Source organism: Tateyamaria sp., assembly GCF_039945315.1.
Taxonomy (GTDB): Bacteria; Pseudomonadota; Alphaproteobacteria; order Rhodobacterales; family Rhodobacteraceae; genus Tateyamaria.
This window is the reverse complement of sequence record NZ_JBDUXB010000036.1, coordinates 111,645-168,281: the sequence shown is the minus strand read 5'-3', so window position 1 is coordinate 168,281 and position 56,637 is coordinate 111,645. Positions and strand designations below refer to the sequence as shown.

The 56,637-nt window shown below is 56.0% G+C and carries 55 protein-coding genes and 1 pseudogene (1 of these 56 cut by a window edge); 19 read left to right on the top strand and 37 right to left on the bottom strand.

Features of this window, described 5'->3' with window-relative positions:
• On the bottom strand, positions 1-141 hold the beginning of the coding sequence (locus tag ABJD00_RS10865; protein ID WP_413834787.1) for a hypothetical protein. Its footprint begins 288 nt before the window's first position; only the first 141 of its 429 coding nucleotides appear in the window; it begins with the start codon at positions 139-141; its stop codon lies beyond the left edge, outside the window.
• Position 142: 1 nt separating this feature from the next.
• Positions 143-1,642, bottom strand: coding sequence for a CoA-acylating methylmalonate-semialdehyde dehydrogenase (locus ABJD00_RS10860; RefSeq protein ID WP_413834785.1), 1,500 nt, complete (start codon positions 1,640-1,642; stop codon positions 143-145).
• A gap of 384 nt (positions 1,643-2,026) precedes the next feature.
• On the opposite strand from ABJD00_RS10860, the gene ABJD00_RS10855 reads away from it, so the two are divergent.
• Complete coding sequence (locus ABJD00_RS10855; RefSeq protein WP_413834782.1) at positions 2,027-2,461, top strand: CBS domain-containing protein; 435 nt, start codon at positions 2,027-2,029, stop codon at positions 2,459-2,461.
• A 67-nt stretch (positions 2,462-2,528) separates the two neighbouring features.
• Positions 2,529-3,020, top strand: coding sequence for a pantetheine-phosphate adenylyltransferase (gene coaD / locus ABJD00_RS10850; protein WP_413834780.1), 492 nt, complete (start codon positions 2,529-2,531; stop codon positions 3,018-3,020).
• 176 nt (positions 3,021-3,196) lie between these two features.
• On the opposite strand, the gene ABJD00_RS10845 is transcribed toward coaD, so the two are convergent.
• The 4 genes from ABJD00_RS10845 to gap (ABJD00_RS10830) form a co-directional block, all read right to left on the bottom strand.
• The gene (locus ABJD00_RS10845) at positions 3,197-5,464 is read right to left on the bottom strand and encodes an amidohydrolase family protein (RefSeq protein WP_413834777.1); all 2,268 of its coding nucleotides are present in this window, start codon (positions 5,462-5,464) and stop codon (positions 3,197-3,199) included.
• 196 nt (positions 5,465-5,660) lie between these two features.
• Positions 5,661-6,665, bottom strand: coding sequence for a type I glyceraldehyde-3-phosphate dehydrogenase (gene gap, locus ABJD00_RS10840; RefSeq protein ID WP_413834775.1), 1,005 nt, complete (start codon positions 6,663-6,665; stop codon positions 5,661-5,663).
• 133 nt (positions 6,666-6,798) lie between these two features.
• A complete protein-coding gene (locus tag ABJD00_RS10835; protein ID WP_413834773.1) occupies positions 6,799-6,942 on the bottom strand; it encodes a hypothetical protein in 144 nt (47 codons plus the stop codon).
• A gap of 65 nt (positions 6,943-7,007) precedes the next feature.
• Complete coding sequence (gap, locus tag ABJD00_RS10830; RefSeq protein ID WP_413834770.1) at positions 7,008-8,009, bottom strand: type I glyceraldehyde-3-phosphate dehydrogenase; 1,002 nt, start codon at positions 8,007-8,009, stop codon at positions 7,008-7,010.
• Between the two features lie 204 nt (positions 8,010-8,213).
• Between gap (ABJD00_RS10830) and ABJD00_RS10825 the strand changes: the two genes are divergently transcribed.
• Positions 8,214-9,176 (top strand): DUF808 domain-containing protein, encoded by a 963-nt coding sequence (locus ABJD00_RS10825; RefSeq protein ID WP_413834768.1) that lies wholly within the window; start codon positions 8,214-8,216, stop codon positions 9,174-9,176.
• On the opposite strand, the gene ABJD00_RS10820 is transcribed toward ABJD00_RS10825, so the two are convergent.
• On the bottom strand, positions 9,177-9,434 hold the full coding sequence (locus tag ABJD00_RS10820; protein WP_413834765.1) for a hypothetical protein: 258 nt from the start codon (positions 9,432-9,434) through the stop codon (positions 9,177-9,179). It abuts the gene before it with no gap.
• Between the two features lie 405 nt (positions 9,435-9,839).
• Positions 9,840-11,855 (bottom strand): transketolase, encoded by a 2,016-nt coding sequence (gene tkt / locus ABJD00_RS10815; protein WP_413834967.1) that lies wholly within the window; start codon positions 11,853-11,855, stop codon positions 9,840-9,842.
• 277 nt (positions 11,856-12,132) lie between these two features.
• Here tkt and ABJD00_RS10810 point away from each other — a divergent pair, with 277 nt between their 5' ends.
• The 3 genes from ABJD00_RS10810 to ABJD00_RS10800 are packed head-to-tail and all read left to right on the top strand — an operon-like array spanning position 12,133 to position 13,436.
• The gene (locus tag ABJD00_RS10810) at positions 12,133-12,624 is read left to right on the top strand and encodes a hypothetical protein (protein ID WP_413834762.1); all 492 of its coding nucleotides are present in this window, start codon (positions 12,133-12,135) and stop codon (positions 12,622-12,624) included.
• On the top strand, positions 12,617-13,009 hold the full coding sequence (locus ABJD00_RS10805; protein ID WP_413834760.1) for a cell division protein ZapA: 393 nt from the start codon (positions 12,617-12,619) through the stop codon (positions 13,007-13,009). The genes ABJD00_RS10810 and ABJD00_RS10805 overlap by 8 nt, the downstream gene beginning before the upstream one ends.
• A 1-nt stretch (position 13,010) precedes the next feature.
• Positions 13,011-13,436, top strand: coding sequence for a GNAT family N-acetyltransferase (locus tag ABJD00_RS10800; protein WP_413834758.1), 426 nt, complete (start codon positions 13,011-13,013; stop codon positions 13,434-13,436).
• A gap of 4 nt (positions 13,437-13,440) precedes the next feature.
• Here ABJD00_RS10800 and grxD read toward each other — a convergent pair whose 3' ends face one another.
• From grxD to ABJD00_RS10785, 3 genes are read right to left on the bottom strand one after another with little or no spacing between them, the layout of a single operon-like run.
• Positions 13,441-13,803, bottom strand: coding sequence for a Grx4 family monothiol glutaredoxin (gene grxD, locus ABJD00_RS10795; RefSeq protein WP_413834756.1), 363 nt, complete (start codon positions 13,801-13,803; stop codon positions 13,441-13,443).
• 1 nt (position 13,804) lies between these two features.
• Positions 13,805-14,119, bottom strand: coding sequence for a hypothetical protein (locus ABJD00_RS10790; protein WP_413834754.1), 315 nt, complete (start codon positions 14,117-14,119; stop codon positions 13,805-13,807).
• Complete coding sequence (locus tag ABJD00_RS10785) at positions 14,116-14,358, bottom strand: BolA/IbaG family iron-sulfur metabolism protein (protein WP_413834752.1); 243 nt, start codon at positions 14,356-14,358, stop codon at positions 14,116-14,118. The genes ABJD00_RS10790 and ABJD00_RS10785 overlap by 4 nt, the downstream gene beginning before the upstream one ends.
• A gap of 312 nt (positions 14,359-14,670) precedes the next feature.
• Here ABJD00_RS10785 and ABJD00_RS10780 point away from each other — a divergent pair, with 312 nt between their 5' ends.
• The 5 genes from ABJD00_RS10780 to ABJD00_RS10760 all read left to right on the top strand — a co-directional run bounded on the left by ABJD00_RS10780 (position 14,671) and on the right by ABJD00_RS10760 (position 20,566).
• A complete protein-coding gene (locus ABJD00_RS10780; RefSeq protein WP_413834749.1) occupies positions 14,671-15,639 on the top strand; it encodes an XdhC family protein in 969 nt (322 codons plus the stop codon).
• Positions 15,636-16,649, top strand: coding sequence for a molybdopterin-binding protein (locus ABJD00_RS10775; RefSeq protein ID WP_413834747.1), 1,014 nt, complete (start codon positions 15,636-15,638; stop codon positions 16,647-16,649). The genes ABJD00_RS10780 and ABJD00_RS10775 overlap by 4 nt, the downstream gene beginning before the upstream one ends.
• A 97-nt stretch (positions 16,650-16,746) precedes the next feature.
• Positions 16,747-17,232: a (2Fe-2S)-binding protein gene (locus ABJD00_RS10770; protein ID WP_413834744.1), complete on the top strand. Its 486-nt coding sequence runs from the start codon at positions 16,747-16,749 to the stop codon at positions 17,230-17,232.
• Between the two features lie 86 nt (positions 17,233-17,318).
• Complete coding sequence (locus ABJD00_RS10765) at positions 17,319-19,679, top strand: xanthine dehydrogenase family protein molybdopterin-binding subunit (RefSeq protein ID WP_413834742.1); 2,361 nt, start codon at positions 17,319-17,321, stop codon at positions 19,677-19,679.
• A 98-nt stretch (positions 19,680-19,777) separates the two neighbouring features.
• Positions 19,778-20,566, top strand: coding sequence for an FAD binding domain-containing protein (locus ABJD00_RS10760; RefSeq protein WP_413834740.1), 789 nt, complete (start codon positions 19,778-19,780; stop codon positions 20,564-20,566).
• 157 nt (positions 20,567-20,723) lie between these two features.
• Here ABJD00_RS10760 and infC read toward each other — a convergent pair whose 3' ends face one another.
• Positions 20,724-21,275: a translation initiation factor IF-3 gene (gene infC, locus ABJD00_RS10755; protein ID WP_413834964.1), complete on the bottom strand. Its 552-nt coding sequence runs from the start codon at positions 21,273-21,275 to the stop codon at positions 20,724-20,726.
• A 206-nt stretch (positions 21,276-21,481) separates the two neighbouring features.
• Between infC and ABJD00_RS10750 the strand changes: the two genes are divergently transcribed.
• Complete coding sequence (locus ABJD00_RS10750) at positions 21,482-22,183, top strand: translation initiation factor 3 (RefSeq protein ID WP_413834738.1); 702 nt, start codon at positions 21,482-21,484, stop codon at positions 22,181-22,183.
• Between the two features lie 119 nt (positions 22,184-22,302).
• On the top strand, positions 22,303-23,133 hold the full coding sequence (locus ABJD00_RS10745; protein WP_413834736.1) for a TauD/TfdA dioxygenase family protein: 831 nt from the start codon (positions 22,303-22,305) through the stop codon (positions 23,131-23,133).
• Between the two features lie 51 nt (positions 23,134-23,184).
• Here the strand turns inward: ABJD00_RS10745 and ABJD00_RS10740 are convergent, their stop codons facing one another.
• From ABJD00_RS10740 to cysG, 6 genes are all read right to left on the bottom strand, one after another.
• Positions 23,185-24,036 carry a ferredoxin--NADP reductase gene (locus ABJD00_RS10740; protein WP_413834734.1) on the bottom strand — a complete coding sequence of 284 codons (852 nt, stop codon included), beginning with the start codon at positions 24,034-24,036 and terminating at the stop codon, positions 23,185-23,187.
• Positions 24,037-24,145: 109 nt separating this feature from the next.
• On the bottom strand, positions 24,146-24,556 hold the full coding sequence (locus ABJD00_RS10735; protein WP_413834732.1) for a DUF934 domain-containing protein: 411 nt from the start codon (positions 24,554-24,556) through the stop codon (positions 24,146-24,148).
• 3 nt (positions 24,557-24,559) lie between these two features.
• Positions 24,560-25,306 (bottom strand): phosphoadenylyl-sulfate reductase, encoded by a 747-nt coding sequence (locus tag ABJD00_RS10730; RefSeq protein WP_413834730.1) that lies wholly within the window; start codon positions 25,304-25,306, stop codon positions 24,560-24,562.
• Between the two features lie 6 nt (positions 25,307-25,312).
• Entirely contained in the window at positions 25,313-26,977 is a 1,665-nt protein-coding gene (locus ABJD00_RS10725) for a nitrite/sulfite reductase (RefSeq protein WP_413834728.1), read from the bottom strand.
• The gene (locus ABJD00_RS10720; RefSeq protein ID WP_108835775.1) at positions 26,977-27,276 is read right to left on the bottom strand and encodes a DUF2849 domain-containing protein; all 300 of its coding nucleotides are present in this window, start codon (positions 27,274-27,276) and stop codon (positions 26,977-26,979) included. The genes ABJD00_RS10725 and ABJD00_RS10720 overlap by 1 nt, the downstream gene beginning before the upstream one ends.
• Positions 27,277-28,683 (bottom strand): siroheme synthase CysG, encoded by a 1,407-nt coding sequence (cysG, locus tag ABJD00_RS10715; RefSeq protein ID WP_413834961.1) that lies wholly within the window; start codon positions 28,681-28,683, stop codon positions 27,277-27,279.
• Between the two features lie 143 nt (positions 28,684-28,826).
• Between cysG and ABJD00_RS10710 the strand changes: the two genes are divergently transcribed.
• Positions 28,827-29,297, top strand: a complete 471-nt coding sequence (locus ABJD00_RS10710; RefSeq protein WP_413834725.1) for an Lrp/AsnC family transcriptional regulator — start codon at positions 28,827-28,829, stop codon at positions 29,295-29,297.
• 719 nt (positions 29,298-30,016) lie between these two features.
• Here the strand turns inward: ABJD00_RS10710 and ABJD00_RS10705 are convergent.
• From ABJD00_RS10705 to ABJD00_RS10695, 3 genes are all read right to left on the bottom strand, one after another.
• Positions 30,017-30,628, bottom strand: a complete 612-nt coding sequence (locus tag ABJD00_RS10705; protein ID WP_413834722.1) for an NnrU family protein — start codon at positions 30,626-30,628, stop codon at positions 30,017-30,019.
• A 68-nt stretch (positions 30,629-30,696) separates the two neighbouring features.
• A complete protein-coding gene (locus tag ABJD00_RS10700; protein ID WP_413834719.1) occupies positions 30,697-31,893 on the bottom strand; it encodes an NnrS family protein in 1,197 nt (398 codons plus the stop codon).
• Positions 31,890-32,324, bottom strand: a complete 435-nt coding sequence (locus ABJD00_RS10695; RefSeq protein WP_413834716.1) for an Rrf2 family transcriptional regulator — start codon at positions 32,322-32,324, stop codon at positions 31,890-31,892. Before ABJD00_RS10695 ends, ABJD00_RS10700 begins: the two co-directional genes overlap by 4 nt.
• Here ABJD00_RS10695 and ABJD00_RS10690 point away from each other — a divergent pair.
• Positions 32,309-32,842 carry a YbaN family protein gene (locus tag ABJD00_RS10690; RefSeq protein WP_413834714.1) on the top strand — a complete coding sequence of 178 codons (534 nt, stop codon included), beginning with the start codon at positions 32,309-32,311 and terminating at the stop codon, positions 32,840-32,842. The genes ABJD00_RS10695 and ABJD00_RS10690 overlap by 16 nt on opposite strands.
• A gap of 214 nt (positions 32,843-33,056) precedes the next feature.
• Here ABJD00_RS10690 and ABJD00_RS10685 read toward each other — a convergent pair whose 3' ends face one another.
• The 12 genes from ABJD00_RS10685 to ABJD00_RS10630 form a co-directional block, all read right to left on the bottom strand.
• On the bottom strand, positions 33,057-33,644 hold the full coding sequence (locus ABJD00_RS10685) for a DUF2478 domain-containing protein (protein ID WP_413834712.1): 588 nt from the start codon (positions 33,642-33,644) through the stop codon (positions 33,057-33,059).
• Positions 33,589-34,866, bottom strand: a complete 1,278-nt coding sequence (glp, locus tag ABJD00_RS10680; protein ID WP_413834709.1) for a gephyrin-like molybdotransferase Glp — start codon at positions 34,864-34,866, stop codon at positions 33,589-33,591. Before glp ends, ABJD00_RS10685 begins: the two co-directional genes overlap by 56 nt.
• 82 nt (positions 34,867-34,948) lie before the next feature.
• A complete protein-coding gene (locus ABJD00_RS10675) occupies positions 34,949-35,572 on the bottom strand; it encodes a carbonic anhydrase (protein WP_413834706.1) in 624 nt (207 codons plus the stop codon).
• Complete coding sequence (locus tag ABJD00_RS10670; protein ID WP_413834704.1) at positions 35,562-35,708, bottom strand: hypothetical protein; 147 nt, start codon at positions 35,706-35,708, stop codon at positions 35,562-35,564. The genes ABJD00_RS10675 and ABJD00_RS10670 overlap by 11 nt, the downstream gene beginning before the upstream one ends.
• A gap of 10 nt (positions 35,709-35,718) precedes the next feature.
• Positions 35,719-36,267: a hemerythrin domain-containing protein gene (locus ABJD00_RS10665; protein ID WP_413834702.1), complete on the bottom strand. Its 549-nt coding sequence runs from the start codon at positions 36,265-36,267 to the stop codon at positions 35,719-35,721.
• 18 nt (positions 36,268-36,285) lie between these two features.
• On the bottom strand, positions 36,286-37,083 hold the full coding sequence (locus ABJD00_RS10660; RefSeq protein WP_413834699.1) for a peptidylprolyl isomerase: 798 nt from the start codon (positions 37,081-37,083) through the stop codon (positions 36,286-36,288).
• 5 nt (positions 37,084-37,088) lie between these two features.
• Entirely contained in the window at positions 37,089-37,838 is a 750-nt protein-coding gene (gene narI, locus ABJD00_RS10655) for a respiratory nitrate reductase subunit gamma (protein WP_413834696.1), read from the bottom strand.
• A gap of 11 nt (positions 37,839-37,849) precedes the next feature.
• On the bottom strand, positions 37,850-38,554 hold the full coding sequence (gene narJ, locus ABJD00_RS10650) for a nitrate reductase molybdenum cofactor assembly chaperone (protein ID WP_413834694.1): 705 nt from the start codon (positions 38,552-38,554) through the stop codon (positions 37,850-37,852).
• Positions 38,554-40,077, bottom strand: coding sequence for a nitrate reductase subunit beta (gene narH / locus ABJD00_RS10645; protein ID WP_413834691.1), 1,524 nt, complete (start codon positions 40,075-40,077; stop codon positions 38,554-38,556). The genes narJ and narH overlap by 1 nt, the downstream gene beginning before the upstream one ends.
• Positions 40,074-43,814 (bottom strand): nitrate reductase subunit alpha, encoded by a 3,741-nt coding sequence (locus ABJD00_RS10640; RefSeq protein WP_413834689.1) that lies wholly within the window; start codon positions 43,812-43,814, stop codon positions 40,074-40,076. The genes narH and ABJD00_RS10640 overlap by 4 nt, the downstream gene beginning before the upstream one ends.
• 68 nt (positions 43,815-43,882) lie before the next feature.
• Positions 43,883-45,283: a NarK family nitrate/nitrite MFS transporter gene (locus ABJD00_RS10635; protein ID WP_413834687.1), complete on the bottom strand. Its 1,401-nt coding sequence runs from the start codon at positions 45,281-45,283 to the stop codon at positions 43,883-43,885.
• 59 nt (positions 45,284-45,342) lie between these two features.
• On the bottom strand, positions 45,343-46,659 hold the full coding sequence (locus tag ABJD00_RS10630; RefSeq protein ID WP_413834685.1) for an MFS transporter: 1,317 nt from the start codon (positions 46,657-46,659) through the stop codon (positions 45,343-45,345).
• A gap of 438 nt (positions 46,660-47,097) precedes the next feature.
• Between ABJD00_RS10630 and ABJD00_RS10625 the strand changes: the two genes are divergently transcribed.
• The 3 genes from ABJD00_RS10625 (at position 47,098) to ABJD00_RS10615 (ending at position 49,601) form a co-directional block, all read left to right on the top strand.
• Positions 47,098-47,808, top strand: a complete 711-nt coding sequence (locus ABJD00_RS10625) for a helix-turn-helix domain-containing protein (RefSeq protein ID WP_413853700.1) — start codon at positions 47,098-47,100, stop codon at positions 47,806-47,808.
• A 10-nt stretch (positions 47,809-47,818) separates the two neighbouring features.
• The gene (locus ABJD00_RS10620) at positions 47,819-48,124 is read left to right on the top strand and encodes a carboxymuconolactone decarboxylase family protein (protein ID WP_413834680.1); all 306 of its coding nucleotides are present in this window, start codon (positions 47,819-47,821) and stop codon (positions 48,122-48,124) included.
• Positions 48,125-48,614: 490 nt separating this feature from the next.
• Entirely contained in the window at positions 48,615-49,601 is a 987-nt protein-coding gene (locus ABJD00_RS10615) for a hypothetical protein (protein ID WP_413834677.1), read from the top strand.
• Between the two features lie 371 nt (positions 49,602-49,972).
• On the opposite strand, the pseudogene ABJD00_RS10610 reads toward ABJD00_RS10615, so the two are convergent.
• The 4 genes and pseudogenes from ABJD00_RS10610 to ABJD00_RS10595 all read right to left on the bottom strand — a co-directional run.
• Positions 49,973-50,089: pseudogene (locus ABJD00_RS10610) on the bottom strand (IS110 family transposase); the annotation flags it as partial.
• A gap of 384 nt (positions 50,090-50,473) precedes the next feature.
• Positions 50,474-51,901 (bottom strand): multicopper oxidase family protein, encoded by a 1,428-nt coding sequence (locus ABJD00_RS10605; RefSeq protein WP_413834675.1) that lies wholly within the window; start codon positions 51,899-51,901, stop codon positions 50,474-50,476.
• 1,062 nt (positions 51,902-52,963) lie between these two features.
• A complete protein-coding gene (locus tag ABJD00_RS10600) occupies positions 52,964-53,845 on the bottom strand; it encodes a CobW family GTP-binding protein (RefSeq protein ID WP_413834673.1) in 882 nt (293 codons plus the stop codon).
• Entirely contained in the window at positions 53,842-55,467 is a 1,626-nt protein-coding gene (locus ABJD00_RS10595) for an amidohydrolase (RefSeq protein ID WP_413834671.1), read from the bottom strand. The genes ABJD00_RS10600 and ABJD00_RS10595 overlap by 4 nt, the downstream gene beginning before the upstream one ends.
• Positions 55,468-55,623: 156 nt before the next feature.
• Between ABJD00_RS10595 and ABJD00_RS10590 the strand changes: the two genes are divergently transcribed.
• Positions 55,624-56,622 carry a TRAP transporter substrate-binding protein gene (locus ABJD00_RS10590; protein ID WP_413834669.1) on the top strand — a complete coding sequence of 333 codons (999 nt, stop codon included), beginning with the start codon at positions 55,624-55,626 and terminating at the stop codon, positions 56,620-56,622.
• Positions 56,623-56,637 lie beyond the last annotated feature (15 nt).

Below are 56,637 nucleotides of genomic sequence, written 5' to 3'. Positions count from 1 at the left end.
CAGCTGTTTCTGCCCCGCCACATAATCCGGATGCGCCACATAAGCGGCCGACGCGCGCATGAAATCGTCGATGGCCGAGTATCCAGTGAACTCGACCACGACAAGACCGCGCTCCGGAATTATGCGGAAGGAAAGGGGCAAATTACTCCATAACGGGAATAGAAAATTCGCCGCCTTCTTTGATGCCGGACGGCCAGCGCGCCGTTACCGTCTTGGTTCGCGTATAGAATTTGAACGCGTCCGGTCCGTGCTGGTTCAGGTCCCCGAACACTGATTTCTTCCACCCGCCAAAGGTGTGATAGGCCAGTGGCACTGGGATTGGCACGTTAATGCCCACCATCCCGATGTTGATCCGGTTCGCAAAGTCGCGTGCGGCATCGCCGTCGCGGGTAAAGATCGCGGTGCCGTTGCCGTATTCATGATCCATTGCAAGGCCGATGGCCTCTTCGTAGCTTTGGGCGCGCACTGTTGACAGAACGGGGCCAAAGATTTCCTGGGTGTAGATGTCCATGTCTTTGGTCACGTGATCAAAAAGGTGCGGCCCGACGAAAAAGCCATCTTCATAGCCCTGAAGATTAAAGTTGCGTCCATCGACAACCAGCTTGGCCCCCTGATCGATACCCGTCTGTACCAGACGTTCGATGTTGGCTTTGGCGGCCGCTGTGACCACAGGCCCGTAGTCGACGTCATTGCCAGCGGTGTAGGGGCCGACTTTCAGCTTTTCGATGCGTGGCACCAGTTTTTCGATCAGGCGGTCGGCCGTTTCATCGCCCACTGGCACGGCAACCGAGATCGCCATGCAACGTTCGCCAGCAGCCCCGTATCCCGCGCCAATCAAGGCGTCTGCGGCCTGATCCATGTCTGCATCGGGCATGATGATCATATGGTTTTTGGCCCCACCGAAACATTGAACCCGTTTGCCGTTCGCACAGCCGGTGCCATAGATGTATTCCGCAATCGGAGTTGATCCGACAAAACCGATGGACTGGATGACATCGTGGTGCAGGATTGCGTCCACTGCTTCTTTATCGCCGTTGACGACCTGCAAGACGCCCTTGGGCAAGCCTGCTTCTTCCATCAACTCGGCCAGCATCAGCGGCACAGACGGGTCCCGTTCAGACGGTTTCAGGATGAACGCGTTGCCGCACGCAATCGCAGGCGCAAACATCCACATCGGGATCATGGCTGGAAAGTTGAACGGGGTGATGCCGGCAGTCACTCCGAGAGCCTGACGCATCGAGTACATGTCGATGCCGGGACCAGCGGAGTCCGTATACTCACCCTTCAAAAGGTGCGGCGCTCCGATACAGTATTCTACGACCTCAAGACCGCGCTGCACGTCACCTGCAGCATCCGGCAGCGTCTTGCCATGTTCACGGCTCAACGCTTCGGCCAGCTTGTCCATATCGCGGTTGAGCAGGGCTACAAATTTCATCATCACGCGTGCGCGGCGTTGTGGGTTCACAGCGGCCCACGCGGGTTGAGCTGCGGCGGCGATCTCTACGGCGTGAGCGACCTCGGCAGTTGAGGCCAGTGGCACACGGGCCTGCACCTCACCCGTTGCCGGGTTCATCACATCGGCAAAGCGGCCTGAAGTGCCAGCGACATGGGCGCCATTGATATAGTGGGTGAGGTCTTGCATGCAGTCTCCTGTTGCGCGCCAGTGCGCAGATCTGTGTGGGGGTATCTGTACCCGAACCGCGGCGCGAGCACAGAGCGCGACAAAATACGCTTGAGCCTACGATAGCGCCGCAAAACGGGGGGTAAAAGAGGCAAGTCTGCGTTTTCTCGCTCAACGTGTATTGCTGGTCATTTGTTTGGAATGGACTGACGGTCGCTTGCGGTATTGCGTAGTCCAACCGAGGGCTAGAGCTTTATCTACGCTCCGAAAAAGACGCTTCCCGGTCTTGCGACTATACCGGGCAAAACGGCGCCGACTGGCCACATATTGTACAGCACCCTTGACACAAGGCGCCCTCGCACCCGACGCTGACGGGGCAATACAACCATTACAGAGGACCAAACCATGCTTGTTCATCAGATTCTTAAGTCAAAATCGGACGATACAGTGGTCACGGTCAAGCCGGGTGCATTGGTTTCCGAAGCGGTGAACATCCTGGCGGAGCGTAAGATCGGTACTGTTGTGATCTCCAAGGACGGGCTGCGCGCAGATGGGATACTGTCGGAACGAGACATTGTCCGGATGCTGTCGCAAAGGGGCGGGTCCATTCTGAATGACCGTGTGGACGCCTATATGACATCCAAGCTGGTGACATGCGCGCGCGAAGACAGCGCCGACAGCGTTCTGCAAAAGATGACGGATGGGCGGTTTCGGCACATGCCTGTTCTGGAAGATGGACAGTTGATTGGGCTCATCACTCTGGGAGACGCCGTTAAGGCGCGACTGACCGAACTGGCGATGGAAAAAGATGCCCTTGAGGGCATGATTATGGGGCATTAAACGCGCCTTGCAATCCCCCAACGTAAATGTTGGATTGCCATAATACGACTTGCGAAAGGCGCCCCCCATGCGCATCGGCCTTTACCCCGGCACCTTTGATCCCATAACGCTGGGGCATATGGACATCATTCGGCGCGCCAGTCCAATGGTCGACCGGCTCGTGATCGGAGTTGCGATCAACCGGGACAAGGGCCCGCTCTTTTCGCTCGAGGAACGCGTGGCGATGATCGAGGCCGAATGCGCCAAGCTGAGTGCCCAGACCGGCACAGAGATCATTGCGCACCCTTTTGAAAACCTGCTGATTGACTGTGCCTCTGACGTTGGCGCGCAAATCATCTTCCGTGGACTGCGCGCCGTGGCGGACTTTGAATACGAATTCCAGATGGTTGGAATGAACCGCAAGCTCAACGACAGCATCGAGACGGTTTTCCTGATGGCAGAGGCCCAACACCAGGCCATTGCATCCAAACTGGTCAAGGAAATCGCTCGGCTGGGCGGGGATGTCAGCACCTTTGTCACCCCGCTTGTGAACAAAGCCCTGCAAGAACGGTTTGCGTGACCGGCAAGTATCGAAACGTTAGGCCAAACCACATTCGCGAAGCATAGACCCAAGGGCGCGCCGCAGCGCTTCAACAGCGGCCCCGCGGCTTGGAAGGTTCTCAGCCTGTGACAAAACAGCCTGACCAACACTCCTAACCGCTTATGGATCGTCAGGATGTAACCCTATTTGATTATCTATTCTCCAAGGTCAGCGGTCACTACGGACGCTGTGATCAGATCACCCAATGTGCGCGCCACGCAGGCACCTGAATGTGGCGCCCTGGCCATTATCGAGGGCGACAGGCGGCCCAATGCCCCGGGCGATCCTTGCATGTCCTGCGTCACCGCAACAAGGCGCAGGAAATCCGCGTAAGGATCGGTTCCGTCTTTTCGGGGCCGGTAGTTCAGAAATCCTTCCTGAGCATTGGCGGCATAGACGTTTTCGCCCTCCTTGATCGTCTTGACAATGGTGATGCTGTCGAGCGTTTCAGGGTCGATGGCCGTTGGGTCATCGGACAAGATCACCAGATCGGCAAGTTTGCCCACTTCCAGTGATCCCTTCCGGTCTTCTTCAAAATGTTGATAGGCGGGCCAGATTGTCATGGCCTTGAGTGCTGTGATGACATCTACCCGATGCGCTGGACCTATAATGTCGTTGGAGCGTGAGCGGCGAGTGACCGTTGCATCCAGAATGCGCATAGAATCCGGAAAGGCCACGGGGGCGTCGTGGTGGCTGGAAAACATCATGCCGCGATCGCGGACCCATCCTGTGGGGGAAATGTTGTCTGCCGCGGCCGGGCCTACTGTACGGTCACGGTGCCAGTCACCCCAATAAAACGTGTGCATAGGAAACAGCGACGGGAACACATCAAGACTGTTAAAGGCGTCCACCTGATCTTCGCGCAGGAACTGTCCGTGGATCAGAACGGGGCGGCGGTCTGCTTCTCCATGCGCCTGAGTGGCGGTATCGACCGCGCCAATCAAGATGTCTGAGGCGCCCTCTCCATTGGAATGCACAAGGATCTGAACATCGTTTTCGAAGGCCCAGTCGACCGCATCAAAAACCTGATCGCCAGTGGCCGACGCATAACCAGCATAATCCGCTCGAAAGCCTTCTGGCGGGTTGTAGTAAGGGCGGTCGCGCAGCGCAGTGAACCCTTGCGGCGAACCGTCAATCGTGAGCTTTGCCCCACCTACACGAAACCTGTCTGTATATGTGCGAGACTGGTTTTCAACGATGTAGTCGCGGTCCACCAACACGTCGGGGTAGGTCACGACGTCGATGTCCAGACCTTCTTCAGTTGCCACCGATTGCATCAGTTTGCTGACTGCTGGAACGGAGCGACCTTCCTGCGCCGTGGTATAGCCGAATGACGCATAAAGTTCAGTGCCGGCCCGAAAAATCGCTCGGTTTGCTTTTTCATCCAGCCCACCAAGCAAGGCGGCAAGAACGGGTGCTGTTGCATTTTCTTCAAGCACGCCATTGGGTTCATTGCTGCCTTGGCGCCGGCGGATGACGCCACCGGCCGGATCAGGAGTTTCTGCCGTAATACCGGCAAGTTCCAGTGCTTTGGTATTTGCGACCCCTAAGTGTGCGGACTGGTGCACAGCATATACTGGAAAGTCTGTCGATACCGCGTCTAATTCATCCCGGGTTGGGTGGCGTTGCTCGGCCAGTTGCGCATCATCATAGCCAAATCCAAGGATTAAGCCCGCAGCAGCAACGCGTTCAGGTTGGGCGTCAGCAAAGTCGCGCAGTACACGTTGCAACGTGGGGATATCGTTCACTTCGCCGTCGGGTGCCGGCAGCAAGTTCGCCGACAGCGCCTGAATACCTGTCATGAACACATGGCCGTGAGCGTCAACGAGGCCCGGGATCATCGCACGGCCTGCCAGATCAATCATCTCTGTGCCGGGGCCGCGCAGCTTCATTATGTCGTCTGCTTTGCCGACACCCACAATGACGCCGTCTTTTTCTGCCAAAGCTTCGGCCCGCATTTGACTGTCATCCATAGTCAGGATTGGGCCACCCGTCCAAATGCGGTCTGCGATAACCGGGCCGTTTGGTTCTGTTGCAAGGGCGTGTTGCTCTCGAAAATACTCCCATGCGTCGACGACAGTTCCATCAGACAACGTGCAAAATCCGCGCAGTCCTTCGTCAGTGTTTTCGATAGAGTATGTCCCACCTTGTTCGATGCAATACACAGCAGCGGGGTTTGCCAGTTGCGTGCTGCCCGAGGGAGCGGCGCTATGTTGCTCTCGAAAATGCGCCCAGGCATCAACCACAGAACCATCCACCAACGTGCACAGACCGCGCTGACCTTCGTCAGTGTCTTCTGTGGAATATGCCCCGCCTTGTTCGATGCAATATACGGCGGCGGGGTTTGCTAACTGGGAAGCTACGGCGGCAGTTACAAAACAAGTGACAAAAACAGCGGTGATTGAGAGTACTGAGCGGAGCAAAGCCAATATCCTTTTTGAAAGTGTCTTTGGTCACCTCAGAGTCTTTGGGATGCCATAAGACGTCAACCTATAACTCCGCGGCTATGTCGTGAAACAATCGCAACGCTGGTCATCGCCACGCTTCGCGCACGAAGCCAAAAGAAAAGGGCGCCCCGGTGGGGCGCCCTGACAAAAGCTTTTAGCGGGGAGTTGCCCGTCAGAGATATTTGCCCATCTCCACGGCAGTGTCCGCCATCCGGTTGGAAAAGCCCCATTCGTTGTCATACCAGGTCAAAATCCGCACCATAGTGCCGTCCATTACTTTGGTTTGATCCGTGGCAAAAATCGACGAGTGGGGATCGTGATTGAAATCTGAGCTTACCAGCGGCGCGTCCGTGTATCCTAGCACGCCCTGAAGCGGGCCTGTACCGGCAGCCGCCTTGATGGCTCCGTTGATTTCTTCGACCGTTGTCGCGCGCGATGCTTCGAATGTCAGGTCGACGACGGATACGTTCGGGGTAGGGACGCGAATGGCGACACCATCCAGCTTACCGGCCAGATCAGGCAGCACCAGCCCGACAGCCTTCGCCGCACCTGTCGAGGTGGGGATCATGGACAACGCCGCCGCGCGTGCGCGGTACAGATCCTTGTGCATCGTATCGAGTGTTGGCTGATCGCCTGTGTAGCTGTGGATCGTGGTCATGAACCCTTTGACGATCCCAATCTCATTGTGCAGCACGTGCGCCACAGGGCTGAGGCAGTTGGTTGTGCACGAAGCGTTGGACACCACAATGTCGTCACCGCTGAGGGTCTCGTGGTTCACGCCGTATACTATGGTTTTGTCGGCATCCTTGCCAGGAGCCGAAATCAGCACCCGGCTGGATCCGTTTGCAAGATGCGCCTGACAGGCGTCTTTCGAGGTGAAAATACCGGTGCATTCCAACACGATATCCACATGGGCCCATGGCAGGTCTGCAGGATTGCGTTCTGCTGTTACTTTGATCGGGCCACCACCCACGTCAATGCTGTCCGCGCCTGTCGTCACCTTAACGGGGAACCGACCGTGGACAGAATCGTATTGCAAAAGGTGTGCGTTCGTCTCAACCGGACCCAGATCGTTGATCGCGACGACCTCGATATCGGTGCGCCCGCTTTCCACGATTGCGCGCAGCACATTGCGGCCGATCCGGCCAAATCCATTGATTGCAACTTTGATCGCCATGGTGTTTCCCGTCTGCTGAAAAATGTCAGGTCCAGTCTGAAACGCTCGGCCAAAAGCAGGCAAGCGCCGTTACCGCTAACAAAGGCATCTGGGGCCGGATGTCAACCGGGCAGGGCGCCCGCCGTGCGGGTTGCTAGCGCCAAAATGCCATGTATTCGAGCAGGTCCGCGAACTTTTTGCCGAGGAACACCAGATGCTCTGATCCGTAAATCATCACATCCACGCCGATGGCCATAAGGATGAACACTGCAAGTAAGAGAGCGCCGCGGTTGGTCATAAAGCCCGCTAGGGTTGAAGAACGTGACCTGCCTTGTGCCAGCCTCGCTTCAAACGCGCAAGGGATCAGCTAAGGCGACCCATGGCCACGGCCACATCGGCCATGCGCACCGAAAATGCCCATTCATTGTCATACCAAGCGAGCACTCTCACAAGCCGGTTGCCGACCACCTTGGTCTGGTCCGGCGCGAAGATCGAAGAGTGATCTGTATGATTGAAATCGACGGACACTTTTTGCTCGTCATCATAGGTAAGCACGCGACCCATTTCTCCTTGAGCGGCTTCGGCCACGGCTGCGTTTACTTCTTCTACGGTCACGTCGCGGCCAGCGGTAAAGGTCAGGTCAACCGCGCTGACATTGGGGGTAGGCACACGCATCGCAGTGCCGTCCAGCTTGCCAGCAAGGTTTGGCAGCACTTCACCCAATGCTTTTGCTGCTCCGGTCGACGTAGGGATCATTGCCATGGCCGCGGCCCGCGCGCGGTAGAGATCATCGTGCCGGCGGTCGAGCGTCGGCTGATCCCCGGTATAGCTGTGGATCGTGGTCATGATGCCTGACTCGATTCCAAATGCATCGTCTAGCACTTTAGCCAACGGGGCCAAGCAATTGGTTGTACAAGACCCGTTGGAAATCATCCGGTCATTGGCCACCAACTCGCGGTGGTTGACGCCAAAGACAACGGTCTTGTCCACGTTCTTGCCGGGGGCAGACAGCAACACCTTGCGGGCGCCACGTTCCAGATGTGCGGCGGCCTTGTGCCCATCATTGAACTTGCCTGTGCATTCAAGAACGACATCAATACCGCTCCAGTCCAGTTCGTTCATGTCATAGGTCGACATCATTCGGATCGGTCCACGGCCAAGGTCCATTGCGTTGTTGGACAAGGTGATCGTGCCGGGGAAGCGGCCATGAATGCTGTCATACCGCATCAGGTGAGCGGAAGTTTCCAGTGGTCCGGTCGCGTTGATCGCCACCACATCGATGTCGTTGCGCATGGATGTCGCGATATGAGACAGGGTGCAGCGGCCGATACGGCCAAATCCGTTGATGCCAACTTTGATCGTCATACCTGGTGTCCTTTTTACGCTACGCCATGTCTTGATTGGGGATGTGTTAGTCGCAATAGTGTGTTCTGAGAAGGGCAAAAATGGCCATATTACAGGGTGTTAGCGATAAACGTATGCGTCCGTATGCAGTTGGCGCTAACAGTGTACGTGCGCTTTCGTGCATGTTATGCGCTAACGTAAGAACATGACGCAGGAGCGAGTGCGATGAGTGGATTATTGGCGCTTTTGGACGACGTTGCCGGAATCGCGAAAGTGGCTGCCGCAAGTGTTGATGATGTGATCGGGCAGGCGGTCAAGTCGGGCTCGAAAGCCGCTGGTGCTGTGATTGATGATGCTGCAGTTACTCCTAAATATGTGCAGGGCTTTGCGGCCGAGCGCGAATTGCCGATCATCTGGCGCATCACCAAGGGCTCGCTCAAAAACAAGCTGCTTTATCTGCTTCCGGTGGGCCTTTTGTTGGCGAACTTTGCACCATGGGCGATTCCACCGTTGCTGATGCTGGGCGGGGCCTATCTGTGCTTTGAGGGCGCTGAAAAGGTCGCGCATATGCTGGGGTGGGGCCATGGGCACGATGACTACCCGGGCAAAGCTGCCGAAGTGCAGGATCCGGCCCATCTCGAAGAGCAAAAGGCGGCGGGTGCAATAAAGACGGACTTTATTTTGTCTGCGGAGATCATGACGATCTCTCTGGCGGCGATCCCGGACAGCAACTTCTGGTTCGAGGCGGCAACACTCGCGGCGGTCGCTGTCATGATTACCGTTGCTGTTTATGGATCAGTGGCGCTTATCGTAAAGGCTGATGATGTCGGTTTGGCACTGGCGTCTGACGGACGGTTGAGTGCAACGCGTGCGCTTGGGCGCGGGATCGTGCGGATCATGCCCGGATTTATGAAGCTGCTCACCATTGTAGGCACTGCCGCAATGTTGTGGGTCGGCGGGTCGATCATCGTTCATGGTTTGGCCGAGTTGGGGTGGCACACTCCCGAGAACCTGATTTACGGGGTCGCAAAGAGTGTCGCGGCTGGGTCTGGTTTCATTGAGTGGGCCGTAAAAGCGGGCATCGACGGCCTGCTGGGCCTTGGTCTTGGTTTCTTGCTGATACCAGTAGGGGAAAAAGTGATTACGCCGATCTGGCGCAGCATTTCGCCAAGTCAGAAAAGCGTTTGATTAGTCGACGCGGCGCGCCTCGGTGGCGACGACGCCACGGGCTTGATGCAAGGGCACGAACACCTGTGCGCGTTTCGAGTGCATGCCTCTGACCAGATGTGGATCGAAACCAACGTCCTTGCGGCCGCGTCCTTCAAAATCGACCCCTCGCAAAACTGCGTAAGCAGCGACAAGTAGGAAGATGCTCACGCCGCTTGCTGAATAGATTAGCAACGACCACCAGAACCCATACCCCACCAGCAAAGCAGTGGCACCCATAACGATTCCTGCAAATATTGAAATCAATAAACCGCCAAGCATTGTTTCCGCCTGTTTCTCATCCCACTCTATTGAGACTGATCAAACAGTACTGGGCAGATCCTTAGCAAAACATTAATTTGGGTGAGCAAAATACTGCCTACCTAGGGTTGTATTGCGCTGGATCTGGGCAAAAGTCCTCCTAATGGTGGGCAAGAGCACTCAAATTGTCTTGTTCACTGCCGCAGGCGCCCGGTTCGACTATTGTTTCTGGCTAAGCACGAGGATGCGCTTGGAAGCGTGATTCTATCTGGGAGGGAATTTCCGCGCGGTTTTTGCGAAGGTGGTTCAGGCCATTTAGGCTACAACCTTTTCAAGAAAAAGGCCCCGGCAAGTGCAGGGGCCTCTCAACAGCATGGCGTATGGTCACAGCAGGGCTTTGGCCCTTTCGACTACATTGGCCGCCGTGATCCCGAACTTTTCGAACAGTACATTTGCCGGGGCGGAAGCTCCGAAATCTTCCATGCCAACGAAATCTGCCTTCTTGGCGTTGCCGCGCTCTCCCAGCAACCACTGATCCCACCCCTGGCGTACTGCCGCTTCGATCCCGATGCGGACGGGGCCAGCAGGTAGGACTTTGCGACGGTAGGTTTCGTCCTGCTCTGCAAACAGCTCCATGCAGGGCATCGAAACCACGCGGCAGCCGATACCGGCCTCTTGCAGTGCTTCGCGTGCGTCCATCGCGACGGACACTTCGGAGCCTGTGGCGATCAGGATGACCTGACGTTTACCCGTCGCTTCGGCGAGCACATAAGCACCTTGTGCGCTCATGTTTTTCAGCTTGTGCTCAGTGCGCACTGTGGGCAGGCCCTGACGGGTCAGGGACAGTACGGATGGGGTGGAAGGCGATGAAAACGCCAGTTCCCATGCTTCGGCTGTCTCGATTGCGTCGGCCGGGCGGAACACATGTGTGTTCGGTGTCGCGCGGCTGATCGCCAGATGCTCGACTGGCTGGTGTGTTGGGCCATCCTCGCCGAGGCCGATTGAATCGTGTGTCATCACAAAGACAGTGGGGATTTTCATCAAGGCGGCCAGGCGCATAGCAGGTCGCGCATAGTCGGTAAAACACATGAATGTACCACCATAGGCGCGGATGCCACCGTGCAGCACCATGCCGTTCATTGCCGCCGCCATTCCGTGCTCGCGAATGCCCCAGTAGACGTAGCGCCCGCCACGGTTTTCTACATCAAACACGCCCAGATCGGATGTTTTCGTGTTGTTTGAACCCGTCAGGTCCGCCGATCCACCAATGGTTTCGCTCAACACTGGGTTCAGCACCTCAAGCGCCTTTTCGGATGCCGCACGTGTTGCCACTTTGGGTGCACTTTCAGACATCTGCTTTTTGAACGCTTTGACGGTCGCAGACAGCTTCTTGGGCACTTCGCGGGCCATCACACGGTTGAATTCTGCCTGCTTGCGGCCAGAGACAGAGCCAAAACGGCCCTCCCATTCGGCGCGGGCTCCAGAGCCCTGGGCCCCGATCTCTTCCCACGCAGATTTCACATCCGCAGGCACATCAAAAGGCCCGGTTGTCCAGCCATAGGCGGCCTTTGCAGCGGCCATCTGATCTGCATCGGTCAGCGCGCCGTGACCTTTGGACGTATCCTGCGCGGCATGGCCCAACGCGATATGCGTTTTGCAGGCAATCATCGTCGGCTTGTTCTGTTTCTTGGCCTTAATGATGGCGGCATCAATGGCCTCTGGGTCGTGGCCGTCAATCTCAATCACGGCCCAGCCCGCGGATTTGAAACGCTGCGGCTGGTCAGTTGTGTCAGACAGCGTGACAGGACCATCAATCGTTATGTTGTTGTTGTCCCAGAACACGATCAGCTTACCCAAGCGATGACGGCCGGCGAGGGTGATTGCCTCCTGGCTCACGCCCTCCATCAGGCAGCCGTCGCCCGCGATGACATAGGTATAGTGATCAACGATCTTCTTGCCGTAGTGGGCGCGCAGGGCTTCTTCGGCCATGGCAAAGCCAACCGAGTTCGCGATGCCTTGCCCCAGTGGACCTGTCGTAGTCTCAATGCCATCGGCGTGCCCATATTCGGGATGGCCCGCAGTGATGGCGCCCCACTGGCGGAAATTCTTGACCTGCTCCAACGTCATGTCGGCATAGCCGGTCAGGTGCAGCAAGGAATAAAGAAGCATGGAGCCATGGCCCGCCGACAGGATGAACCGGTCGCGATCTGGCCAGTTTGGCGCAGAGGCATCGAACTTCAGGTGCTTTTCAAACAGAACAGTGGCGACGTCAGCCATCCCCATTGGCATGCCGGAGTGGCCGGAATTTGCCGCAGCCACAGCGTCCAGGGTCAGGGCGCGGATGGCCGTGGCCTTCTTCCAATGGTCGGGATGGGCGGTGCGAAGAGCGGTCAGGTCCACGATGCAGATGTCCTTTGGATCAAGAGATTTGGCGCTCAATATCAGGCAAGAGGCAAAGATCAAGGCGCTGTAATGCTCTAGAACGTATCGTCTCTGGCCGGTCAGTGTATGCGACACTTCAATGCCGACCTGCAAGTGATTGATCGCAAAGGGGGGCGCATTTCCAAAAAGCATTGGATAAACTGTTCATTAACCGGACGGCGCAGCGATTCGCGCTGTTGGGGATCAGACAGGCCCGCGACCAAGGGTCGGAGCAAAACGGGAGACAGGCTTCGCCATGAGCGAGATTGATGCACTAGAACAGCGCCTGACCGCGGCTATGGACCGGATTGCCGCCGGAACAAGCGCCTTGGGAGCGGCACAAGGGGGCGACACGGCCGAGCTGCAAGCAGCCCTTGATGATGAAAAGATCGCAAACGCTCAACTTACTGAGCGAGTGCGCAAGATGTCTGAGCGACAAGAGGCGGCATTGGCCGAAGCGCGTGCTGCCTCTGAGGCGACGCAAACCCGTGTTGCTGCGATGGATTTGGAATTGCAGCGCCTGCGCAAAGCCAACGATCAACTGCGCGAGTCGAACTCTGCATTGCGCACCGCCAACGAAGAGGGCGTAGGCGAGCCACACCTTATCAACAAGGCGATGATGGCCGAACTTGAAGCCCTGCGCGCCGCGCGCGCGGCAGATGTGGCCGAAGCCTCTAGTATCCTTGGTGCGCTAGGGCCGCTGCTAGAACAGATTGACGTGCAGGGTGAGGAGAACGCGGATGCCTGAGGTGACCATTTCCATCGGTGGGCGTAACTTTGCGGTGGCCTGTCAGGATGGCGAGGAAAGCTACCTGCATGCTGCAGCCAAGATGCTGGATGACGAGGCTCAGGCGCTGGCTGATCAGGCGGGTCGTATGCCTGAGGCACGGATGCTGTTGATGGCGGGGCTGCTTTTGGCTGACAAAACAGCAAGCGTCGAAGATCGCATGCGCGAAATGGAAGCATCATTGGCCGAGCGCGAGGCGGAACTCGAAGGGCTGCGCACCCTGGGCGCGCCGGAACCGGAGCGCATCGAGGTGCCTGTGGTCCCGCAATCCGTGACTGAAACGCTGGCCGAACTTGCTGCCCGCGCCGAAGCACTGGCAGCAGATGTCGAGGAAAAGACGGGCTGACATGAAACTTCGGGTCTTGTGCGCACAGGACGCGCCGGCCGCTTGCGCCCTTTATCTCGAATTGACCCGAAGCGGGCAGGTCGCGGATGATGCGCAGTTCGCCCGCGTTCTGGCGCATTCCGGAACCACCGTTCTGGGGGCGTTTGACCAAAATGAACTGGCATGCATGGCGACACTGCACATCCTTCCCAACATGACCTACGGTGGGCGCCCCTACGGATTGATCGAAAATGTTGTGACGGCCCGCAGCCATCAGCGCCGAGGTGTCGGGCGGCTAGTGCTCACCCGACTGATCGACATGGCGTGGGAGGTGGATGCCTACAAGGTCATGCTACTGACCGGGGCGGCTCGGGGCGCGCAAGGGTTCTATCGCAAAGTCGGCTTTGACGACACCGACAAGCATGGAATGGTTGTGCGCCGCCCCTGATCGCTCAGCCGTTGGCTTCGCGGATCTTGTCAGCGGCGTCTTTGTCGAACGTGACGTTGTTTTCCGAAAACAGCGTGTCCAGCTCACCCGACAACGTCATCTCAGTGATGATGTCGCATCCGCCCACAAATTCGCCCTTCACATACAGCTGCGGGATGGTGGGCCAGTCCGAGAATTCTTTGATGCCTGACCGAATGCCCTCGTCGGCCAAAACGTTCACGTCGGCAAAGTCGACGCCCATGTAGTTCAGCACACCCGCCACACGGCTGGAAAACCCGCATTGCGGCATGGATTTCGTGCCTTTCATGAAAAGCACCACGTCGTTGGCTTTGATCGTATCGGTAATTTGTGCGTTTGCGTCGCTCATGTCAGTCATCTTTCTCGATATAGGCGCGGTGATAGCGCGCGGCATAGGTTTCATCTTCGGGCATAGGGTCAATGCGGGTGCTTGCGGCGGCCGCAAAGCTGCCTTTGGTTCTGCGTCGCCCGGCAATAGTGTTCACCCGTTCAAGGGCATCGTTGCGTCGGTTGACTTGATCGATCAGGTCGAGATTTGTGGCTTCCATTCCCAAGGGTACATCGCGCACCTGTCCCATTTCTGCACGTCCGGGTTGGCGCGCCGAAAGCGGACGCCGTGCACCACGTCGAAATGGGGCCGAAAGGAGAGAAAGCAATGCGTTCATCCAGGCGCCTTTGTGGTGAGCGCCAAGGCATGCAACTCTCCATGGCTGCCGTCCATCTTGCCCTTCAGGGCTTTGGTAACGGCGCGGTGCTGCTGCACTCTGTTCATACCTTCAAAGGATGCATCAATCACTTCGGCAGAGTAATGATTGCCGTCACCTGCAAGGTCGGTGATCGTGATTTTTGCGGAAGGAAAACTCTCGCGGATCAGATCCTCGATTTCCTGGGCTTGCATAGGCATGTGGGCGTGTCTCCGATCTGGTGTTGTTCCAGATTTAGGGCGGCGGGGGCGGGGGTGCAAGCGTTTGCGCTGCATAGCGTGCGGGGTTGAACTTGGGGATGCGTGGGGTTTACGCTCTAGGCTCACCAAACCAGCAGGTTCAGACCCATCCTCGATTGATCGATTGTCGCACAGATCGCCCCGCGCCGCCTAGGTAAAACTGCCGCGTCCCCGTGATGGGGCCTTCGTTGAATTCACTTGGCCACCACGCGTCGTTTTGTCTGACAACTCTCAAGCGAAGTCGGTTGCGATCCAGCAGATATGGAGATCGCAATGGACACGTTTGAGAATGCACCAGAGCAGGCGCTAGTCTGGGCCAAGGACGGGCAGGGCGCTGCACTTGCTACAGTTGTGCAAACTTGGGGCAGTGCCCCGCGCCGCGCAGGCGCACAAATGGTTGTGTCTGGCGAAGGCGAGATGTTCGGCTCAGTCTCCGGGGGCTGTGTCGAAGGCGCGGTTGTGGTTGAGGCGCTTGAAGCGTTGGAAGACGGAGTGCCCCGGCTACTGGAATATGGTGTAAGTGACGGGGATGCCTTTGCCGTCGGGCTGGCCTGCGGTGGAACCATCAAAGTGCTGGTCGAACCCATCGGGACCGTCATGCCGCTTGATCTTCTTGAGGCTCTCGTCGCAGCGCGCGCCTCACGCACACCAGCGGCTTACGTCGTGGACGTGAGCTCGTGGGAACGACGGCTCGACCACACCGGGCACGCCGCGCGTTTTAGAAATGATCGCAGTGGCATAGATGAAGACGGTCGTACCTTTGTCTCCATCCACAACCCTCCTTTGCGCCTCGCAATTGTGGGGGCCGTACATATCGCACAGGCCCTTGTACCAATGGCGCGCATTGCAGGGTATGACCCGGTGATCATTGATCCGCGTGCGGCCTTCGGGTCTGCTGCGCGCTTTCCGGGTGAGATGTTGATTGAGGATTGGCCTGATGAGGCATTGGCAGAGGTCGGCCTTGATACGCGCACGGCTCTGGTGCTGCTGACCCATGATCCCAAGCTGGATGATCCAGCCCTCCATATCGCTCTTGGTTCCGACGCGTTCTACATCGGGGCGCTCGGGTCAACGCGGACGCATGCCAAACGGGTGGAGCGCTTAACGGAGGCCGGGTTTGCGGTCGAACAGATTGCCCGCATCCGTGGCCCCGTCGGTCTTGATATTGGAGCGGCCAGCCCTTCCGAAATCGCTGTATCGATCCTTGCGCAGATGGTGCAAAGCTTGCGTAGGCCTGCATGATCTTTGGTCCCGTTCCTGTGGCAGAGGCGGAAGGGGCTATTTTGGCGCATTCCGTGACGTCCGCGTCAGGCCGGATTGCCAAGGGAACAGTCCTGACCAAAACCCACGTGGCGGCCCTTGCGAAAGCCGGGCATGCAGAAGTGACTGTCGCGCGACTGGACGCCGGAGATATCGAGGAAAACCAGGCGGCAGAACAACTGGCCCGTTCCATTGTTCTGGACCCTTCGGCGCAACACGTGCGGATCAGTGCAGCCGGAGCTGGCCGTGTGAACCTGTATGCCACGTGCCCCGGCGTTGCAGCGATTGCGTCAGACAAGATCTCGGCCATCAATGTGATTGATCCGATGATCACCGTGGCCACGGTCCCACATCTGCACCGAGTGGATGCGGGCACGATGATCGCGACGATCAAGATCATATCCTACGGCGTGCCGGGACCAGCATTAGGAGACGCCTGCACCGTCAGCCCGCACGCGCTTGGTATTTTGCCGCCTGCGTATTCGCGAGCCACTCTGATCGAAACACAAACAGGGGATGATGTGCCATCGTGCAAGGGACGTGCGGCGATGATCGCGAGGGTCGAGCGGCTGGGTCTTGAGATGAGCGACCGGGTGATTGTGCCGCATGATAGTTCGGCGATCGCATGCGCAATTGATCAGGCGCCGGGCGATATCCTGTTTATCCTTACGGCTTCTGCAACATCTGATCCTCGCGATGTCGCGCCCGAAGCATTACGGTCGGCAGGGGGGCGGGTTGAGGCCTATGGAATGCCGGTTGATCCCGGCAACCTTTTGTTTTTCGGCGATGTGGACGGAAAACCAGTTATTGGCTTGCCGGGCTGCGCACGTTCGCCTGCGCTCAACGGAGCCGATTGGGTTTTGGAGCGCCTGATCTGTGGAGTAGCGCTGACGCAGGCTGATATTTCGGCTTTGGGCGTCGGTGGCTTGCTCAAAGAGATTCCAACACGTCCCAGACCACGCGCTTCCGGGAGCGGACCGGACAGTGCATGATCCTGCGTTTTCGCTCGCCACGCGAAATTTTCGGTTCTCATGGCGGCGACCACGTGTTTAACTCTCCCCAACAAAACGGCAAATAAGGGAGGATGCCATGACACAGGTCACCATGACCGTGAACGGAAAAGCTGCGTCTGGCGAAGTTGAGGGACGCACGCTGTTGTCGTCTTTCTTGCGGGATGAGCTGAAACTGACGGGCACTCACGTAGGGTGTGACACGTCTCAATGTGGGGCCTGCGTGGTCCATGTGGACGGAGTCGCAGTCAAATCGTGCACCATGCTGGCGGCGGAAGCTGATGGCGCGGATGTGTCCACCATTGAAGGTCAGGCCAATGCAGACGGATCGCTGAACGTGATCCAGCAGGCGTTTCAAGACCATCACGGGCTGCAATGTGGATTTTGCACCCCGGGCATGGTGATGTCTGCAGCAGCACTGCTCAAGGACAATCCAAAACCGTCCGAGCAAGAGGTGCGCGACTACCTTGAAGGCAATATCTGCCGCTGCACAGGGTATCACAACATCATCAAGGCGATCATGGCGGCATCCGGTCAGGATGTCGGAGCCATCGCTGCAGAATAAAGGGCCGGGTTGGGCGGATTGAAATCCGCCCTGCAAACAGGCCGTAAGGTGGATTCCAATCCGCCATCACATCAGGGAGGAATAACATGCCAAAAGACGGAGGCATCGGCGCCAGTAGCAAACGGCGCGAGGACGTACGGTTTCTGACAGGGGTCGGGAACTACACGGATGACATCAATATTCACGGACAAGCGCATGTGTTTTTCCTGCGCTCGGACATCGCACACGGAACGCTGAATGCGGTGGATACGACCGCTGCATCTGGCATGCCCGGTGTGGTCAGGGTTTTCACCGGTGACGACTTTGCCGGTGTCGGATCAATCCCCTGTGGCTGGCAGGTGACTGACAAACACGGCGAGCCGATGCAGGAACCGGCGCACCCGGTTCTCGCCACTGGCAAAGTGCGCCATGTGGGTGAGCCTATCGCGGCCGTTGTCGCCGAAACGCTGGAACAGGCCCGCGACGCAGCCGAGGCCATCAACGTCGATATCACAGAATTGCCAGCTGTTGTGGATATGAAGGCGGCACTGGCAGATGGGTCTGCCAAAGTGCATGACGATCTGGCAAACAACCTTTGCTATGACTGGGGCTTTGTTGAAGAAAACAAGGCGGCGACGGACGCGGCCTTCGAGGCGGCGGCCCATGTGACATCGCTGGAACTGGTCAACAACCGTCTGGTTGCCAACCCGATGGAGCCCCGCGTCGCAGTGGGCGACTATGCCCGCGGCACGGATGAGCACACGCTTTATACCACGTCCCAGAACCCGCACGTGATCCGCCTGCTTATGGGCGCGTTCGTGCTCGGTATCCCGGAACACAAACTGCGTGTGGTCGCTCCGGATGTGGGCGGTGGTTTTGGCACCAAGATTTTCCACTATCAGGAAGAGGCGTTTTGCACATTCGCGGCCAAAGCCTGTAACCGCGCGGTCAAATGGACATCAAGCCGGACAGAGGCGTTCATGTCGGACGCCCATGGCCGCGATCACGTCACAAAGATCGAACTGGCGCTGGACGCAGACAACAACTTTACCGCACTGCGGACCGAAACCCACGCCAATATGGGCGCGTATCTCAGCACGTTTGCACCGTCTGTGCCAACGTGGCTGCATGGCACGCTGATGGCCGGTAACTACAAAACTCCGCTCATCTATGTGAACGTAAAGGCTGTGTTCACCAACACGGTGCCTGTCGATGCCTATCGCGGGGCAGGCCGCCCCGAGGCGACGTTCCAGTTGGAGCGTGTGGTGGACAAGGCCGCACGTGAGTTGGGCGTCGATCCCATCGCACTGCGTCGCCAGAACTTCATCACTGAATTCCCGTATGCCACGCCTGTGGCGGTCGAGTACGACACAGGGGATTACAACGCCACGATGGACAAGCTGGAAGAGATGGGCGACTTCGCCGGTTTCGCAGCCCGTCGGGCCGCCAGCGAAGCCAAGGGCAAACTGCGCGGGCTTGGCGTGAACTGCTATATCGAGGCCTGCGGCATTGCGCCGTCAAACCTTGTCGGCCAGTTGGGTGCGCGAGCGGGTCTGTATGAATCCGCCACTGTGCGGGTGAATGCTACCGGCGGTCTGGTTGTGATGACCGGCAGCCACAGTCACGGGCAGGGGCACGAGACGTCCTTTGCCCAAGTCGTGGCTGACATGATTGGCATTGATGAATCGATGATCGAGATTGTCCACGGCGACACCTCCAAAGTGCCGATGGGCATGGGCACCTATGGCTCGCGCTCCATCGCGGTGGGTGGATCGGCCATGGTCCGCGCCACAGAAAAGATCATCAACAAGGCCAAAAAGATCGCCTCACACCTGCTCGAAGCCTCGGAAACCGACATCGAATTGAAGGACGGCGCGTTCAGTGTGGCCGGCACTGACAAATCGGTGGCGTGGGGTGATGTGACTCTGGCAGCCTACGTGCCACACAACTACCCGCTTGAGGATATCGAGCCCGGGTTGGAAGAAACGGCGTTCTATGATCCGTCAAACTTCACATATCCTTCAGGGGCTTATGCCTGCGAAGTTGAAGTGGATCCAGACACCGGCAAAGTCAGCATTGAACGTTTTGCTGCGGCAGATGACTTTGGCAATATCATCAACCCGATGATTGTTACCGGTCAGGTCCATGGGGGGCTGGCGCAAGGGATCGGGCAGGCGCTGCTTGAAAACTGTGCCTATGACGACAACGGGCAGCTGTTGAGCGCGTCCTATATGGACTATGCGATGCCGCGCGCCGATGATTTGCCGATGTTCTCGGTCGATCATTCCTGCCAGACGCCGTGCACCCACAACCCACTTGGGGTGAAAGGCTGCGGTGAGGCGGGGGCGATCGGCTCGCCGCCAGCGGTGGTGAATGCGGTTGTCGATGCGCTGCAATCTGCGGGCAAGGACGTGACCCATGTGGACATGCCGCTAAGCCCTGATCGTGTCTGGGCAGCAATGCAATAGGATGAAATTGCGGGAGCGGGGGGCCAGGTCCTCGCGCTCCCCGAAGTTAATTTGGCAAGATGAAGATGGATCAGATTGCCGAGCGAAAGGTCTGAAAGATGTATAACTTCGATTTTGAAAAACCGGAAAGCGTTGCAGATGCCATTGCTGCGCTTCAAGGTGAAGAAGCCCAAGCCCTCGGCGGTGGGCAGACGTTGATCCCGACACTGAAACAGCGACTGGCGAGCCCGTCGACTTTGGTGAGCCTGAAGGGCATTGCCGAAATGCAGGGCGTTTGTATGGGCGATGATGGATCGGTCTGCATTGGCGGTGCGACGAACCATGCAACCGTCGCGGCAGAGGCCGGCGCTTACCCGGCATTGGCGGACACGGCGGCCCATATTGGTGACCCTGCAGTGCGCAATCGCGGCACGGTTGGTGGCTCACTTGCCAACAATGACCCCTCGGCCTGCTATCCTGCTGCGGCTTTGGGCTCGGGGGCTACTATCGTCACCAACGCACGCCAGATCGCGGCGGATGATTTCTTTCAGGGCATGTTCACCACTGCACTGGACGAAGGCGAGATTATCACCGAGGTGCGCTTTCCTGTGCCGGAAAAAGCCAACTATCAGAAGTTCGTCCAACCGGCGTCCCGCTTTGCGCTGGTAGGGGTCTATGTCGCAAAATACGCCGATGGTGTACGTGTCGCGATAACAGGTGCCTCCAATGACGGTGTATTCCGTTGGGCAGAAGCCGAAGCAGCGCTCTCGGCGAACTTCTCGGCCAGTGCGCTTGATGGGCTCTCCTTGAGCGGAGACGACATGATTTCGGATCTGCACGGCACGGGCGAGTATCGCGCGCATCTGTGTGCTGTTATGACCAAACGAGCGGTTTCTGCCGCTGCTTAGTAGGTCTGGAAAGACTTGAAAATAAGCCCCGCACTGGGACCGGTGCGGGGCATTTTCTGTGCGATGCAGCTGATGGATCGATAGCAGAGCATCGAGCTCACCAATTAACGAAAAAGAGCGCCATAAAAGGCGCTCTCGAAATGCAGTGTGATGGCACTTAACCTTTTTGAGGCAGCGGCCCGATCAGCATGACCATCTGGCGGCCTTCCATCTTGGGGAAGTTCTCGACCTTGCCATGCTCTTTGGTATCTTCGGCGACCCGTTCCAGCAATTCGCGGCCCAGATTCTGGTGCGCCATCTCGCGGCCCCGGAAGCGCAGCGTGATCTTCACCTTGTCACCGTTTTCCAGAAACTTGAACACGTTGCGCATCTTGACGTCATAGTCATTGGTGTCCGTGTTCGGGCGGAATTTGACCTCTTTGATCTCAATGATCTTTTGCTTTTTGCGGGCCTCGGCCTCGCGCTTTTGCGTCTCGTATTTGAACTTGCCGAAATCCATGATCTTGCACACGGGCGGCGAGGCATTTGGAGAGATTTCGACCAGATCCAGCCCGGCGTCGTCGGCCATTTCCATGGCTCTTTCCGGGGAAACAACGCCGACGTTTTCGCCGTCGGCGCCGATCAGGCGTATTTCTGTGCTACGGATCTTGTCGTTGACGCGCGGGCCGGTGTCGCGTTGCGGCGGCGCATTGTGTGGTCTGCGAGCGATGATGGTTGTCCTTGGATTATTGCAGAATTTCGAGGCCAGAACGTAGCCGTCTGCACCCGCTTCTTCAACCCACGAAATAAGCTATCCTGCGCCGAAATCCGACATTTTCCCCCTTGAACCTTTCCTTTTCGGCGCGCATCTGAAATCCGGGAACCAATGGCAGAGCTCGCGTGTTTTGCGCAAAGCCATCGAAAAAGGGAAAAGACATGAAAAATCTGATTTGGATCGTTGTGGCAGTTGTCGTGGCGGGCGGGGCTTACCTGCTTTACTCCGGGCAGACCCCAAAAGAGGCAATCGATCAGGCTTCAGACGCCGTAAGCGGCACTGAAAGCGCAAGCGATAGTGTCGCCGAAGCCGTTGAGGCGGCTGAAGAGGCGGTGACCGACGCTGTTGAAGCTGCAAAAGAAGTGGCAGAAGAAACGGCTCAGGCCGCGAGTGAAGCTGCGGAAGAAGTGATGGATTCTGTTGCGGATGCCGCTGAAACAGCCACAGAGGCGGCAACGGCAGCCGTTGATGATGCGACAGAGGCAGCCAGTGATGCCGTGGACGCAGCAACCGAGACTGCGACCGAAGCAGCCGAAGCCACAAAAGCGGCTGCCGCTGCTGCCGCCGTGGCCGCAGCAGATGCCGTCACAGACGCCGCAGAGAGCGCGACAGAAGCCTTGGAAGGCGCGACAGATACCGCGTCTGACGCCACGGACGTGGCCGCCGCAGCAACTGATGCCGATGTACTTGAGTTGCTGAGCGTGGACGGGTTTGACCTGGACAAAGTGACAGAGATGATCGACGGCTCAGACCTCGATATTGCGACCAAAGCGACACTGAAAACAGGCTTGGAGACAGTGCAGGACAACCCCGAAGCGCTTTCGAGTGCGTTGGACGCGGTGAAAGAGGCATTGGGCCTCTAACCCAGTCAGTCCAGTTTGCGAAGACCAAACCGCGCCCCAACTTTGGGCGCGGTTTTTTATTGCGGGATCGAGTGTTAGCGTGTCACCGTTTCTTTGTTCGGTAAGCAGGAGAGATCTCGGTGCAGAAATGGAATGTCACGAAACTCGCTGGTCATTGTGGCGCGCGCCTGACAGGTGGATCGCTCGCTGACGTCGATGCGCAAACTATAGATGCGGTGAAGGATGCACTGTTTGCTCATGGCGTGCTTTGCATTCCAGATCAGCACCTGACGCCCGAAGCCCATACGGCTCTGGCTCAAGCCCTGGGTGAGATCAATATCAACCGTTTTTTCACACCCGTACCGGAACACCCCCACATTGCCGAAGTGCGCACAAACCCGGATCAATCAGCGGTCATTGGAGGGACGTGGCACACCGATCATTCCTATGACCCGGCCCCGGCTGCAATTTCGATCTTGTCAGCCCGCACCTTGCCGCCCTTTGGCGGAGACACGCATTTCGCATCTCAAACGGCTGCGTTTGACGCCCTGTCGCCGGGATTGCGCGCGACGTTGAGCGGGATGTGGGCATGGCATTCTGATGCCAGTTTTGCAGGCAGTGCACTGGAAATGAATCAGGATCCAGAGGCCTACAAGGGTGGGGTACGCCACCCTGTAATCATCAAACACCCGGCCACCGGTGCGGCGGCGCTCTATGTGAATGGGGACTTTACCACCCATTTCGACGGTTGGACCGTCGAGGAAAGCGCGCCGTTGCTTGCCTATCTCTACCGGTTTTGCACGCAGCCCATTTTGACCTGCAGGATTGTGTGGGAACCGGGAATGGTCGTGCTTTGGGACAACCGGTTGGTGCAACATTACGCAACTGCGGACTATGCTGGCCATGCCCGCCTCATGCATCGCATCACTGTCGAAGGCTCTGCTTTGGGACCCTGGGTGCCGGACACCTAACGCCTTGGGTGAGGATGAGTAGGGCGCAGGTATCCTGCGCCCGCATCGGCATTAGTCCAAGAATGCTTTTTCCACGACGTAGTGGGCTGGCTTGGAATTGGCACCTTCCTCTAAACCATAGTCTTCGAACATCGCCTTGAGTTCGAGGTTAAAGGCCAGATTGCCGCAAATCATCGCGCGATCGGTGTCAGGGTTCAGCACCGGCACACCAAGATCACTAAACGCTTCGCCGGACTTCATCAGGTCCGTGATGCGGCCCATTTTGGGGCTCTCTTCGCGGGTGGTGGTGGGGTAGTATTTGATCTTTTTCCAAAACCCGTCGCCGATAACTTCGTTCAGCAACTCGTCTTCTTTGAGCGCCTCAATCAAATTCCGACCATAGGTCAATTCACCCACTTCACGGCATGTATGGGTGATGATGACTTCGTCATAATCCTCATAAGTCTGCGGCTCTCGCAGTAGCGAAGCAAAGGGCGCAAATCCTGTGCCTGTGGCAAAGAACCAGATGCGCTTGCCCGGCAAAAGCGCGTCGTGGACCAGTGTTCCCACAGGTTTGGGGCGCAGGATAATCTCGTCGCCCGGCTGGATATGCTGAAGCTTTGAGGTCAGCGGACCGTCCTGCACTTTGATCGAGTAGAATTCCAGTTCTTCATCCCAGGACGGCGACGCAATGGAATACGCGCGCAAAAGAGGCTTTTGCTTGCCCGTCTCGGGGTGGGGATCGCCCATCAGGCCGATCATGACGAATTCGCCCGAGCGAAAGCGCAAAGAGGCAGGTCGCGTGCAGCGAAAGCGGAACAGACGATCAGTGTAATGCTCGATCTCGGTCACGGTTTGAGAGTCGGGCAGGGTCGGTGTGACCTTTTGGGCGGTTGCTTGGTTCACGGGGCTTTGCTCGGTCATGTCAGTGTCAGCGCGGGTTTACACCTGCACTGCTCCAATAAGAAAGGGAATTCTGGGGGTGGTGTAGGGCGGCGCGGTCCGCGCCGCTTTGATCTGGGTCAGGTTCGTTTCAGTGATTTGAGACGCCGCGCACGCGGGCGTGGTAATCGTGCTCTTGCCAGTCGGCACGAAACAACCACTGATCTTCGGGCTGCCGGGCGGCCAGCGACTGACTGATTTCAACTTCGTCAAAGCCTGAGCGGCGCGCCATTGCGTATTGATCCGAGATCACGTGCCCATGGGCGCGCAGGCGCCCCTGATAGCCGCGCAGGCGCAACATGCGCGCAATGGTGAACCCGCGGCCATCAGCGAAGCTGGGGAAATCCACACGGATGATATCAGCGCTCAGCGGTACGTCTGCGGGGTCCGCATCCGCAGGCACATCCAGCGCTACCGCGTCATTTGCCGCTTCGCCAAGCGGCGTGTAGCCGCGATCCCATGTGTCCGGGCCAAAGCCCTGATCTGTCACAAGAATTGTCATGTCTTAGGTTCCTGCTTTTACGAGTTTTCCGTTCACGAAGTGGATGCCACATTCGTCTTTGTCCTGATCCCGCCAGCGCCCCGAACGGGGGTCTTGGCCAGCCTCGACCTTCGACGTGCAGGGTGCACAGCCGATCGAGGGATACCCTTGCGCCACCAGCGGATGCCGGGGCAGGCGGTTTTCGTCCATGTAGTCGCGGATGTCTTGCTGCGCCCAGCGGGCCAGCGGGTTGACCTTGATCTTGCCCGTTTCGACCTCGAAGAACTCAAGGTTTGCACGGGTGCCAGACTGGTACCGCTTGCGCCCGGTGATCCAACCGCTGTGATCAGCCAATGCGCGGCGCAGCGGTGCGACTTTGCGCATTGCGCAACATGCATCTACGTTGCGCTTGTGCATGCTGCGACTGGGGTCACGGGCCTCGGAATCATCTGCACGGATGATGCGCACATTGCGCAGGCGCAGTCGTTCAGCGACCTCCTGCTGATAGACCAGTGTTTCGGCAAACAGCATTTCGGTGTCGATAAAGATCACTGGCACGTCCCGGTTTACCATGGCCGCGAGGTGCAACAGGACCACTGACTCCGCCCCGAAACTGGACACCAAGGCAAGGTCCGGGACTGCATCGAACGCCGTGCGCAACACATCCGTCGCGCCGTGATGGGTCAGGCGCGCGTTAAGTGCGCTGACCATCACGTTGGCATCGGGAAATATTGGCCCTCCGGGGGGCGTTTTTTGAGCGAGGTGAAGCATGGGAGTTTACTCCGCTGCGACTTTGGCTTCGGGATAGAGTGCGGCCTTGAACGGGGCGAGACCTGTGCGATTGTAGGTGTCGATGAATGCCTCATCACCACTTGTGCGCAGATCAAGGTAGGTGTCCACGATCCGTTCAACCGCCGGAACGATATCATCGGCGGAAAAACCGGGGCCAACGCGGTCGCCCACTTTAGCCGTTTCCCTATGATCGCCGCCCAGCGTGATCTGGTAGTTTTCGACCCCGGCGCGGTCCAACCCAAGGATGCCGATGTGGCCGACATGGTGGTGTCCGCAGGCGTTGATGCAGCCCGAAATTTTGATCTTCAGTTCGCCAATGTCATGCTCGCGTTTGAGGTCATCAAAGGCGGTCGCGATCTCTTGGGCGATGGGGATCGAGCGGGCGGTCGCCAGCGCACAATAGTCCATGCCGGGGCAGGCGATGATATCGCTGATCAGGCCAATGTTGGCCGTCGCCAGACCCGCTTCTTTCAAGCGCGCATGGATCGCTGGCAAGTCGGACACATGCACATGGGGCAGGATCACGTTTTGCTCGTGGCTGATGCGCAGTTCGTCATGGCCGTAGGCCTCAGCAAGGTCCGCCATGAGACGCATTTGGTCTGCGCTTGCGTCACCGGGCGTATCTCCGTGCTTTTTCAGAGAGATGGAGACGATTTTGTAGCCGGGTGCGCGGTGCGCCGTCAGGTTCGTATCAGCCCAGGAACGGAAAACGGGATCATTGTGGTAAGCGTCCTTGAACGACGCCTCAGAGGCCGATTTAAACGCGGGGGCTGCAAGATGCGCCTCGATCTCGCGCAACATTTGCTGATCCACGCCCGAGAAGGTTTTGCGGGTTTCCACAAACCGTTCTTCGACCAAACGACGGATTTCGTCGATGCCGTGTTCGTGCACCGTGATCTTGATGCGGGCCTTGTATTTGTTGTCGCGTCGCCCGATCTGGTTCCAGACGGACACCACCGCCTCGAGGTAAGGCAATAGGTCAGCTTCGGGCAGGAAGGCATTGATAACTTTGCCGATTATCGGGGTTCGGCCAAGCCCACCACCAACGATGACTTCAAAACCACGCGCTCCGTCGCTCTCCAGCATCCGCAGGCCAATATCATGGGCGTTTGTCACCGCGCGATCATTCGGAGATCCTGTGACAGCGATCTTGAACTTACGCGGCATGAACTGGAATTCTGGGTGGTCGGTGGACCATTGACGCAGCAATTCGGCGACAGGGCGCGGGTCGGCAATCTCGTCTGCGGCAGCACCTGCAAAGTGGTCGGCTGTCACGTTGCGGATCGTATTACCGCTGGTCTGGATGGCGTGCATCCCAACCTCGGCCAGCGCGTCCAGCATGTCTGGCACGTCTTTCAACTCAGGCCAGTTGTACTGAATGTTCTGGCGCGTGGTGAAGTGGCCATAGCCTTTGTCCCATCGCTCGGCCAATTCCGCCAGTTTGCGCATTTTGGCGCTGTCCAGCGTGCCATAGGGGATGGCCACCCGCAGCATATAGGCGTGCAGCTGCAAATAAAGGCCGTTCATCAGGCGCAGGGGCTTGAATTCATCCTCGGTCAGGTTGCCCGCGATGCGGCGTTCCACCTGCGCGCGGAACTGGGCGTTGCGCTGCGCGAGAAATGCGGTGTCAAATTCGGAATAGCTGTACATCAGGAGAGCTCCACTTGCTTGCCATGGGCGTAGTTGCTGGGCCCTGTGGCGCGGAATGTTTCGCGAAAATGGGTGGGGACCGGGGTGCCTTCGTCCAAGGCGACATCGGCAAGGTACGCGCCAACGACGACGTCAACTTGCTGGCTTGCTTCGATCAGACGCAGGTCGGCGTCGGCCTCGTCAGTCAGCACTTCGGCTTGAGCAAGGTCGCGTGTCCAACCGGAAGCGGTCTGGTAGATCACATCGCCAGCCAGCAGGTGATTGGCGGTGACAACTTTGGGGGTGAATGGCTTAGACATTTATCGGGCCTCCTGCGCAGGCTGCGGGATGGTAAGGTCGGGAAGGGCGGCGACGGCATTGCGGGGCGCAAGACCGATGAAGGTGAGGGCAGGGCCCGAAAGGCCAGCTTGCGAAATCGCCGGCTCCATCTGGGCGACGGTTGTGGACAGAACGCGTTGATCAGCACGGCTTGCGTTTTCAATGACGCTTACGGGTGTGGCCAGATCAATACCGTGCATCAGCAGTCGGCCCTGAATGAAGCGGGCAGATTTCTTGCCCATGTAGATGGCCGCGACCTCGCCCGGGTTGGCCAAGGCGCGCCAGTCATGATCGGCAAAGCCCTTCATGTCGTGACCTGTAAGGAACCGGACAGACGTATTGCGCCCGCGTTTGGTAAGCGACTGGCCAAGGCTGGCGACGGCCGCCGAAGCGGACGTGATGCCGGGAACGATATGCCAGTCGATGCCTGCATCCGTGACCGCGTCGATCTCTTCATCCAGACGCCCAAACACAGTGGCATCCCCTGATTTGAGGCGGACAACCTGAGCCCCTTTATGCCCATGTTCGACGATCAACGCGTTGATAACCTCTTGGGGTGTGGAGGGACCAAACGCTTCTTTGCCCACGTCGATCATTTGTGCCTCGCGGCGGGCAAGTTCGAGGATTTCGGGGCTGATCAGGCGGTCATAGATAACCACATCGGCCTCATTGAGCGCTTTGCGGGCCTTTAGGGTCAGCAGTTCAGGATCGCCGGGACCTGCGCCAACAAAGGCGACATGGCCCTGACGGGTCTCTTTCATCAGGTGGTCGCCCAACAAAGCATCAAGAGCAGGTTGTACCGCCTCAACGCTGCTCACAATCGCTTTGGGACCTGCGTTGAAATAATAGTCGCGCCAGAAATCGCGGCGCGCGCGGCCAAAGGGCAGGGCGTCTGCCGCCTTGCGGAACGTCTTGCCAATGGCGGCGAGGGTGCCCAGCGACGTGGGCAGTTTTTCTTCCAGATCAGCCTTGATCGCGCGGGCCAAAACGGGGGCAGCCCCTTCGGTCCCGATGGCGACGGTCACGGGATCACGATCCACGATAGCAGGCGTGATGAACTGGCTGTCGGCCAGATTGTCCACGATATTGACCAACGCACCGTCTGCATGTGCGATGGCGGCTGTACGCTTGTCCTCAACCGCATCCTCGTCGGCCGCATAGAACAAAGCAGCGCACATTGCATCACCGGGGTCCATCGCGCGGCGGATCAGGGTGAGCTTGCCAGCCGCAGCCCAGCTTTCAATCTCAGGAGCCGCGTCGGGCGCAAAGACAGTGATGTGGGCCGTCGTCTTCATCAGCAGGCGCAGTTTAGCCAGTGCCGCATCTCCACCGCCTGACAGCACAATGCGCCGCCCTGAGGTGTTCAGAAAGATCGGAAAATGGTTCATCGCGTGGCCCTCGGGTCGCTGTTTCTTGATCTCAATATAGAACATTGTTCTGGTTTGTTGCCATCGAGCGCAGTAGATAAGGATGATTGTTCTATCTTTGTGGAAAGGTGGAACGTCTGTCTGGAAAACCGAGAGGGAATGGAATGGCCGTTCGCATAGATGACGTGGATCGCAAAATTCTGGCCGAGATGCAGCGCGATGCCAGCCAGTCTTTGGACGAGATTGCCAAGGCTGTTGGCTCTTCTAAGACCCCTGTTTGGAATCGTATTCGCAAGCTGAAAGAGGCGGGTGTGATTGGTCAGCAGACCGTGTTTCTGGACGCCGAAGCGTTGGGGTTTGAGGCTTGTTTCTTTGTCCTGATCCGCACATCTGAACACGAAGCCGATTGGCAGGCCCGCTTCCTCAAGGCTCTGCGGGATCGCGCAGAAGTCCAGGAAGCCCACCGCCTGGCAGGCGATATTGATTACATCCTGAAGGTACGTGTGAAGAATGCGCGCGCTTATGATGCATTCTATCAGGCGCTGATTTCCGAAGTGCGTGTACACAATGTGACGGCGCTGTTGTCGATGGAAGAGATCAAGTCGACCACTATGCTGCCGCTTGACACCCAGTAGAATACGGGGCGCAGGACACGCAAACGATTGCTGCGTGCCTGCCTGTGTATGCTCTTGTGCAGGTAGGGTCATCCTGCACAGGCAAGACCGGCGAGGAGTTACATGCGCATGATGCGCGCACGATCGTCACGCCCTACGGGGGAAGTCGGGGTCGCGAGTGTACTAGATACCCCCTCGCAAAAATTCGTCATTTTTCACATTCGGTTTAGGGAGGGGGTGCTCAATCAAGAACACCTTTCGATACCTTCCATCCGTTGCAACAAGAAGTGTGCTCCCTAATCTAATCCTCATTCTATCACTCCATCTTCCTAGGCTATGGACCCATAAAACGGCTAGAAGCGGCCGTTCCCTGCGTGGCTCTTCAAAGACCGAGTTGCGGACGAAACGGACATTCGCTTCACAGGGCATCAACGACTGCTCTGCGGACTTTGCCGACATTCGATTTCTTGCCTTCGCTGACGCAGCATTCTCTCGCACATGCGGCAATGATCTTTTGGCAGTGCAGCGGATTTCACCAGAGCGGCCATTGAGAGGGTCAAAATCGGGTATTTCCAAACCGCTCTGTTGCTACGCGCAGGTCCAACAATCGGGTCGCAGGAGGTCGTTTGCAGCGATTGCACCAACGCCTGTTTCCCGACCCTTAATCCCGTTTTCAAATCAACACCTGTGACGTTGTTGTGCGGGTCGTGTAATTCGACCGGCGCGACAGCTGACATTGTTCAAGGCAAAGACGAAACTCCGATCAAACTGGGGTGAGCGATGACCAGTACACCCCACAATGCGCTTCCGGCAAACAATCGGATGCCAATGTTGCGTACGGCTTGCGGCGTTTGCCAAAGCGGGGCGGCCATCGTCATTTTTAGAAGTGTGTGCCAAGCTTCGTTCCCCATCTGTCGCCGCTTACGCCGGTCAATGATGCGCTGCCCCGACAGGGCAAAACAAAGGAATACGCCAAAAAGAATTACGTGGGCGAGGTTGCCATTGGGCAGAATATGCAGGCCAGCCCAAAGCGCCAAGGCGACCAGCAGCGGATGGCGCATCCAACGGATAATGCCGGGGCGCTCCGCGTCGAATAGATGGTTCTGTGCCCCACCGAAGGAGAACGGGTTTGGACGACCTATGGACAAGGCCAGCAGCAGACAAACTCCGAGCATGCCGAGAAGAACAACGTACTTGTGCCAGATCGCAAGCGGCCAGAGCAATACAAACGGCGCGCGCCCTGCCGCCCAGATAAGCGCGCCCAGCATGATCAGCGACACTGCAGAATAGCCAAAAGTAAATCCGCGTGCCCCTATCCTGCTGGCGATTTTAGCTTTGACAGCGGGCCTCACAGGGACCGCGTGACTCACAAAGAACGCAACAAACACCCCTGCATATATGACCCAATCCAACACAGGCTTTATGTCCGAGGACGGGCCAAAAGACCGCTATAGAGAAAAGCGAAGCCGCCAAACGCCACGATCCAAAGAGCGCCAGAGAGGGGGAAGAGCAAGCCTGCCTGTAGGGGCCAAATCCCAGAGCCCAACCGCGTCAAAACAGACAGAACTATTGCCGCATAAATCACCACAGTGCCACCACCCGCATGCAAGTTCTGCCCAGTATGCCCCAGCGTCGCCCGCGTCATCACGGCCAAGGTCATCACCCCAATCGCCCCGGCCATCCAGATATGTTGCGCAGCGGCCAGCCCAAGGTGATCCGGCCAAAGCAACCCAACTCGGAGTGTCAAAGCGCCCAAAGGCAGGAAGGCGTATCCTGCATGCAGCACGAAAACCAAGGGTTCGGCTGCGGTGTAATGACCTTTCCAGCGGGCCAAGCGAACCGCGTGCAAGCCAGCCAATATCAACAAGGCACCGCCCGTGAGCACCAGATCAGGCGAGACAACCCACAGGGTCAAGGTAATCACGGTGGCAACGACCACGATCTTGTCAAACCGTTGCATCGGGCTTGCCAGCGCCACGTCCTGCCTGGTTTTTTTGAACCAATTGCCCGTAAATGTTGGAATGATCCGTCCGCCCATGACTGTGATCATGAGCACCGCTGCGGCAAGTCCCAGACGCAAACCGAGCCCTTGTGCCGCATAAGCACCAGTGGCGGCCTCGATGTGAAAGATCAGATTGGCCAGAGTAAAGGCCGCGAGCATGCCCATGATGATCATGTTACGCCAATTTTGCCCCAGTATGACCTCGCGCAGGATGACTGCGCCAAGGATCACCGGAAAGCTCAGATCGATGGCAATCACGAGACCCATCGGCCAAAGCGCCGATGTCGCAACCGCCCCCCGCCCAAACGCCCAAAGCAGCACCAACCCCAAAAGAGGCCAGCCCCTGAGCGGCGGACGCCCTGTCCAATTCGGAACAGCGGTCAGCAAAAACCCGGCAATGATCGCACCAAGATAGCCGAACAGAAACGCATGGGCATGCCATGAGATCGGATCAAATCGGCTAGAAAGATCAAGCCGTCCAGTCAAGGCGAGGATCCAGACGATCATGGCAAGGGCCGCCCAGACAGCGCCCAGTAAAAAGAATGGTCGAAGCCCAATTGATAGGAAAGCGGGAACAGGCAGAGGCTTTGGGTCTATTTGCGCATTGCTGGTCATGATGCATCTGTCTCGATGAAATCCGGCACCGCTAGCAATGCGCACTCTGCTAATGTGTAGCTGTCTAGCGCGGTCAGAAATGCAGCCTCTGCTGCGCCAAGAAACCCCTTCAGCTTACAAACCGGAGTGATGTAGCAAGCGTTTCCCTCTGCTCGAAAACACTCAACAAGGCTTTGATCCTTTTCGAGTACACGCACCACGTCTCCAATGAGAATGTTGTGAGCGGGTTGCGCCAGCATGGCTCCCCCGCCGCCGCCACGTCGGGTTTTAAGAAACCCTGCACGGGCCAAAGCCGCCATCGCCTTGGTAAGGTGCTGCCGCGAAATGCCAAATTCGTCTGCGATCTCAGTCGTGCTCCAAGCGCGGTCCGGATCGCTGGCAATCTGCATCAGCGCCCGGAGCCCAAAATCCGTAAATGTTGTCAGCCGCATTTCCGAGTCTTTTTATAAGTTTAGGTTTACAGTTACTGCGATTCCCCTTAAGCGGTATTTTAAATACCAATTCAAGTGAGGACTCGGTGGCTTTCGCAAAGCCTCATATGAAAGACCCATCATGCGCGCGATCAAAGCTGGCGCTTATGCTTTGGTTGCTCATTGGGATCATCGCATTGGGATGCGGGGCAATCGGGGTCTTGCTCCCGATCTTGCCAACGACACCCTTAGTTATTCTGGCTGCTTTTGCCTTTGCAAAAGGATCGCCACAATTGCGCAGGTGGCTGGTAGAACACCGCATCTTTGGGCCGATGATCGCCGATTGGGAAGGTTATGGCGCTATCGCACGGCAGGATAAAATCTTTGCTTGCTGTATTATGGCCGCTTCACTCTTCTGCAGCTTCTTGGTGGGCGTCAGGCCAAGCGTCCTGATCGTACAGGCCTTGATTCTTTGCGCCGCCGCCACCTATGTGCTGACCCGCCCGACAGCGGATCGAACACCTCAAAAGCAAGCCTAGTGGCCAGCCAGCATGCAACGGCGGAGCATCCGCCAATTTAGAAGGAATTTCACTTTGATATGCTTTCAACGTGTCTTTCATTGCTTCTCTATCTCTTTCAGAATGTCGAAACCGTACGGCATTACGCCCCGGTCGAACTACAGTTCGGCTTTGAAGCCATATTCAGCACAGAAGCATCTGCAGGTCTTTGTTTTAGATTACAAAAGCGTCGCCGTTAGCCGACCGCTTGATACTTATCGACACAGTTGAAGTACCAATCGGTGATCGCGGCTGTGTTTGGGGCAAGCCGCATGATGTCTGACCCGGCAAATTCTTCAAAAGCACCGAGGTTGAGCGCACTGACACCGACAATTACAGGGATGTCACGCTCAAGAGCGTCAGCGATCACAGTACGAAATCCGCGGCCGCCGGCCTCGTGCTTGCCGAACTTGTTCACGATGAGCAGATCTGCGCCCTGGCCCAACGTCTTGGAAACGAGTTCAACGGCGATTTCCAAAATGGTCGGGTCAAGTCTGCAACCACGAGATCCTGCTCCTAGGTTCTGCGAAATGCGCAGAACTGGCCCATCTGGCAAAACGCGTACGTCCATATCACAAGGTCCATCGCTCTTTTCGGTGTTAATTTGTACGGTCCCACATGTCCGAAACCCCTTTGCCGCAAGCTGTGTAGCAACGCGTTCCAGGAGCAAGTCTGTATCACCCTGACCGGGTGCAATTGTATATGCTATCTTCACTTGATTATCCTTTTCATCGGCAAAACGGCAAAAACTCGACCATTGCGCCAGTTGGGAAGAAATCGACATCTTTGGGCAGGTAAATTACTCCATCAGCTGTAGGGAGGGACGCGACGCGTCCGGAATGTGTGGCGTCTTGAAAACTCACCATCTCCTGACCGTTCGCGGCAAAACCTGCGACTTGTGCCAATCGCATCTCGCATCTACCGGGCTTACGACAGATTGATTTGCTGAGCAGCACATTCCGCCTCAAGCTTTTGTGCATTTCTTGATTAGTGAGCGCGCGCAGAATGGCTTCTCCGAATATCTTCCATGTTGTGAAAGCGGCAAGGGGATTTCCAGGAAGCCCCAGCCAGAGGCTTCTACCCAAGCGACCGAATGACACGGGCTTACCCGGCTTTATTGCGACACCGCTGAAATCGATTTGCCCACCAAGTTCAGAAATGGCAGGCCTCACGTGGTCTTCCTCTCCTACAGACAGGCCACCAGACGTGATGATAAGGTCGGCTTGGTCTGAGAGATCATGTAGCAGTGTTTGAGTGCACTGATTTTGATCTTTGATTTGAACCACGTGAACGAGGTCAATAAGGGGCCGTGTAAGCAAACTGGATAGCATTGGTGTATTCACATCCCAAATGCAGCCTGGTGACAGCGTAGTGCCGGGTGTTTGCACTTCGTCACCGGTGACAACTAAGGCCACTCGGATCTTACGCACGACATCAACTTGCCCGAAACCGGCAGCCGCACAGGCGGCAATCTCTGCAGGTGAAAAAACTGTTCCACGCTGCAAAACCGTGTCCCCTCTTGCCATGTCTTCGCCAGCATATCGAATATGTGCGCCGGGTTTTACATTGCGAACAATTGTGGCAGTTGAACCCGAACGTGCCACATCCTCTTGCATAACGATCGCATTGGCGTGAGCTGGTACAGCTGCACCAGTAAAAATGCGGGTCGCAAACAGGCCGCTCACTTTTGGTTTGGCGGTCTGTCCGGCTGCGACGCGTTCGATGACGCGCAGATTCCATGGCCCGTCCCCTGGCAAGGCGTCGGTATGAAGAGCATATCCATCCACAGCCGCGTTGTTAAACGGCGGCGCGTCTGCACGAGCGGTAACATCCTGTGCAATCACACGACCTTGCGCGGCATGTAAGGCCACTGTTTCCGTGTCACGGATGGGGGAGGCCCGTTTGGAGATAATGCCGAGCGCGTTATCCATGCTTAAAAGCAGCGAATTGGGATCATCCGTGCAGCATTTGCAGTGATCCGTGTGTCGGGTTTCAACTGCGATCATTTGGCAACTCCTTTGGGTGGATTCTTGATGCAACGAGGGACTGAGCGACCCTGCTTAGCGCGGGTAGTTCCCCTGCGTTTCTTCATCTTGATTTCCGTTCTTCTTTTCGGCCAATCGGCAGGGCGATGGTGCATTCCAGATCTCTAAGGCGACCGTCCTTAAGTCCGTAGATGAGGCCATGCACCCGTAGGTCGCGGTTTTTGGACCATGCACGCTGCATGATTGGTGTTTCCGCAACCCGTCGCACCCCTTCGATGACATTGAGTTCGGACAGTCTGTCTCGTCTTGCTTCGACGGTCTCCGCCTGAGCCAAATCAACTGCATAAGCGCGCGCAAGACGGCGAATAGGCTCTAGCCAATGATCGGCCAGCCCATGGGGCAGGTCTTCGGTTGCTGCCTTGACGCCGCCACACCCGTAATGCCCACAAACAATGATCTCTTTGATGCCAAGCGCTTCAGCAGCAAACTCAAGAGCGGACAGCATGTTCATATCCGAAGAATGGATAACGTTAGCCACGTTGCGGTGGACGAAAACTTCGCCAGGGTCCAAGCCTGCGACAACATTTGCTGGCACCCGACTGTCCGAACAACCGATCCAGAAGAACTCCGGGGTCTGTTGCCCTGCGAGCTTTTCAAAGTAAAACGGGTGTGTCTCTGTCTTTCTCTCCGCCCATTCGCGGTTTCTTGCAATAAGATCAACGAGCATTGTCACGCACATTTCGCATGTCCAAGATGCGCATCTGATTTTCAGCAATGAATTCTGACGGGTTTTCGATCAGATTGAAGCCTATCGCGTTACAAAGCAGATCACTTCGCGGTGCGTTCTCAATAGTGTTCTTCATGACTTTTCTCCTATCGCTGCTCCAAGCTGCGGCGTTGGCACATTCGACTTCTAAGGGTGTCCAAATCAGCATCTGTCAGACGCGCGCGGGCGAGTGGAAGGATCACTGCGTTTTCCAAAATGAGATGCCGACGTGAATGCGTGGTAAAGTGGCTGAGTGCCGCGCTTTCGGTTTCGTCAGGGCCAGTGTCTTCGGCGTCTAACCTTTCGAGGATTTCAACAATCTTTGGAATGTCGGCACCCGCATGAGCATGATCGACCGTCAGTTTTGAAATCGCGCGTTCTATTTCGTCCTCGGGTTCACAACGTTGCATGAGTAAAGGAAAGATATCTTCCTCTTCATCCTGTAGATGCAGGGGCAGTTCATGTGTAAGGAAGTTGAGGACCGCGCGAACGGCTCCTTCCTTCGTGCGGCGCTGCGCAATTTCATCAATCATTGCGCAAATGTGTCGTTCCCTTAAGTGGTCGTCGTGGATGAACTCCAATGGGTGGGCCAAAATCGCTAGCGAAGTTGGTTCGGAATAGTCCCCTCGCACGGCGCGGTTATTGTCGATGCCCATGTTCTTGCCCTCCTTCGATCAGATGGGTCGGAAATCTGCACCCGTTATGTTGGCGGATGCGACTAGTTGATCGACAAACACCCGAGCATGATTGGCCCAGGCAGCTTTTTCCATGGCGTCTGAAATTTTTTGTTTGACCGCTTCAAAGGGCAGAGTTTCACCTAGCGCGACAGCATCCATACGAACGATGTGCCATCCGTGTCGGGTGAGGATTGGTGTTTGGGTGATGGTACCTTCTTCAAGCTGGTGCAAAATCGCTTCGAACTCTGGAACTGTATCGCCCGGCCCAAGTTGCCCTAATGCGCCACCCGATGTTTTGGACCCACAATCGCTCTCTTGTGATGCGATGGCAGAAAAGCCTTTGGGATCTTTGATTGTCAGCTCGGTCAGAGCTTCAGCCCGGTGCTTAGCTTTTTGCCGGGCTTCGTCATCACGTGGATCACAGGCGCATAGGATATGAGAAACCTCCCAAAGCGGTGGGGCGCGAAAGCGTGCTGGGTCTTTTTCCCACTCGGCAAAGATCACGTCGCTTTGAGGGGCTTTGACGTCAACGACGGTGTCCAAGAGGCCCCTGATAAGGGCCTCTTCGCTGGTCTCAAAACGGCCTGGTCCAACCTCTTGCTGTTCTACCGTCAGCATTCTCGCTTTGGCTTCTTGCAAAAGAAGGGTGCGGATCGCCACAGCGTTAGCGGCTTTGCGCCAAGCGATGCCCGGCTTACCGGCAGGCCCCTCGTGGTTTTGTGTTTCCGCCGCAATCAAAGTGTGCGGTACGGTTTCGCCGTTGACGATCAAATCAGGAAAGAGTGCTGAATTCATCTGAGTTACTCCGCTGGTGTTGACTTGGGCGCATTGCGTTTCGGCAGAGCCTTGGCGCGACGTGAGCGCACGATCTGATAGCCCGGACGTGTCAGGTACTTCACAGGCGCGGCAAAGCCCGACACAATGTGCACCAACCGCGAAAACGGAAAGAGCGCTGTGATAACCAGGCCAAGGAAGATGTGCAGCTTGTAAAGCCAATGCACGTCAACCACTGTGACCCAGGCGTTGATGTTCCATGTCACGATGCTTTGCGACCAGCTCATAAAGCGGACCATTTCGGAACCGTCCATGTGCTGTAGGGTCTGTGTAATCGTCAGCAGGCCGATGGCCAGTTGCAGCCAGATCAGCACCATTATGGTGATGTCCATCCAGCTAGAAGTGGCGCGGATGCGTGGTTCTGTAAGGCGACGGTGCAGCAGCATCGTACCCCCTATTAGTGCCGCAACCCCCGCAGGGCCACCGATGATGACAGCCATCCATTGTTTCAACGCGTAAGGCACACCGAGTGTATCCAAGACCCATACAGGGGTGAACAAACCCACAAGGTGTCCAAAGAAGATCGTGATAATCCCCACGTGAAACAGAATAGATCCCCACATTAGCTGTTTGCGTCGCAACAGCTGGCTCGAGGAGCTTTTCCATGTGTACTGATCGCGGTCATAGCGGGCGATAGACCCGACAACCAAGATGGTCAGCGCGGCATACGGCATGATGCCAAAGATAATAAAGTTGATATCAAGATTGGGAAACATTTGATTTCTGCCTATTCTGCCGCGTGATGCGGTGCGGGGTTAACGGGCATATCCATCTGGGCGAGCATTTCGCGTGCTTGTGGGCAGCCTGCGTTGGGGTCGGGGCCGAAGAGGACTTCGCTTTCTTCCCAAACTTCATCGAGGGCTTCCAGATCGGTCGGATCATCGTCGGGCTGTGCCAACATCTCTGCGACGGCCTCTTTGTCAGCTTTCACGCCGGCCAGTTGAATGAGCCCCATGAACACGGCGCCGTATGTGCTTTCACGGCGATCCAATCGTTCGGCGATCGCTTGGAAAATATGGGCTGCATCGGCCAGAATATCCTGCGCAACGGCTTGCGGCCGCGTCGCCAGAAACTCAAGCAAGACGGGCAGGTGATCCGGCAATTCCGAGGTGACAGGATCGAACCCGCCCTCCCGGTAGGTTTCAACCAATGAAACCATAGCCCCGCCCCGGTCACGGCTTTCGCCATGAACGTGTTCAAAGAGGTTCAGCGACAGGGTGCGTGACCGATCAAACAACAGTACGAACTGTTCTTCGAGGTCATAAATGTCGCGCCCGCTTAGCTCCTCCACCAGCGGGCGCAGGGCCCGACGCGCTGCTGCTGTCAATCGCGTGTCCGAAGCCAGCACGGCGCTGATCTCGGGCATCGCATGCTGCAGCTCGCGGGTCGGGTAACTGAGAAGAAGCGAAAAGGCTTTGAGTGTACGGTCCATTATTTCGCCTCCATCGGCATTTTCAAGGGTTTCTTGGAACCACCAAAGAGCGAGCCTTTGGAAGATCCGCCACCACATCCATTGGTGTCGGTAAAGCCGCAGCCACCGCGCAGATCATAGGCTTCTTCAACCTGTTCGCGGTGCGTCGTTGGGATGACAAAGCGGTCTTCGTAGTCAGCCAGCGCCATGATCTTGTACATGTCCTCGATCACACGGCCGGACAGGCCGACGCGATCGGCGATCCCTTCGTCAATCACACCTTCAATGGTCTTGGACCGCATGTAGGATCGCATCGCCAGCATCCGTTCCAGAGCAGTGACCACTGGGGCCTCGTCGCCAGCTGTCAGCATATTGGCGAGATACTTCACCGGAATACGCAGGTTCTGAACGTCCGGCATGCCGTCTTTGCTGGCAATTGCGCCCGCCTCAGAGGCGTTCTGGATTGGAGAGAGTGGCGGGATATACCACACCATCGGCAAAGTCCGGTATTCAGGGTGCAATGGGAAGGCAACCTTCCACTCCATCGCCATCTTCCAGATCGGGCTTTCTTGGGCTGCCTTCACCCAGTCTTGTGGGACACCATCCGCAATAGCGGCGGCTTGCACTTCGGGGTCGTTGGGATCAAGGAACACGCCAAGCTGTGCATCATAAAGGTCCTGTTCGTCCTCCATGTTCGCCGCATCTTCGATCTTGTCGGCATCATATAGCATGACGCCTAAGTACCGGATGCGTCCGACGCAGGTTTCAGAACAGACCGTTGGATTGCCGCTCTCGATCCGAGGGTAGCACAAAGTGCATTTCTCGGATTTGCCGGATTCCCAGTTGTAGTAGATCTTCTTGTAGGGACAGCCCGACACACACATGCGCCAGCCGCGACATTTTTCTTGGTCAATCAGAACAATGCCGTCTTCTTCACGCTTATAGATCGCACCCGATGGGCAGGACGATGCACAAGCGGGGTTCAGGCAGTGTTCGCAAAGGCGGGGCAAATACATCATGAATGTATTTTCGTATTCCCCGTAGATTTCCTTCTGGATGCCCTCAAAGTTGTAATCTTCCGACCGCTTTGAAAACTCACCGCCAAGGATTTCTTCCCAGTTCGGACCCTTTTCAATCTTCTGGATACGCTCACCCGTGATCTTTGACCGAGGACGTGCCGTCGGAAACGCTTCCATCTCCGGTGCAGACTTCAGATGATCGTAGTCGAAATCGAACGGTTCATAATAGTCGTCGATCTCGGGCATGGAGGGGTTGGCAAAGATGTTGGACAGGATCCGCCATTTGCTGCCCTGCTTGGGCTGCAATTTGCCAGCTTTCGTCCGTTCCCAACCGCCTTTCCAACGGTCTTGGTTTTCCCAGTCGGTCGGATAGCCCATGCCGGGCTTAGTTTCCACGTTGTTAAACCAAGCGTATTCAACACCGTCACGGCTGGTCCAGACGTTCTTACAAGTGACTGAGCATGTGTGACACCCGATGCATTTATCAAGGTTCAGCACCATGCCGATTTGTGCGCGGACTCTCATGTCTTTGCCTCCATTTTGGTAGCGACGTAGGGTTTCTCGGCATCTAGCCAGTCGACCTTTTTCATTTTGCGAACGACGACGAATTCGTCCCGGTTCGACCCCACTGTGCCGTAGTAGTTGAAGCCATAAGATTGCTGGGCGTAGGCCCCGATCATATGGGTGGGTTTCAGCACCGTGCGGGTGACCGAGTTGTGGATACCACCGCGATTCCCGGTCTTTTCAGAGCCGGGCGTATTCACGATCTTTTCCTGCGCGTGATACATGAAGGTCGTGCCTTCTTTGATCCGCTGGGAAACCACCGCCCGTGCGGTCAACGCACCGTTGGAGTTGTAGACCTCGATCCAGTCATTATCGGCTATACCGGCTGATTTCGCGTCCACTTCGGACAGCCACACAACAGGACCACCCCGGTTCAGCGTCAGCATCAACAGGTTGTCTGTATAGGTCGAGTGGATACCCCATTTCTGGTGTGGTGTGATGAAGTTCAACACAAGGTTGTCGCCATCATCCTGCACGTCCTTGGTGATCGTTTTCAGATCAACCGGTGGGCGGTAGGACATAAAGCCTTCACCGAATGCCAGCATCCAAAGGTGATCCTGATACAGCTGTTGTCGCCCTGTCAGGGTCCGCCACGGGATCAGCTCGTGCACGTTGGTATAGCCTGCGTTATAGCTGACTTTCTCGCTTTCAATGCCAGACCAAGTGGGGCTTGAGATGATCTTGCGCGGTTGTGCGGCAATATCATGGAAACGGATTTTGTTCCCGTGCTCACCATCGGCCAAATGCGCATGTTCGCGCCCCGTGGCCTTTTCCAGCGCTTCCCAAGCCTTCACAGCGACGTTGCCGTTTGTTTCGGGCGCCAGCATCAGGATGACTTCGCAGGCATCAATCGCGGTTTCGATCTTAGGACGACCAGCGGCAGACCCATCAAGTTGCACACCGTTCAGAGCCGCCAGATTGTCGATCTCTTCTTGGGTATCCCAGTTGATGCCTTTGCCACCATTGCCCAGTTTATCAAGCATTGGGCCAAGTGCGGTGAAACGGTCATAGATCGCAGTATAATCCCGCTCGACTGCGACATACGCCGGCGCAGTTTTGCCGGGGATCAGGTCGCATTCGCCTTTTTTCCAGTCCTTCACCTGATCCTGCGCAATTTCCGCAGGGGTGTCGTGCAGGATGGGCAGCGCGACGATATCGGTTTCCTTGTCCAGATAACCCGGTGTGATCTCTTGGAATTTCTTCGCAACGGATTTGAAGATTTCCCAGTCTGATTTGCTTTCATACGCCGGATCAACCGCCGCCTGCAGCGGGTGGATGAACGGGTGCATGTCAGACGTGTTCATGTCGTCCTTTTCGTACCAACTTGCAGTTGGCAAGACGATGTCCGAATAAACAGCCGTGGTCGACATGCGGAAGTCGATGGTCACCAAAAGGTCAAGTTTACCCTTCGGGGCGTCTTTGTGCCACTTTGCCTCTTTTGGCAATTGGCGACCGTCTTCTCCCAAATCCTTGCCCATCACTCCGTGATCGGTGCCAAGCAGATGCTTGAGGAAGTATTCGTGACCCTTACCAGATGACCCCAACAGGTTAGAGCGCCACACAAACAGGTTACGCGGCCAGTTGGCGGGGTTATCGGGATCCTCGCAGGACATTTCCAGATTGCCGGATTTCAGGTTCTCGGCCACATAGGCCGGGATTTCCTTGCCCGCTTCTTTCGCTTCTTTCGCGACTTCCAGTGGGTTGGTTTTCAGTTGCGGCGCAGATGGTAACCAGCCCATGCGCTCGGCCCGAATATTATAATCGATCAAGCTTGCGTCCCAATCGCCTTCGGGTGCTGTTGGCGACAAGATTTCAGACGCATCAAGTGTCTCATAACGCCACTGATCTGTGTGGGCATACCACGCAGAGGTCGAATTCATGTGCCGTGGCGGACGGTTCCAATCCAATGCAAACGCCAGCGGCTGCCAGCCGGTCTGCGGTCGCAGCTTTTCCTGACCCACATAGTGGGCCCAGCCACCACCCGATTGTCCGACACAACCGCACATGACCAGCATGTTGATGACCCCACGATAGTTCATATCCATGTGGAACCAGTGGTTCATCGCAGCACCGATGATGATCATCGACTTACCATTAGTTTTCTCAGCGTTGTCCGCAAATTCACGTGCCACATGGGCGATCTTGTCCGCAGGAACACCTGTGATTTTTTCAGCCCAGGCGGGAGTGCCGGGCATGTCGTTAGAATAATCATCAGTGACCCAATCACCGCCAAGCCCGCGATCCAGACCATAGTTGGCGCAGAACAGGTCAAACACGGTGGCGACAGCAATCTCGCCTTCGGCGGTCTTGATCTTTTTGACCGGAATGTTGCGGGTCAGGACATCTGGGTGATCGGCATCGGTCGCGAACTGGCCATAGGCCTCACCGCCGAAGTAGGGGAAATCGACACCCAGCACGTCGTCATGATCTTCTTCCAGGACCAGAGACATCTTGAGGTATGTCTCGGCCGCATGCGCTCTTTCTTCAAGGTTCCATTCGCCATCCTCACCCCAGCGGTATCCTACCGATCCGTTTGGCGCGACAAAGGCTTTGGAGGTCTCGTCATAGGCAACGGTCTTCCATTCTGGATTGTTGTCCTCGCCCAGTTTACCATCCAGATCATCTGCACGCAGAAAGCGACCGGGGATCATCTTGCCGTCTTTTTCTTCCAGCTTCACCAGCATAGGGAAGTCGGAATATTTGCGGGTGTAATCCTCAAAGTATTCGGACTGACGATTAAGGTGGAATTCGCGCAGGATCACGTGACCAAAGGCCATGGCAAGGGCTGCATCGGTGCCTTGCTTGGCATTCAACCAGACATCGCCGAATTTCGCGGCCTCTGAATAATCAGGGCAAATGACGGCGGATTTGGTGCCTTTGTAGCGGGCTTCGGTATAAAAGTGCGCATCCGGCGTCCGGGTTTGCGGCACGTTGGACCCCCACAGCAGCAGGTAGCCAGAGTTGTACCAATCAGCGCTCTCTGGCACATCAGTCTGCTCGCCCCAAGTCATAGGCGATGCAGGTGGCAGGTCACAATACCAGTCGTAGAATGACATGCAAACACCGCCCATCAGCGACAGGTAACGCGAGCCAGCTGCGTAAGACACCATCGACATCGCGGGGATGGGCGAGAAGCCAAATACGCGGTCGGGACCATAAGTCTTGGCGGTGTACGCGTTGGCCGCAGCAGTAATCTCGGTCGCCTCATCCCATGTGGCCCGGACAAAGCCACCCTTGCCACGGGTTTCGACGTAAGAGGCGCGCAGGATCGGATCGGCTTGTAGTTTGGTCCAAGCCTCAATCGGCTCCAGGGTTTCGCGCATCTTGCGCCAGACCTTCATCAACCGGCCCCGCACCAGCGGGTTTTTCACGCGGTTGGCGGAATACAGATACCAGCTATAGCTTGCACCACGGGCACAGCCGCGCGGTTCGTGGTTTGGCAGGTCGGCGCGTGTGCGCGGATAATCCGTTTGCTGGGTTTCCCAGGTCACGATCCCGGATTTGACATAGATCTTCCAGCTACAGGAGCCTGTGCAGTTCACTCCATGGGTGGAGCGCACGATTTTGTCGTGCCGCCAGCGATTGCGATAGGTGTCTTCCCACTCGCGGCCTTCATTGGTGACTTTGCCGAAACCATCTGAAAACATCTCAAGGTTCTTGGATTCCAGAAAGTTCAGTTTATCGAGCAGGTGGCTCATGGTTTTGTTCCTTTCGGTTGGCTACCTGCGCCCGGGTTAGGTCCCGGGCGCAATGGCTTTTGTTGGGTTCAGCAAGGGACCGGTGCGGATTTGCGGCTATAGAAGATCCAGCAAATCACGGCACAAACGGCGTAGAAGCAAAGGAAGGCCCAGAGCGCGCCATTCGGGGCGCCTGTCATGGCGATCGATGTGCCGTAGAGCTTGGGGATAAAGAACGCACCATAGGCTGCGATGGCCGAAGTAAAGGCAATGATCGCTGCACTTTCACGCTCGGATTGTTTGAGGGTTGCGGCCTCATCCAGATTTGGCATCAAGCGCGGTACTTCTTGGCGCATTATGGACGGGATCATCTGGAAGGTAGACGCATTGCCTACACCAGTCAGGAAGAACAGCGCCATAAAGCAGGCAAAGAAGCCCCAAAAGTTGCCATCAGCTGCCTCAGGTATGGTGGGCAGGAAACTGATGACGCCAAAGACCGCGACAATCATCGCAAGGAAGGTCCAGAAGGTCACACGGCCGCCGCCAAATTTATCGGATACCCAGCCAGTTGCAGCGCGGCTGAGTGCGCCAACAAGCGGTCCAAGGAAGGCATAGCGCAGCACATCAACTTCGGGGAACTGGGTCCGCATCAACAAGGGAAAGCCAGCGGCGTAACCGATGAAGCTACCGAAAGTGCCAGTGTAAAGGATACACATGACCCAGTTGTGTTTGCGACTAAAGATGATCGACTGTTCGGAGAACGAAGACTGCGCATCAGCGATATCGTTCATACCGAACCATGCCGCAACTGCGCTGACCAAAAGGAATGGCACCCAGATAAAACCAGCGTTCTGAATGAACAGCTGGCCCCCATCCGAAAGCTGCTGTGGCTCGCCGCCGATTGCGCCGAAGACACCTATGGTGATGACCAACGGCACCAGAAACTGCATGACAGAAACCCCAAGGTTGCCCAGACCTGCGTTCAATGCGAGGGCATTGCCTTTGGTCTTCTTGGGATAGAAGAACGCGATGTTTGCCATGGAAGAGGCAAAGTTGCCGCCGCCGAAACCACACATCAGCGCAAGGATCAGGAAAATCATATAGCTGGAGTCAGGGTTCTGAACCGCAAACCCGATCCCGATGGCAGGTAGCAACAAGGAGGCTGTGGAAAGGGCCGTCCAGCGGCGGCCGCCAAAGATAGGCACCATGAAGCTGTAAAAGATACGCAATGTTGCACCAGACAAGCCGGGCAGTGCCGCCAACCAGAAACGTTGCCCCACGGTGAAGTCAAACCCGATTGCAGGCATTTTGGCGACAACGACGGACCATACCATCCAGACAGAGAAGGCCAGTAGAAGGTTGGGTATTGAGATCCAAAGGTTGCGGGTTGCTATACGTTTGCCTTGGCTTTCCCAAAAGTTTGGATCTTCTGGTCGCCAATCGGTTAGCATGTAACCGCTATTGGTAGTTTGAGTTTCTGATATTGCCATGATGTGGTCCTCCAGTTTCAGCAGGCGCACTAGCGCCCGCCGATGGGATGAATTTTGGATTAATGCGGCACGTCAGACAGATGTGTCTCAGATGCCAGTTCGGGGTATTTTCTGCGTTCCATTCTTCGAATGGCAAGATGCATCCAAATCGTGCTGATCCCGACGATCACAAACATCAGCATGAATACGACTGACCAAACCTGAAACACATCCAGAAGAATGCCGAACGAGATTGGCAGTATGAAGCCGCCCAAGCCGCCGATCATGCCAACCAGTCCGCCAACGGCACCGACATTGTTAGGAAAATAGACCGGGATGTGCTTGAATACGGCCGCCTTGCCAAGGCTCATGACAAAGCCAAGAATGACCGTCAGGAAAACGAAACCGTAAAGCGGAATGCCAAAGCTAAATTCGAAAATCCGAGGTTCGCCATCCGCTGACGGAATACCCTGCACCAGATAGGTTGTTTGTGGGTAACTCATCACGAACAGCACGACCAATGACACAATGAAGGTCACATACATGACAAACCGTGCGCCCCAGACATCGGACATCCACCCGCCAAGAGCCCGAAACACCGAACCCGGCAAAGAGTACATGCCCGCAAATACACCAGCAGAAGTTAGTGCAACACCGTAAGCACCAACGTAGTAGCGCGGCAGAAACGATGCGAAGGCAACAAAGGCCCCGAAAACGAAGAAGTAGTAGGTCGCAAAGCGCCAGACCTGGATGTCTTTCAAAGGTTCAAGTTGCTTGGCTGCTGATACGGGTTTGGCTCCAGTCTTACGCTGTTCAAGGCGAACCGGATCCTCCTTGGCGAAGACATAGAACACAACCGCCATTATGACCAAAGCCACCGCATAGATGCGTGCAGTGTCTTCCCATCCAACCGCAATCACCAGAAATGGCGCTGCGAAGTTAGTTACCGCAGCGCCGACGTTGCCAGCACCAAATATACCAAGCGCGGTTCCCTGACGTTCGGCTTCGAACCAACGCGAAACATAGGCCACACCAATGATGAATGAACCGCCTGCTAATCCAAGACCAAGGGCGATCATCAAGAAGACCGCATAGGTTTGAACCGAAGCCAGTAACCAAACAGATACGGCAGTAATCAACATTTGCAGCGGCAACATAATGCGACCGCCAAACTGATCCGTCCAAACGCCTAGGAATATGCGGCTAAGCGATCCAGTCAGAACCGGCGTCGCAACCAATAGTCCGAATTGCGTCTCAGAGAGACCGAGATCCTGTTTGATTTGAACGCCGATGATCGAAAAGATCGTCCAAACGGCAAAGCACACCGTGAACGCCAGCGTGCTAAGGCCAAGCGCGCGATACTGTTCACCAGATGTTACACCATCGATATTGTGCATAACTCAACCCTCCTGACGCACGCGACCAGTTGACTGGACGGGGCGGGCGCCAGAAAACGACCAAGGGAAAGACGGATCAATTCCTGCAAAAAATGAGAACCGCATAGCGTGGACAGGATTGATTTTCTCTGTTCTTGCGCTGAAAAATTTGGACCACGAGGTCTTTAGTTTGTTTAGTCCTGTCATTTTATGTCCCCTTCACTGTCTTGCGACGACCCGCCGTTCGGGTTTTGCGCGTTGAAAGGACGATCGGACTTTCTTGGGTAGGAGAGTTTGATCCAGATCAAGAACCACATAAAAAAACAGCAAAATAAATAGGTTAGCAATATTTGTCATGTGAGGCATTATGAGGAGTTAATTGCGGCTCCAAAAACCATCAACCAAGCTCTTGACATTTATCAAGTCTGAAACTGATAAATGTTAAAGGAGATTTTTGAAATGCACATGGGTATGCCCGAGTCGGACCATCCGGATATCCGGGAGCTTCATCTTTTCTCTGATATGGAGCATGAGAATTTTAGTACGCTAATGCGCGGAACATATCTTCAGAATTTTCCAGCACAAGTTGACCTTATAACAGAGGGCGAACAAAGCGACTTTTTGCATGTCATTCTCTCTGGAGCAGTTGGGCTATCTGCAAGCTGGAACGGGCGCGAGACGACGATGGCGACGGTGCGGCCTGTGTCTACCTTCATTTTGGCGGCGACAATCAAAGACGCGCCATATCTGATGTCAGCGAAAACGCTGGAAAAGAGCCGGATTGCTTTGATCCCAAGCCTCGATGTCCGCAAAGTGTTTGACGCTGACAACAACTTTGCCCGTGCAATCGTTGCTGAACTCGCGCAGTGTTACCGATCAGTGATCAAGTCTCAAAAGGATCTGAAACTTAGAACATCTCTTGAGAGGCTAGCAAACTACTTGCTGCGCCAACAACATTTGGCAAACGGGCCGCAAGAATTTGAGCTCAAGATGGAAAAAAAGCGGCTAGCATCTTTCTTGGGCATGACCCCTGAAAACCTGAGCCGAGCGTTTAAGGGCTTGCAGCCCTATGGCGTGGAAGTGAACGGAAACCTCATCCGCATTTCTGATCAGGAAGATCTCGTGAAGTTTGCGAAGCCCTTCTCCCTTATCGACGACTACTCAATCTAAGGAAAACAAAATGACAAAAGCGATGCCCGGTGCTGCAGGAGACCTCGCCGAACAACATCCAGACATCTGGTTGGCTTATTCTGATTTGGGCAAAGCGTGCGCCAACGCTGGTCCTCTAAGTGATCGCGAAAGACGATTGGTCAAACTGGCCCTCGCTATTGGGGCTGCTTCTGAAGGGGCAGTACACTCGCATACCCGACGTGCACGTGCGGAAGGAATTGAAAACGCTGCACTAGATCAGTTCGCGTTACTGGCTATAGGCCCCTTGGGCCTGCCACGCGCTGTGGCCGCAAAAACCTGGATCGAGGATCAATAGTTCCGAACCCTCACCTAGAGAGCTGCGAGTTACTCAAATTTTGATGCGGCGGAGCAAAACTTTGGCGCAGGAGTAGCAGTGTCGGCGCTTGCTAACCAAGTCTTGCAAGTTGCAGCGTTTTCATTGCCGAGATGGGATAGTTTATCAGTTAGGCAGGTTTACTGATATGCAGCCATTTGCGTCTAATGTGCAAAATGCCAGTTTGCCCCAAGATGTCCAAATTCGGCGCTTGATCCTCGTTGCGTTTTCCATCAATGACGGCTTTTTTCGCTGTAGGGCAGCATTCATTTTCTTAACCCCGCAGCATTATTGACGCTGCGAGCGCACGCAGCGAGAAAATCGAATTTACAGGTTGGGCTCCGAGCCGCCGTTTGCTGCATCTCCGACCAATGACCGCCTTGCGGACAAATCTGCCGTTCGCTGCAGGCGTTTGATCTGCGGTGCCAATGGGAATCTATGCATCAGCTTTTGACCCCGATAAGGTTTAATAATGAGCTATGAATCGACAAATGAACTGCCTGCAGGAACCAGCGTGAAACGCCTCAAAGAGGTGGTGGAACTTCTAGGCTACAATTCAGTTAGGGATGGATTCAAAATCCCCGAAAGAGTTGGTTCCTATTTCTGGCATGAATCAACAGAGTACAAGTCTTGGACTGGCGTTGAGTTGGACATCTATTACGACGAAGGGGCGCTAAAGCTCCACACGCGGACACGCATCTCGAGAAGTTATTGGGATTTAACTCATCAGAACAAGACCATTAAAATGGTCCGCGACATATTTGGTGGAACTTTCGTGACTGATGCGGGGAACAACCGTTACTTCCGTCCGGAGCATCCGCCGCCTTCACCGCTGTCATCTGGATGCTACCTTGCCCGCTGGTCGTTTCACAACGCACTGATGAAAGCTGAGTGGTACCTTTCGTGCAGAAAGCTCGAAGGGGACCTGGCGCGGGATGCTCCTGGCCCATTTTTCTTCTTTGACGAAATGAACCCTCGCCTTCTGTCAAACAACCTCTTGGTTCCATTCATAGTCGCAGTATGGGAAGAATACTACCGAGCGACCTTTACGGCGGTGCTGCGCTATGCGGACAAGCGGGAAGTAGTGCTAAGGAAGGCGCGCCTCAGCCACGCCCAGCTAGAACAGATTGCTACTGAGAAGCAGATCGAACGTGCAATCGCTGAGTGCTTTTCCTTTCAACGACCGAGCGTCATTGGTGAGAACTTCAAGATGATTGATACGGGGTTGGATTTGGTGGGCGCGATGCGAAAACCCTACAGGAGACGGAAAGTCAACCTCAGCGACTCAATTGAGTCGTTGATCGAGTCGCGCAACGCTTTCGTTCACGCAGGCGATATGGAAATGTCTCTATTCGACAAAGAGCTGCAAACCATCATGAGCGACATTGTTGTCGCGGTCGATAGGTCTTACGAGGCAATAGGAAGCCACTTTGGGTTTACGACAATTCATGACTATTGACCCGGCCATTTTGCGCGTGTCTTGCTGGCAACGATAACCGTACGTGAACTCATTGCACTAATAGCAAGGCGGGTCCCAAAGGCAATTCTCCCTACGTGCCGATACGCTGAACGTCAGTTCTGGGTGGGTCACTCGGGCGCACATTTGCTGCGGATGCGCATTGCTGCAATTGCTTGCGCGGTAAATTGGCTCAGTGCGGTCGTACCGGGCTCTGTAGTACAACGACCGCTCCGGACAGCCCAATGTCCGCTCGTTGATCCACGCCTCTGAAAGCGTTGAAATTACTGTATTTTGGGAATGACTGCTTACGGTGCACAGTCCAAGCTTGCTCTGCTGCGCCACCGCAAGACCGCTTCGAGTATCCGTCTTGGTCAAGCGCGGTTTTGAACCCATTCTCGATCTGCTTTGATCAATGTGTTGGCGAGCTCAATGAGCTTCCGCATGATTGCTGTGAGCGCGACCTTTTGCGGTTTTCCCTGTTTGATCAGGGGCGTTGGCGATGGTCTTGTCAGTGAATTTTAAGGTGAGGTTCGCTTTGGTCATTTGGGTAGGCTCCTGAATGGGTTAGAGCAACTACCGTCTTTTGTGTCCTGTGGCCCCCAGCGGAACACTTAGCCCGATGGAAGAGATCAAGTCGACCACTATGCTGCCGCTTGAAGCATGAGCCACTGACGCGACTGCATTGCGCCGCTGTATGGCATTCGCGTGCTTCTAAATGGATGCCCGGTACTTCTGAGCCAAATCAAAGAGCCGCATCACGCAATTCTGGTCTGAAAGTACAACAAGGTTGCCCAGACCAGCAGTTCAGCCCGCTGGGCGCAAAATCTGATTTGCGAACAGAGTTCACGGCATCAGCCGTCCAATAACTTCACCTAAGCCACCTTGAACCAGCCCATCATCCCGCTCGCTTGATGAGACAGCATGTGGCAATGGATCATCCACTTGCCTGGGTTGTCAGCAACAAACGCAATTTCCACCACTTCGTCCGCGCCAATTAAAACTGTATCGCGGACATCTTTGTTCGGGTCGGAAAGGCCATTGCGTGTCAGAATGGTAAAGTGATGCCCATGAACGTGAATTCCGTGCGGAAATGCGGAGCGGTTCGACAGTTCCATGAGAACAGTTCGACCAAGGCTTGCTTCAAACATTGGATCATCCATGCCGTGGGCGACACCGTTGAACGCCCATGCCATCCCGTGAGACGTCAGTTCACGAAATCCCATCGTCTTGCCATGGTACATCGCCTCGTCCATGCCACGCATAGCTCCACCTTCAATGCGTAAAGGTTCCATCTTTGCCGAGGAGAGATCGGGCGCAGCCAGAGTCTTCCAGGAGGGCAGTGGGCGCACAGGTTCCTGCGCGACCTCCACTGGCTCCCCCTCGATTTGGAAAGCCGCCATTTCCACCTGATTGCTTCTGCCTGTATCGAGCATCAGGCCAATCTGTGTTGAAGCACTGACAGGCGCATCGATAACGATGTCTGCCCGCTGCGCAGGCGCCAATTCCACAATTTCAACGTCGCGCGGCGTGACGGGATGACCGTCCAGCGCAATCAGTCTTGGTGACAATCCTGGTAAGCTGATTGGCATGATGCGGTCTGTGGCGACGTTGATTGTTCTAAGCCGGACCCTTTCCCGAGGGCGAAGGCCAAAATGTGGGAAAGACTGACCATTTACAGTTGCTGTGTTTCCCATGCGCCCAGCGTGCGCTGCTGCATGAAGGTCGTCCCAACGTCCCTCAACGATCGACCCATCCTCGTTCAGCAACCAGTCGTCGAGAACCAGTGTGATTTCCCGGGTTGCTGCGCCGGGGAGACCCAGCCAAGGTTCGACGTCTTCGACAATCAACGAGCCGGCCAACCCGCGGGCAACCTGTTCCCTGCTCCGGTTGTGAGAGTGATACCAGTATGTTCCGGGATCCGGACAGACAAAGTCATAGTCAAACGTCGCGCCCGTTTCCACAGGCGCCTGTGTCAATGGGGCGGCACCATCCATGGCGTTGTCGATCCGGATACCGTGCCAGTGAACTGCGGTGGACTGCGGCAGCTCATTCATCAGCGTTCGTTGCACCCGTTCGCCAGCTTTAATGCGAATTTCAGGCCCGGGAATGGTCGCTGCGCCGTCTGACGAAAAGGCCCAGACACTTGTGGATGGATACCCTTCGGGCGTGAGTTGTGCAGTGGACGCCGTTGCGCGCAAAAAGGGGAGTTGGCTATTGGCACGACTATGCGGGGCCAACAGGCAGCTTGCGCCAACGGCACTAAATCCTGACATAAATGAACGACGTGAAATCATTGCCATAAGCCTGTTCTTTGCAAAAGTTCACCGGCGTAGGTGTTGGAGCCATATCTGATGCTGATGCGAGCAGTATCAAGAGTACGGACAAACGCAGGATTATGGAAGATCGGTGCAGTTGGGCAGAGGCAGCGACGCTTCCAGCGGGCGGTGCAGGAACAAATCCAAAATTTATGATGGACGACAATATCGCGCCAGCTAAAACACGGCGCGATTGACTCAGAGCCTCTGTTCGCCGCACTCGGCGTCAATGACCGATGCGCGGGCATAGAGCGCATCGAAGCGCCAGTATTAAGGTCGGCTTGCACGCCGGAAGCAAGTACAGTGGGGGCCTTATCTGTGGTGGTCCAAGCCTCTCGGATGACGAACTGAAACGCCACAACCAGGTCCCATATCAGATGGACATAGACCGCTCAGCCAAGGAAATGCATGACGAACTTGCGGTATTCTGTGGTCCAAAGAGAATACTAGCTTGGGCATCGATACGCATTGCCCTCGACGGTCTGTACCACTCCAGTGTTTGACTGAGTGAAAACGAGGTCAGTGGCACCAAGAGCTTTTGCGTCTTTGATCGCCTCCTCCCTCGCTTTCTTTAGGCCGTTCCCAGCGAACAACAGTCCGCTGTATCGACTTGCGGCAAGAAACCCTAAGAACGTGCAGTCCTTGACGCCTTCCGCACTATTGATACGAACTTCATTGGTTTGGGCCTGCCCAACAGATGGTGCAGGAGATTGGCTGGCGCTACATGCAGCAAGAGCGAATATCATTGCCGAAGCCGCAAATCTCGCGGAAAAAGACGTCAAAATAGTCATGGAAATTCCTTCCATTTCAAATAGCAATCTTTGAAATTTTTACATCGAAAGATAACACCACATGCCTTCGATGTGCTGAGCGTCATGCCCTCAATTATGAGCCCACCCAAATATACCACCTCAAACTCTCGATCAATCATTACCTGCGTTCTGGGCGCAAACGGCAAGGGCAGCAGATAAAACTCGGCGACCAATCAGACATTAATCTCGACTAAGGAGCGCGCCTGCTGATACCGCTAGGTCCCGGGGCGGTTGGTTACCCCGTCGAGTTCCACCATTCATCAACAGCTTGAACTTTCAGGGCGCTTTCAAGGCCTATTGCGATGACGCCAAGTGTTGCGGCATCTGACCGTCTGGTGATTTGCCTGATTTTCCCAACCACATGTACCTCGAAATAGCCTCCTGCCGCATTTGGTATGACTGCTTTCAGTCGCAGTATGCCCGGAGGTGTGCTGGCTATGAGTGACCGCAGCTCCCGTTCAGTAAAAGGTTCCGGACAGTTTGAGGACCATGTTACATAGCGCGGGTGCGTGGTCGGGCGCGAAGCCGACAATTCTCGAGGCAGTTCAGGTTCAAACAGAATGCGTGACAGTGCACCAATGTCGTCCGCGTTGAGCCAACTGGTAATGCAAATCTCTTCGAGTGTTCTTGTCAATTCCACGTCATGCTGATCCGTCTTGCTGACAGCGATCATGTCTGCGCAGTGGACCTGTGCCAAAAGTTGAGGAGCAATCCTCGTGTCAGCCATGTGCTGAGCAAAGTTCAGACCATCGATCACCGTCAGAATACCGCTATATCGCAAATCCTTTTCGGTCAGCGCCACATTTGCGATCTTAGCGGGGTCTGCGATGCCGCTGGCCTCGATCAGAAGATGATCAGGTCTGACTGGCCGCTCGAGCACGTCACCGACAGCATAAAAAAGGTCTCCCGAGAGAGTGCAGCAGACGCACCCATTGGTCAGTTCGATTGTATCCTCGCTGACTGACTGCAGCAGAGCGGAATCGATATTGATCGCCCCGAAATCGTTGACCAGAATGGTCAGGCGCAACCCGTGATCACCCGCCAACAGCCGATTGATGAGCGTGGTTTTGCCCGCGCCAAGGTATCCACCAATGACTGAAAGCGGCAGCGGGTTCATATCAAGTTTATCTGCCCTCCAAAAACAGTTCCGAGCACGGGAATGTCTTTGAGTTGCGTTTTGTCTACTGCAAACGGGTCATCACCAATGATGGCAAAGTCCGCCCTTTTGCCCGGCGAAATACTCCCGATCTCGCTGTCCAGCTTCAGAGTCCGTGCGGCGCCAAGGGTGATCAGTTCCAGTGCCTCGGCCACCGTGATGCATTCGGCCTCGCCGAGTGTTATTCCGCTCATTGTTTGTCGGTTGACCGCGCACCAAGCCGTGAACAGCGGCCCCAACGGAGTAACAGGCGCGTCCGAATGGATTGCGCAACTAACTCCTTCGTCAATCGCCGTCCGCACCGCGTCCATACGGCGCGCCCGGTCCAATCCGATGGTAAAGGCTGCATGCTGGTCACCGAAGTACCAGATGTGGTTTGCAAAGACGTTGCACGCCACACCCAGTTCGGCAGCGCGCCGATAAAGCGCCCGGTCCATCATCTGGCAATGCTGAAGCACGTGGCGGGCTGCTGGCCACGGGCTTTGTCGCGCCGCTGCCTCGAGCGCGTCCAAACAAACTTCGGCCGCCTCATCGCCGTTGACATGGATGTGCATTTGGACACCGCGGGAATGCAACTCATCCGCGATCGCAAAAATCTCGTCAGGCGCAGTGTTCCATAAACCGTTTGGCTGGCCGCCGACGTAACCGGGCCAACGCACGCGAGCCGTCCACCCCTGTATCGACCCATCCGTCATCACCTTTACAGCGCCTAACCGCAGCTTGTCGGTAGATTTGCCCCGCAGGTTCAACGCTCGTTCTGCAATCTGCGCTGGGTTCCCACTGGCGGCGATTGCCGGAACCAGCCGCAGAGGATACTCATGCCGTCCGGTCACGCTCAGCATCTGATCAAGATCTTCGTCTTGCATCATGGAGAGCAGGTCTGTTATCGTCGTGACCCCGGCCCGCACCGCTGTTTTCGCGTAGCTTTCCAAGGCTGCCTCGCTTTGGGAGAGAGAGCGGAAATCTATGTTTATCCGGCGTAAAACTGGAAACATAGCAGCCATTTCTTGCAACTCGCCAGTCGGTGCGCCGTCTTCTCCCTTAACTACGCCTTCGGCTAGTGTGTCTTCGCTATATCCGGCCAACTCCAGAGCGGCGGAATTCGCGCACATAAGGTGGAAGTTAGAAAACAATACCGCGACGGGTCGATCCGGTGAAACCATATCGAGATGTTTACGGCTCAGTCGCTCAGAAGAAAAAAAGATTGGGTCAAACCCCCAGCCAAATACAGGGGCTCCATCCGGCGCATGATCCGCCACCCCTTTTAGACGTTTGACCACCTCATCAGTCGAGGAAATTCCTGGCCAGAAGGTACCTTGCGGATCGGTTCGGTCGTGGTAGCCGACATAGGAGTGATCCCAGATTGAGCCGGCCATCAGATGCGCGTGACCTTCGACAAAACCGGGTAACAGGACAGCTTCTGATAAGCTGTCGTCAATGGTAAAGCTCCCCCACTGCTCGGCGCATGAGGCGTCTCCCACAGCCAGTATGCGACCGTCTTTGATCGCGACATGCGTCGCATCTGGAACTGCGCGATCCATTGTCAGGATTTTGCGCGCTTTGATCACTTGAATGTCGGTCATCTTCCCTCACCTTCGCCGGTTACACTGGCTTGAAACCGCTTCTGCGTCCATGGCCGTCCACATCAAAAAACTTGACGCAGCATGTTGTTGCATGCTCGGCTAAGAAAGGCGCGTGCCGAAAAAATCAAAAAATGCATCCTATTAGGGGGGTCTCAAATGATCAGAAGAACCGTTTTGAAAACCACGGCTGGCATGATGCTGGCCGGCGTTATGGCGCTGCCTGCTGCAGCGGCGGATTTGACTATGAACGTGGGCTTTGGCGCACCCGAAGAGTCGCTTTATGGTCGTTTTGGCAAGATTTTCGAAGCGAAGGCCGAAGAATACACGAATGGGGCCATCGATGTAAAACTGCGCTGCTGTAACCAGATCAGCTCCGAAGACGAAGCATTCAAGGCTATGCAACTGGGCACTGTCGATGGCTTTTTCATCACCGCGAACAACGTGTCTCCGCATTGGCCACTGATGGACGTCACCGTCCTGCCGTACATTTTTCAGAACAAAGAGCACCTGGCCAAAGTGCTGGATGGCGACGTCGGGCAGATGATGAAGGATAAATTGCAGGCTGACACCAGTGTGCACATGCTGGCCTTTGGCCCCGCACTCTATCGCGACTTTTACAACTCAGTTCGTCCAGTCAATACCATGGCCGACATGGATGGTCTGAAGATCCGGGTCCCCAAAAACGAGGTTATGATTGCCACGTTTGAAGCATTTGGCGCAAACCCGGTGCCGCTGGCGTGGTCCGAAACGCCCACAGCCCTACAGACCGGCACAGTGGATGGTGGTGACAACGGCACCTCCTTTATCCGCGACATGAAGTTTTACGAGTTCGAACCGCATCTGGTCATTCTCGAGCACTTTGTCGCCTTTGCGCCGCTGTTTGCATCAGACAACTTCATGAAAAAGCTGAGCGATGAACAGCGTGAACAGATCACGCGAGCAGCAAACGACGCGGGCGCCGAATTCGCTCAGCAAGTTGCCTCTGAGACAGAAGAGGTGCGCAACTGGCTGGCCACCGAAGGCGGCATGGCGCGCACTGACCCTGACAAGGCCGACTTCGTTGAAGCGGCCAAGGGCGTTCAGGCACAGTTTGCCGAACAACGCGGCGCGGAATTCGTCGAACTGGTCAAAATGATCCAAGCCGCGGCTGAATAAAGCGAGTATTTCGAA

What these genes read in the sequence shown, in the direction of transcription:
- ABJD00_RS10770 (WP_413834744.1), top strand. Translation starts at nt 16,747, where the DNA reads ATGACACAGGTCACCATGACCGTGAACGGAAAAGCTGCGTCTGGCGAA.
- ABJD00_RS10685 (WP_413834712.1), bottom strand. Translation starts at nt 33,644, where the DNA reads ATGTCGATTTCTTCCCAACTGGCGCAATGGTCGAGTTTTTGCCGTTTT.
- ABJD00_RS10860 (WP_413834785.1), bottom strand. Translation starts at nt 1,642, where the DNA reads ATGCAAGACCTCACCCACTATATCAATGGCGCCCATGTCGCTGGCACT.
- narI (WP_413834696.1), bottom strand. Translation starts at nt 37,838, where the DNA reads ATGTTTCCCAATCTTGATATCAACTTTATTATCTTTGGCATCATGCCG.
- ABJD00_RS10735 (WP_413834732.1), bottom strand. Translation starts at nt 24,556, where the DNA reads ATGACAATTCTTGTGACAGATCAGGGCTTTGGCCCGGACACATGGGAT.
- ABJD00_RS10820 (WP_413834765.1), bottom strand. Translation starts at nt 9,434, where the DNA reads ATGGGTGCCACTGCTTTGCTGGTGGGGTATGGGTTCTGGTGGTCGTTG.
- ABJD00_RS10710 (WP_413834725.1), top strand. Translation starts at nt 28,827, where the DNA reads ATGGCCGTTCGCATAGATGACGTGGATCGCAAAATTCTGGCCGAGATG.
- ABJD00_RS10590 (WP_413834669.1), top strand. Translation starts at nt 55,624, where the DNA reads ATGATCAGAAGAACCGTTTTGAAAACCACGGCTGGCATGATGCTGGCC.
- ABJD00_RS10750 (WP_413834738.1), top strand. Translation starts at nt 21,482, where the DNA reads ATGAAAAATCTGATTTGGATCGTTGTGGCAGTTGTCGTGGCGGGCGGG.
- ABJD00_RS10595 (WP_413834671.1), bottom strand. Translation starts at nt 55,467, where the DNA reads ATGACCGACATTCAAGTGATCAAAGCGCGCAAAATCCTGACAATGGAT.
- ABJD00_RS10630 (WP_413834685.1), bottom strand. Translation starts at nt 46,659, where the DNA reads ATGCACAATATCGATGGTGTAACATCTGGTGAACAGTATCGCGCGCTT.
- ABJD00_RS10635 (WP_413834687.1), bottom strand. Translation starts at nt 45,283, where the DNA reads ATGGCAATATCAGAAACTCAAACTACCAATAGCGGTTACATGCTAACC.
- ABJD00_RS10720 (WP_108835775.1), bottom strand. Translation starts at nt 27,276, where the DNA reads ATGTCTAAGCCATTCACCCCCAAAGTTGTCACCGCCAATCACCTGCTG.
- ABJD00_RS10665 (WP_413834702.1), bottom strand. Translation starts at nt 36,267, where the DNA reads ATGGGCATCGACAATAACCGCGCCGTGCGAGGGGACTATTCCGAACCA.
- cysG (WP_413834961.1), bottom strand. Translation starts at nt 28,683, where the DNA reads ATGAACCATTTTCCGATCTTTCTGAACACCTCAGGGCGGCGCATTGTG.
- glp (WP_413834709.1), bottom strand. Translation starts at nt 34,866, where the DNA reads ATGATCGCAGTTGAAACCCGACACACGGATCACTGCAAATGCTGCACG.
- ABJD00_RS10805 (WP_413834760.1), top strand. Translation starts at nt 12,617, where the DNA reads ATGCCTGAGGTGACCATTTCCATCGGTGGGCGTAACTTTGCGGTGGCC.
- ABJD00_RS10700 (WP_413834719.1), bottom strand. Translation starts at nt 31,893, where the DNA reads ATGACCAGCAATGCGCAAATAGACCCAAAGCCTCTGCCTGTTCCCGCT.
- narH (WP_413834691.1), bottom strand. Translation starts at nt 40,077, where the DNA reads ATGAGAGTCCGCGCACAAATCGGCATGGTGCTGAACCTTGATAAATGC.
- ABJD00_RS10765 (WP_413834742.1), top strand. Translation starts at nt 17,319, where the DNA reads ATGCCAAAAGACGGAGGCATCGGCGCCAGTAGCAAACGGCGCGAGGAC.
- ABJD00_RS10675 (WP_413834706.1), bottom strand. Translation starts at nt 35,572, where the DNA reads ATGCTCGTTGATCTTATTGCAAGAAACCGCGAATGGGCGGAGAGAAAG.
- ABJD00_RS10670 (WP_413834704.1), bottom strand. Translation starts at nt 35,708, where the DNA reads ATGAAGAACACTATTGAGAACGCACCGCGAAGTGATCTGCTTTGTAAC.
- grxD (WP_413834756.1), bottom strand. Translation starts at nt 13,803, where the DNA reads ATGAGCGACGCAAACGCACAAATTACCGATACGATCAAAGCCAACGAC.
- ABJD00_RS10605 (WP_413834675.1), bottom strand. Translation starts at nt 51,901, where the DNA reads ATGGCAATGATTTCACGTCGTTCATTTATGTCAGGATTTAGTGCCGTT.
- ABJD00_RS10730 (WP_413834730.1), bottom strand. Translation starts at nt 25,306, where the DNA reads ATGCTTCACCTCGCTCAAAAAACGCCCCCCGGAGGGCCAATATTTCCC.
- ABJD00_RS10625 (WP_413853700.1), top strand. Translation starts at nt 47,098, where the DNA reads ATGCACATGGGTATGCCCGAGTCGGACCATCCGGATATCCGGGAGCTT.
- ABJD00_RS10760 (WP_413834740.1), top strand. Translation starts at nt 19,778, where the DNA reads ATGTATAACTTCGATTTTGAAAAACCGGAAAGCGTTGCAGATGCCATT.
- ABJD00_RS10620 (WP_413834680.1), top strand. Translation starts at nt 47,819, where the DNA reads ATGACAAAAGCGATGCCCGGTGCTGCAGGAGACCTCGCCGAACAACAT.
- ABJD00_RS10775 (WP_413834747.1), top strand. Translation starts at nt 15,636, where the DNA reads ATGATCTTTGGTCCCGTTCCTGTGGCAGAGGCGGAAGGGGCTATTTTG.
- ABJD00_RS10780 (WP_413834749.1), top strand. Translation starts at nt 14,671, where the DNA reads ATGGACACGTTTGAGAATGCACCAGAGCAGGCGCTAGTCTGGGCCAAG.
- ABJD00_RS10600 (WP_413834673.1), bottom strand. Translation starts at nt 53,845, where the DNA reads ATGAACCCGCTGCCGCTTTCAGTCATTGGTGGATACCTTGGCGCGGGC.
- ABJD00_RS10615 (WP_413834677.1), top strand. Translation starts at nt 48,615, where the DNA reads ATGAGCTATGAATCGACAAATGAACTGCCTGCAGGAACCAGCGTGAAA.
- ABJD00_RS10790 (WP_413834754.1), bottom strand. Translation starts at nt 14,119, where the DNA reads ATGAACGCATTGCTTTCTCTCCTTTCGGCCCCATTTCGACGTGGTGCA.
- ABJD00_RS10660 (WP_413834699.1), bottom strand. Translation starts at nt 37,083, where the DNA reads ATGAATTCAGCACTCTTTCCTGATTTGATCGTCAACGGCGAAACCGTA.
- ABJD00_RS10690 (WP_413834714.1), top strand. Translation starts at nt 32,309, where the DNA reads ATGTTGTCAGCCGCATTTCCGAGTCTTTTTATAAGTTTAGGTTTACAG.
- ABJD00_RS10855 (WP_413834782.1), top strand. Translation starts at nt 2,027, where the DNA reads ATGCTTGTTCATCAGATTCTTAAGTCAAAATCGGACGATACAGTGGTC.
- ABJD00_RS10740 (WP_413834734.1), bottom strand. Translation starts at nt 24,036, where the DNA reads ATGACCGAGCAAAGCCCCGTGAACCAAGCAACCGCCCAAAAGGTCACA.
- ABJD00_RS10695 (WP_413834716.1), bottom strand. Translation starts at nt 32,324, where the DNA reads ATGCGGCTGACAACATTTACGGATTTTGGGCTCCGGGCGCTGATGCAG.
- ABJD00_RS10640 (WP_413834689.1), bottom strand. Translation starts at nt 43,814, where the DNA reads ATGAGCCACCTGCTCGATAAACTGAACTTTCTGGAATCCAAGAACCTT.
- ABJD00_RS10800 (WP_413834758.1), top strand. Translation starts at nt 13,011, where the DNA reads ATGAAACTTCGGGTCTTGTGCGCACAGGACGCGCCGGCCGCTTGCGCC.
- ABJD00_RS10825 (WP_413834768.1), top strand. Translation starts at nt 8,214, where the DNA reads ATGAGTGGATTATTGGCGCTTTTGGACGACGTTGCCGGAATCGCGAAA.
- gap (WP_413834775.1), bottom strand. Translation starts at nt 6,665, where the DNA reads ATGGCGATCAAAGTTGCAATCAATGGATTTGGCCGGATCGGCCGCAAT.
- gap (WP_413834770.1), bottom strand. Translation starts at nt 8,009, where the DNA reads ATGACGATCAAAGTTGGCATCAACGGATTTGGCCGTATCGGCCGCTGC.
- ABJD00_RS10785 (WP_413834752.1), bottom strand. Translation starts at nt 14,358, where the DNA reads ATGCCTATGCAAGCCCAGGAAATCGAGGATCTGATCCGCGAGAGTTTT.
- coaD (WP_413834780.1), top strand. Translation starts at nt 2,529, where the DNA reads ATGCGCATCGGCCTTTACCCCGGCACCTTTGATCCCATAACGCTGGGG.
- ABJD00_RS10810 (WP_413834762.1), top strand. Translation starts at nt 12,133, where the DNA reads ATGAGCGAGATTGATGCACTAGAACAGCGCCTGACCGCGGCTATGGAC.
- ABJD00_RS10835 (WP_413834773.1), bottom strand. Translation starts at nt 6,942, where the DNA reads ATGACCAACCGCGGCGCTCTCTTACTTGCAGTGTTCATCCTTATGGCC.
- narJ (WP_413834694.1), bottom strand. Translation starts at nt 38,554, where the DNA reads ATGGACCGTACACTCAAAGCCTTTTCGCTTCTTCTCAGTTACCCGACC.
- ABJD00_RS10725 (WP_413834728.1), bottom strand. Translation starts at nt 26,977, where the DNA reads ATGTACAGCTATTCCGAATTTGACACCGCATTTCTCGCGCAGCGCAAC.